50 protein-coding genes, 1 tRNA gene and 1 pseudogene (1 of these 52 running past the window's edge) are annotated in these 56,002 nt (G+C 62.8%); 20 read left to right on the top strand and 32 right to left on the bottom strand.

Features of this window, described 5'->3' with window-relative positions; genetic code table 11:
• From QN222_RS21240 to QN222_RS21250, 3 genes are all read right to left on the bottom strand, one after another.
• Positions 1-1,754: the 5' portion of a methyl-accepting chemotaxis protein gene (locus QN222_RS21240; RefSeq protein WP_283962519.1), read on the bottom strand. Its footprint begins 631 nt before the window's first position; only the first 1,754 of its 2,385 coding nucleotides appear in the window; its start codon is at positions 1,752-1,754; the stop codon falls past the left edge of the window.
• A gap of 407 nt (positions 1,755-2,161) precedes the next feature.
• Positions 2,162-3,061 carry a ribokinase gene (locus QN222_RS21245; protein WP_283962520.1) on the bottom strand — a complete coding sequence of 300 codons (900 nt, stop codon included), beginning with the start codon at positions 3,059-3,061 and terminating at the stop codon, positions 2,162-2,164.
• Positions 3,062-3,112: 51 nt separating this feature from the next.
• A complete protein-coding gene (locus tag QN222_RS21250) occupies positions 3,113-4,306 on the bottom strand; it encodes a DNA recombination protein RmuC (RefSeq protein WP_283962521.1) in 1,194 nt (397 codons plus the stop codon).
• Between the two features lie 150 nt (positions 4,307-4,456).
• Between QN222_RS21250 and def the strand changes: the two genes are divergently transcribed.
• From def to truA, 3 genes are all read left to right on the top strand, one after another.
• Positions 4,457-4,981: a peptide deformylase gene (gene def, locus QN222_RS21255; protein WP_283962549.1), complete on the top strand. Its 525-nt coding sequence runs from the start codon at positions 4,457-4,459 to the stop codon at positions 4,979-4,981.
• 114 nt (positions 4,982-5,095) lie between these two features.
• Positions 5,096-6,031, top strand: coding sequence for a methionyl-tRNA formyltransferase (fmt, locus tag QN222_RS21260; RefSeq protein WP_283962522.1), 936 nt, complete (start codon positions 5,096-5,098; stop codon positions 6,029-6,031).
• The gene (truA, locus tag QN222_RS21265; protein ID WP_283962523.1) at positions 6,031-6,774 is read left to right on the top strand and encodes a tRNA pseudouridine(38-40) synthase TruA; all 744 of its coding nucleotides are present in this window, start codon (positions 6,031-6,033) and stop codon (positions 6,772-6,774) included. The genes fmt and truA overlap by 1 nt, the downstream gene beginning before the upstream one ends.
• Before the next feature lie 50 nt (positions 6,775-6,824).
• Here the strand turns inward: truA and QN222_RS21270 are convergent, their stop codons facing one another.
• The 5 genes from QN222_RS21270 to QN222_RS21290 form a co-directional block, all read right to left on the bottom strand.
• On the bottom strand, positions 6,825-7,421 hold the full coding sequence (locus QN222_RS21270; protein ID WP_283962524.1) for a hypothetical protein: 597 nt from the start codon (positions 7,419-7,421) through the stop codon (positions 6,825-6,827).
• Positions 7,408-8,601: a succinyl-diaminopimelate desuccinylase gene (dapE, locus tag QN222_RS21275; RefSeq protein ID WP_283962525.1), complete on the bottom strand. Its 1,194-nt coding sequence runs from the start codon at positions 8,599-8,601 to the stop codon at positions 7,408-7,410. The genes QN222_RS21270 and dapE overlap by 14 nt, the downstream gene beginning before the upstream one ends.
• 172 nt (positions 8,602-8,773) lie before the next feature.
• A complete protein-coding gene (locus tag QN222_RS21280) occupies positions 8,774-11,959 on the bottom strand; it encodes a multidrug efflux RND transporter permease subunit (protein WP_283962526.1) in 3,186 nt (1,061 codons plus the stop codon).
• Positions 11,960-12,092: 133 nt separating this feature from the next.
• The gene (locus QN222_RS21285) at positions 12,093-13,295 is read right to left on the bottom strand and encodes an efflux RND transporter periplasmic adaptor subunit (protein ID WP_283962527.1); all 1,203 of its coding nucleotides are present in this window, start codon (positions 13,293-13,295) and stop codon (positions 12,093-12,095) included.
• A gap of 46 nt (positions 13,296-13,341) precedes the next feature.
• Positions 13,342-14,151, bottom strand: a complete 810-nt coding sequence (locus QN222_RS21290; RefSeq protein WP_283962550.1) for an alpha/beta hydrolase — start codon at positions 14,149-14,151, stop codon at positions 13,342-13,344.
• 139 nt (positions 14,152-14,290) lie between these two features.
• On the opposite strand from QN222_RS21290, the gene QN222_RS21295 reads away from it, so the two are divergent.
• Positions 14,291-15,202, top strand: coding sequence for a LysR family transcriptional regulator (locus QN222_RS21295; protein WP_283962528.1), 912 nt, complete (start codon positions 14,291-14,293; stop codon positions 15,200-15,202).
• 192 nt (positions 15,203-15,394) lie between these two features.
• On the opposite strand, the gene QN222_RS21300 is transcribed toward QN222_RS21295, so the two are convergent.
• From QN222_RS21300 to dapD, 4 genes are all read right to left on the bottom strand, one after another.
• Entirely contained in the window at positions 15,395-16,054 is a 660-nt protein-coding gene (locus tag QN222_RS21300) for a peroxiredoxin (protein WP_283962529.1), read from the bottom strand.
• Between the two features lie 396 nt (positions 16,055-16,450).
• Entirely contained in the window at positions 16,451-18,331 is a 1,881-nt protein-coding gene (locus QN222_RS21305; RefSeq protein WP_283962530.1) for a DEAD/DEAH box helicase, read from the bottom strand.
• Between the two features lie 250 nt (positions 18,332-18,581).
• A complete protein-coding gene (locus tag QN222_RS21310) occupies positions 18,582-18,974 on the bottom strand; it encodes a DUF805 domain-containing protein (RefSeq protein ID WP_283962531.1) in 393 nt (130 codons plus the stop codon).
• A gap of 4 nt (positions 18,975-18,978) precedes the next feature.
• The gene (dapD, locus tag QN222_RS21315) at positions 18,979-19,836 is read right to left on the bottom strand and encodes a 2,3,4,5-tetrahydropyridine-2,6-dicarboxylate N-succinyltransferase (RefSeq protein ID WP_283962532.1); all 858 of its coding nucleotides are present in this window, start codon (positions 19,834-19,836) and stop codon (positions 18,979-18,981) included.
• Between the two features lie 305 nt (positions 19,837-20,141).
• Between dapD and QN222_RS21320 the strand changes: the two genes are divergently transcribed.
• Entirely contained in the window at positions 20,142-21,041 is a 900-nt protein-coding gene (locus QN222_RS21320) for an LOG family protein (protein ID WP_283962533.1), read from the top strand.
• 65 nt (positions 21,042-21,106) lie between these two features.
• On the opposite strand, the gene QN222_RS21325 is transcribed toward QN222_RS21320, so the two are convergent.
• Together QN222_RS21325 and QN222_RS21330 are read right to left on the bottom strand one after the other, a co-directional pair.
• The gene (locus tag QN222_RS21325) at positions 21,107-21,628 is read right to left on the bottom strand and encodes an EF-hand domain-containing protein (RefSeq protein ID WP_283962534.1); all 522 of its coding nucleotides are present in this window, start codon (positions 21,626-21,628) and stop codon (positions 21,107-21,109) included.
• Positions 21,629-21,851: 223 nt separating this feature from the next.
• Complete coding sequence (locus tag QN222_RS21330) at positions 21,852-22,565, bottom strand: pyrimidine 5'-nucleotidase (protein ID WP_283962535.1); 714 nt, start codon at positions 22,563-22,565, stop codon at positions 21,852-21,854.
• A 104-nt stretch (positions 22,566-22,669) separates the two neighbouring features.
• On the opposite strand from QN222_RS21330, the gene QN222_RS21335 reads away from it, so the two are divergent.
• From QN222_RS21335 to QN222_RS21345, 3 genes are all read left to right on the top strand, one after another.
• Positions 22,670-23,584 carry a DMT family transporter gene (locus tag QN222_RS21335; protein ID WP_283962536.1) on the top strand — a complete coding sequence of 305 codons (915 nt, stop codon included), beginning with the start codon at positions 22,670-22,672 and terminating at the stop codon, positions 23,582-23,584.
• Positions 23,585-23,648: 64 nt separating this feature from the next.
• On the top strand, positions 23,649-24,728 hold the full coding sequence (locus QN222_RS21340; protein ID WP_283962537.1) for a trifunctional transcriptional activator/DNA repair protein Ada/methylated-DNA--[protein]-cysteine S-methyltransferase: 1,080 nt from the start codon (positions 23,649-23,651) through the stop codon (positions 24,726-24,728).
• The gene (locus QN222_RS21345) at positions 24,725-25,501 is read left to right on the top strand and encodes an isocitrate lyase/phosphoenolpyruvate mutase family protein (RefSeq protein WP_283962538.1); all 777 of its coding nucleotides are present in this window, start codon (positions 24,725-24,727) and stop codon (positions 25,499-25,501) included. Before QN222_RS21340 ends, QN222_RS21345 begins: the two co-directional genes overlap by 4 nt.
• A 198-nt stretch (positions 25,502-25,699) precedes the next feature.
• Here QN222_RS21345 and argB read toward each other — a convergent pair whose 3' ends face one another.
• Positions 25,700-26,587, bottom strand: coding sequence for an acetylglutamate kinase (gene argB, locus QN222_RS21350; RefSeq protein ID WP_136506784.1), 888 nt, complete (start codon positions 26,585-26,587; stop codon positions 25,700-25,702).
• Between the two features lie 213 nt (positions 26,588-26,800).
• On the opposite strand from argB, the gene QN222_RS21355 reads away from it, so the two are divergent.
• The 4 genes from QN222_RS21355 (at position 26,801) to msrB (ending at position 29,635) form a co-directional block, all read left to right on the top strand.
• Positions 26,801-27,340 carry a sigma-70 family RNA polymerase sigma factor gene (locus QN222_RS21355; protein WP_283962539.1) on the top strand — a complete coding sequence of 180 codons (540 nt, stop codon included), beginning with the start codon at positions 26,801-26,803 and terminating at the stop codon, positions 27,338-27,340.
• On the top strand, positions 27,337-28,050 hold the full coding sequence (locus QN222_RS21360) for an anti-sigma factor (protein WP_283962540.1): 714 nt from the start codon (positions 27,337-27,339) through the stop codon (positions 28,048-28,050). Before QN222_RS21355 ends, QN222_RS21360 begins: the two co-directional genes overlap by 4 nt.
• Before the next feature lie 290 nt (positions 28,051-28,340).
• Complete coding sequence (locus tag QN222_RS21365; RefSeq protein WP_180939996.1) at positions 28,341-28,898, top strand: fasciclin domain-containing protein; 558 nt, start codon at positions 28,341-28,343, stop codon at positions 28,896-28,898.
• A 242-nt stretch (positions 28,899-29,140) separates the two neighbouring features.
• Positions 29,141-29,635 (top strand): peptide-methionine (R)-S-oxide reductase MsrB, encoded by a 495-nt coding sequence (gene msrB, locus QN222_RS21370; protein WP_283962541.1) that lies wholly within the window; start codon positions 29,141-29,143, stop codon positions 29,633-29,635.
• Between the two features lie 231 nt (positions 29,636-29,866).
• Here msrB and QN222_RS21375 read toward each other — a convergent pair whose 3' ends face one another.
• From QN222_RS21375 to rpmH, 6 genes are all read right to left on the bottom strand, one after another.
• Positions 29,867-30,403 (bottom strand): DUF1269 domain-containing protein, encoded by a 537-nt coding sequence (locus tag QN222_RS21375; protein ID WP_283962542.1) that lies wholly within the window; start codon positions 30,401-30,403, stop codon positions 29,867-29,869.
• Positions 30,404-30,632: 229 nt separating this feature from the next.
• Positions 30,633-31,289: a ribosome biogenesis GTP-binding protein YihA/YsxC gene (gene yihA / locus QN222_RS21380; protein WP_283962543.1), complete on the bottom strand. Its 657-nt coding sequence runs from the start codon at positions 31,287-31,289 to the stop codon at positions 30,633-30,635.
• Positions 31,290-31,340: 51 nt separating this feature from the next.
• On the bottom strand, positions 31,341-32,249 hold the full coding sequence (locus tag QN222_RS21385) for a DMT family transporter (RefSeq protein ID WP_283962544.1): 909 nt from the start codon (positions 32,247-32,249) through the stop codon (positions 31,341-31,343).
• A gap of 170 nt (positions 32,250-32,419) precedes the next feature.
• Entirely contained in the window at positions 32,420-34,198 is a 1,779-nt protein-coding gene (gene yidC / locus QN222_RS21390) for a membrane protein insertase YidC (protein WP_283962545.1), read from the bottom strand.
• A complete protein-coding gene (rnpA, locus tag QN222_RS21395; protein ID WP_283962546.1) occupies positions 34,198-34,596 on the bottom strand; it encodes a ribonuclease P protein component in 399 nt (132 codons plus the stop codon). The genes yidC and rnpA overlap by 1 nt, the downstream gene beginning before the upstream one ends.
• 20 nt (positions 34,597-34,616) lie before the next feature.
• Positions 34,617-34,751, bottom strand: coding sequence for a 50S ribosomal protein L34 (gene rpmH / locus QN222_RS21400; RefSeq protein ID WP_012706673.1), 135 nt, complete (start codon positions 34,749-34,751; stop codon positions 34,617-34,619).
• 454 nt (positions 34,752-35,205) lie between these two features.
• Between rpmH and QN222_RS21405 the strand changes: the two genes are divergently transcribed.
• The 5 genes from QN222_RS21405 to QN222_RS21425 all read left to right on the top strand — a co-directional run bounded on the left by QN222_RS21405 (position 35,206) and on the right by QN222_RS21425 (position 41,556).
• Positions 35,206-37,200: a methyl-accepting chemotaxis protein gene (locus QN222_RS21405; protein ID WP_284005584.1), complete on the top strand. Its 1,995-nt coding sequence runs from the start codon at positions 35,206-35,208 to the stop codon at positions 37,198-37,200.
• A gap of 252 nt (positions 37,201-37,452) precedes the next feature.
• The gene (locus QN222_RS21410; RefSeq protein WP_283964857.1) at positions 37,453-38,250 is read left to right on the top strand and encodes a TVP38/TMEM64 family protein; all 798 of its coding nucleotides are present in this window, start codon (positions 37,453-37,455) and stop codon (positions 38,248-38,250) included.
• 16 nt (positions 38,251-38,266) lie between these two features.
• Positions 38,267-39,691, top strand: a complete 1,425-nt coding sequence (locus tag QN222_RS21415; RefSeq protein ID WP_283964858.1) for an FAD-dependent oxidoreductase — start codon at positions 38,267-38,269, stop codon at positions 39,689-39,691.
• Positions 39,692-39,827: 136 nt separating this feature from the next.
• On the top strand, positions 39,828-41,309 hold the full coding sequence (locus tag QN222_RS21420) for a HAMP domain-containing sensor histidine kinase (RefSeq protein ID WP_283964859.1): 1,482 nt from the start codon (positions 39,828-39,830) through the stop codon (positions 41,307-41,309).
• A gap of 170 nt (positions 41,310-41,479) precedes the next feature.
• Positions 41,480-41,556: transfer RNA gene (locus tag QN222_RS21425), tRNA-Arg, on the top strand.
• A gap of 105 nt (positions 41,557-41,661) precedes the next feature.
• Here the strand turns inward: QN222_RS21425 and QN222_RS21430 are convergent.
• Entirely contained in the window at positions 41,662-42,477 is an 816-nt protein-coding gene (locus QN222_RS21430; protein ID WP_283964860.1) for a methyltransferase domain-containing protein, read from the bottom strand.
• Positions 42,478-42,603: 126 nt separating this feature from the next.
• Between QN222_RS21430 and QN222_RS21435 the strand changes: the two genes are divergently transcribed.
• Complete coding sequence (locus QN222_RS21435; RefSeq protein WP_283964870.1) at positions 42,604-43,341, top strand: helix-turn-helix domain-containing protein; 738 nt, start codon at positions 42,604-42,606, stop codon at positions 43,339-43,341.
• Between the two features lie 25 nt (positions 43,342-43,366).
• Here the strand turns inward: QN222_RS21435 and QN222_RS21440 are convergent, their stop codons facing one another.
• The 7 genes from QN222_RS21440 to QN222_RS21470 all read right to left on the bottom strand — a co-directional run bounded on the left by QN222_RS21440 (position 43,367) and on the right by QN222_RS21470 (position 51,879).
• Positions 43,367-44,044: an isoprenylcysteine carboxylmethyltransferase family protein gene (locus QN222_RS21440; protein WP_283964861.1), complete on the bottom strand. Its 678-nt coding sequence runs from the start codon at positions 44,042-44,044 to the stop codon at positions 43,367-43,369.
• A 446-nt stretch (positions 44,045-44,490) separates the two neighbouring features.
• Entirely contained in the window at positions 44,491-44,919 is a 429-nt protein-coding gene (locus QN222_RS21445) for a DUF1810 domain-containing protein (protein WP_283964862.1), read from the bottom strand.
• Between the two features lie 42 nt (positions 44,920-44,961).
• Entirely contained in the window at positions 44,962-45,948 is a 987-nt protein-coding gene (locus tag QN222_RS21450) for an aldo/keto reductase (RefSeq protein ID WP_283964863.1), read from the bottom strand.
• 65 nt (positions 45,949-46,013) lie between these two features.
• Positions 46,014-46,598, bottom strand: coding sequence for a YigZ family protein (locus tag QN222_RS21455; RefSeq protein ID WP_283964864.1), 585 nt, complete (start codon positions 46,596-46,598; stop codon positions 46,014-46,016).
• Between the two features lie 225 nt (positions 46,599-46,823).
• Positions 46,824-50,531, bottom strand: coding sequence for a trifunctional transcriptional regulator/proline dehydrogenase/L-glutamate gamma-semialdehyde dehydrogenase (gene putA / locus QN222_RS21460; RefSeq protein ID WP_283964865.1), 3,708 nt, complete (start codon positions 50,529-50,531; stop codon positions 46,824-46,826).
• A 186-nt stretch (positions 50,532-50,717) separates the two neighbouring features.
• Complete coding sequence (locus QN222_RS21465; RefSeq protein ID WP_283964866.1) at positions 50,718-51,032, bottom strand: YkgJ family cysteine cluster protein; 315 nt, start codon at positions 51,030-51,032, stop codon at positions 50,718-50,720.
• A gap of 40 nt (positions 51,033-51,072) precedes the next feature.
• A complete protein-coding gene (locus tag QN222_RS21470) occupies positions 51,073-51,879 on the bottom strand; it encodes a phosphodiesterase (protein ID WP_283964867.1) in 807 nt (268 codons plus the stop codon).
• A 232-nt stretch (positions 51,880-52,111) separates the two neighbouring features.
• Here QN222_RS21470 and QN222_RS21475 point away from each other — a divergent pair, with 232 nt between their 5' ends.
• Positions 52,112-53,146: a proline racemase family protein gene (locus QN222_RS21475; protein ID WP_180940018.1), complete on the top strand. Its 1,035-nt coding sequence runs from the start codon at positions 52,112-52,114 to the stop codon at positions 53,144-53,146.
• A gap of 48 nt (positions 53,147-53,194) precedes the next feature.
• On the opposite strand, the gene QN222_RS21480 is transcribed toward QN222_RS21475, so the two are convergent.
• The gene (locus QN222_RS21480) at positions 53,195-53,509 is read right to left on the bottom strand and encodes a tetratricopeptide repeat protein (RefSeq protein ID WP_283964871.1); all 315 of its coding nucleotides are present in this window, start codon (positions 53,507-53,509) and stop codon (positions 53,195-53,197) included.
• Positions 53,498-53,995, bottom strand: a pseudogene (locus QN222_RS21485) (sel1 repeat family protein); the annotation flags it as partial. The gene QN222_RS21480 and the pseudogene QN222_RS21485, both read right to left, overlap by 12 nt.
• A 278-nt stretch (positions 53,996-54,273) precedes the next feature.
• Between QN222_RS21485 and QN222_RS21490 the strand changes: the two are divergent.
• Positions 54,274-54,891, top strand: a complete 618-nt coding sequence (locus QN222_RS21490) for a FecR family protein (RefSeq protein WP_283964868.1) — start codon at positions 54,274-54,276, stop codon at positions 54,889-54,891.
• A 9-nt stretch (positions 54,892-54,900) separates the two neighbouring features.
• Here the strand turns inward: QN222_RS21490 and QN222_RS21495 are convergent.
• Positions 54,901-56,002, bottom strand: a 1,102-nt coding sequence (locus QN222_RS21495) for an adenylate/guanylate cyclase domain-containing protein (RefSeq protein ID WP_284005585.1), incomplete at its 5' end; no start/stop codon positions are given.

Genomic DNA, 56,002 nt, shown 5'->3' on the forward strand with positions numbered 1-56,002 from the left:
GCCAGCAGGTTCGTCTGGAAAGCGATCTCATCGATGACGCCGATGATCCGGCTGACCTCGTGCGAGGATTGCTCGATACCCTGCATGGCCGCGATGGCCTTCTGCACGACCTCGCCGGATTGCTCGGCATCGCTGCTCGCCACCTCGACCGACTTTGCCGCAACCTTGGCATTCTCGGCGCTTGCGTTCACCTGCGAGGTAAGCTGGTCGAGGGCGGCCGCGGTTTCCTCGAGGCTCGCTGCCTGCTGTTCGGTCCGGTGCGAGAGGTCGTTGGCGGCATTGCTGATCTCGGAGGTGCCGCTGCCGATATTGACGACCGAGTGATTGACAGTCCGGATCGTCTCTTCGAGGCTCTCCATCGTCGCGTTGAAATCACGCTTCAGTTGCGCGTATTCGCCCGGGAATTCGTCGGTGATGCGGAAGGCGAGGTCACCGGCCGACAAATGCGACAGGCCCTTGCCGAGGCGGGCGACGATATCGCGCTGCAGGGCATTGCTTTCTGCGCGCTCTGTTTCCGATTGATTGCGCTGCATCTCTGCCTGTTCACGCTGGTGGCGGGCTTCTCCTTCGAGACGCTTGGTGTCGGCGAGCTGATGGCGGAAACCTTCGAGCGCCTTGGCAACGGAGCCGGTTTCGTCCGAGCGATCCTGGCCGGCGATCGGCTTGGAATAGTCGCCGTCGCTAAGCGTCTGAACGTCGCTGACAAGCCCGGCCAGCGGTTTCTGCACGAAGCCGCGAACTGCGAAGTAAAGGCCGGCGAGGACCGCACCGAGGACGACAAGGCCGCCGACGATCATCATATAGGTCTGATCGCGGACCGGCGCGTTGATTACCGCACGCGGCACGTCGACGAGCACGACCCAGTTGGCGTTTACGTTCGGCAGCTTGAAGGGATAGACGACGCGATCGAAGGGCTCGTTTCCGTCATAGGTGAGATTCTTGATCGTGCCGGACGCCGCCGCCGACAGGGCGTTCTTGACGATATCGGCGCCTTCGCCGTCATAATCTTTCATCAACAGATCCGGGATCGGCGCCACGAGCCATTTGCCGCTCTGCGACAGCAGGTAGACCCGGCCCGAGCCGAAAGGCTTGACCTTTGCGAGGTCGTCGGCGAGCGAGGCGAGCGAAATGTCGACGCCGGAGACGCCGATCAGCTTGCCGTTGGACATCACCGGATAGGCGATCGAACTCATCGTGGTGGGCACGTCGGTGCCTTCGGCGAGATACGGCTGGGTGATTGCCCCCTTGCCGCTCTTGGCGGCTAGACTGTACCACTCGGCGGCGTAGTCGGCCTTGAAGGTCGAGAGCTGCGCTTCGCCGTTGCGGTCCTTCGACCAATAGGGTGTGAATGCGCCCTCTGCGTTACCGCCAAGCTCCGCGTTGTTGACGACGTCCTTCCCATCGAAGGCCTTCGGTTCCTCGGCGAACCAGCTTCCGAAGGCGAACTGGTGCTGCTCCAGGTTCGCTTTCAGCAGATTGACGGCGCCGGCGCGATCGACGGACTGCCCGGCGTGACCCCGGCCGAGAACGCCCGACATCGTGCGCGCGGCGGCCGCGAGTTCACCGACGCTGCCCGCGATCTCGGAAGCGATGGCGTGTGCTTCGCTGTCCGCGTCGTCGAGGACAAGCGTCTCGACGCGGTTCTGTGTCTGGGAGATGAGAACGAAATTCGAGGCGAGCAGCACGAGTGCGATCGTACCGCCTGTCACAGCGATCAGTTTGGTCGCCAGCGATTTGGCTTGGAACTTGAACATGAAATCCTCACATACTGAGAGGTCCGCGGGCTTGTCGCCCACGGCGTGACGCATTCCGAATTGTGGGGTGAAACTCCGTCATGGAGCGCCATGATGCCAACCGGCACGAAGGAGGCAGCCAAACCTTACTGCATGTTTCCTTAAATCGTAGCCGATTTAAGGAAAAAACATGCAGCACTTCAAAGTGCTACAGCGTCCTTTGCGCGTCTGATTAGACGTGCGGCGCTGTAGGACGTTCGACCTTCTCACGCGTCTGAATAGAGGATCAAATCTTAAGATCCAGCCAACGCCGAGGCTAAATCATGGTCGCGACACGCAAGTTTTGCCCGCCGAGTTTAATCGACGCGACATAAACTATCGGGTTTGCGAAATGGGCCGAAATGGGAGGCAAAACGCGGGATTGCCGCTTACAGACGGGCGGCGACCTCGGATGCCAGCGGTATGGCCGGTTGCGCACCGGGCTTGAGGCATGCCAGCGATCCGGCGACCGCCGCTTGCCGCAACGCGTCGGGAAATGGGAGGCCGGCGTCGAGGCCCGCGGCCAGGTAGCCGCAGAACGTATCGCCGGCGCCGACCGTGTCGATGGGTTCGATGGTCAGGCCCTTGGCGCGATGAACGGCACCGTCGTGAATGGCGATCACGCCCTCGGCGCCAAGCGTCACGATCACGCTCCGGCCGGTTTCGTCGTGGAGCCGTTTCATCGCCGCCTCGCGCTCGGCCCCGTCGATGCCGCTCTTGCCGGCCAGCAGTTCGAATTCGGTTTCGTTGGCAATCACGATATCGGCCATTCGGCCGAGACGCGCGGCCTCGGGCGTCAGTGGGGCGATGTTGACGATCGAACGAATACCGCGGCGTTTGGCTTCCACAAGCGCCTTTTCGACGGAGGCGGCCGGGATTTCGAGCTGCAGCATCAGCGTGTCGCCAGGCGACATCGCATCGAGCGCCGCCGTTGCGTCGCTCTCGCTCACCGTTGCATTGGCGCTGGCGACGACAACGATGACGTTTTCGCCGTCGCCACCGACGATGATATGTGCCGTGCCGGTAGGCTCATCCACCGTCTTGATAAGGGCAAGATCGGCTCCCCCTTCCTTGAGCAGCGCCAGCGCACCCTCCGCAAAACTATCCCATCCGACGGCGCCGGCCATGCGCACTGACGCGCCGGCGCGGCGGGCAGCCAGCGCCTGGTTTGCGCCCTTGCCGCCGGCGGCGGTCGAAAAGCCGGTCCCGGCAACGGTTTCGCCGGGCTTCGGCAGGCGTGTGGTCGTGGCGATCAGGTCCATGTTGATGGACCCAAGGACAGTGATCATGTGAAGGTGCCCCGTCGGATTGCTGATTTTCGCGAACAGTGCCCGACCGCGTCAGTCCTCGTCAACCACCCGCAGCTTCAATTGCCCCATCCGGTTGTCCAGCGGCCGCCCGCCGCTGTCGCCCTCTGCGGGGGCGGCTTCGGCCGCGAGTTCCAAGGCCTCGATCTTGGCGCCGCGCCGGGTCAGCTTGTCCGACGAGATGAGGATGTCCTCGACGTCCTTCTGCGTCATGGCGAAATGGCCCTGGAGCTTGCGCACACGCTCGTCGAGCCGTGAAAGGTCGTCCATCAGGCGCGCGACTTCGCCCTGGATCAGGTGCGCCTGCTCGCGCATGCGCGCATCCTTCAGGATCGCCTGGATCACCTGGATCGACAAAAGCAGCAGCGACGGCGAGACGATGACAATGCGCTGGCGATGCGCTTTCTGCACGATCGCTTCGAAGTGCTCGTGGATCTCGGCGAAGATCGATTCGGAGGGAACAAAGAGGAAGGCCGTTTCCTGCGTTTCTCCCGGCAGGAGATACTTGCCGGCGATATCGCGGATATGCACCTCCATGTCGCGGCGGAAGGTCTGTGCCGCCTGCTGCCGCCGTTCGGCCGTCGCGGCGTCGCGCATCGCGTTCCATCCTTCGAGCGGAAACTTCGCGTCGATGACGAGCGGCGGCTGGCCGTTCGGCATGCGGATCGTGCAATCCGGGCGTGCGCCGTTCGAAAGCGTTGCCTGGAAGGCGAAGGCGCCCATCGGCAACCCGTCGGCAACGATTGCTTCCATGCGCGACTGGCCGAAGGCCCCGCGGGTCTGCTTGTTCGCCAGAATGTTCTGCAGCCCGGCCATATCCTTGGCCAGTGATTGAATGTTGTTCTGGGCGTTGTCGATCACGGCAAGCCGTTCCTGCAGGCGTCGGAGGTTCTCGTGGGTCGCTTTCGTCTGCTCGCTGATCGAGGCGCCGATTCGGTGCGTCATGCCGTCGATTCGCTGGCTGATGGACTGGTTGAGTTCCGCCTGGCGGGTGCCGAAAACGTCCGCCATGGCGGCAATGCGGCCCTGTAATTCCGTCTGCGCGGCAAGAAGCGTCGCCATCTGCTCGTCTCGCTCGTCAGCGCGGGCAGATCTCGCTCGGCGCGCAAGCGTGAGGCTCGCAAGCGTCATGAGAAGTGCGGCGATCGTGACGAGATGACCGGCCGTGACGGGCAGGGCGCCGAGCAGGAACAAGGGATGGTCGAAGGAAAAGGCGATGGGCTCCATGGCGGCAGCCTAACAGATTCGCGCCCGAAAACCAGATCAAAACAAGAACAAACCTATCTCGGTCGTTACGGGCAACAAGCGCGGCGTGTGCGATCTTCGCCAGAGGCAATGTCCTTGCGTGCAAGCGGAAAGATCGGCTATGGGATCAGCATGACGATCAAGCCGCTAATCATCCTTCCTGATCCGGTTCTGCGCCAGGTGTCCAAGCCGGTGGAGACCATTGACGACGACATCCGCCGCCTCGCCGACGACATGCTGGAAACCATGTACGACGCGCCGGGCATCGGGCTTGCGGCAATCCAGATCGGCGTGCCGAAGCGTCTCCTGGTTCTCGACGTGTCGAAAGAGGGCGAGGAGAAGACCCCGCTCGTCTTCATCAACCCGAAAATCGTCAGATCCACCGATGAGCGCTCGGTCTACGAGGAAGGCTGTCTGTCGATTCCGGACTACTACGCCGAAGTGGAGCGTCCGGCGGCGATTACCGTCGAATATCTCGATCGTCACGGCAAGGAGCATACGCTCGAGGCGGATGGCTTGCTTGCTACCTGCCTGCAGCACGAGATCGATCATCTGAACGGCGTCCTGTTCATCGACCATATCTCCAAGCTCAAGCGGGATATGGTGATCCGCAAGTTCACAAAGGCAGCCAAGACCCGCGGCGCCAAAGCGATCTGAGATCGCGAGCGGGATGAGGCGAGCATCCCGCTCTAACTCATTATCGAGAGTGCCGCGCGCCGGTGCCGGAAACCGCAGGCGCAGGCCTGATTTCAAGAGACGGAGTTTGCCGCCTTGCCGCTTCGCATCATTTTCATGGGAACGCCGGAATTCTCTGTGCCGACGCTTGTCGCACTCGCCGAGGCAGGCCATGAGATCGCCGCCGTCTATACGCAGCCCCCGCGTCCCGGCGGGCGGCGCGGTCTCGATCTGCAGAAGTCTCCGGTTCATCAGGCAGCCGAACTTCTCGGCATCCCCGTTCTGACCCCGCCGAACTTCAAGGATGCCGGCGATCGCGAGACCTTCATCAAGTTCAATGCCGACGTCGCCGTCGTCGTCGCCTACGGCCTGCTGCTGCCTGAGGAGATTCTCCAGGGAACACGGCACGGCTGCTACAACGGACATGCCTCGCTGCTGCCGCGCTGGCGGGGGGCGGCCCCCATCCAGCGCGCGATCATGGCCGGCGACCACGAGACCGGCATGATGGTGATGGAGATGGACAAGGGGCTCGACACCGGCCCGGTCGCGCTCGCCAAGGCCGTTGCGATCGGCGAGACGATGACGGCTGGCGAGCTGCACGACAAGCTGATGCAGGTCGGGGCTGCCTTGATGAAAGAGGCGATGGCGAAGCTCGAAGTGGGCGAGTTGCCGCTGACGCCGCAACCCGAAGAGGGAGCCGTCTACGCTGCCAAGATCAGCAAAGCGGAGACCCGGATCGATTTCAGCAAGCCGGCGGGCGAGGTTCACAATCACATTCGTGGCCTTTCGCCTTTTCCCGGAGCCTGGTTCGAACTGACGATTGCTGGAAAGCCGGAACGCATAAAGGTACTGAATTCCGAGAAAGCCGCCGGCGCCGGCGAAGCCGGCACCGTCCTGGACGAGACATTGACCATTGCCTGCGGCGAGGGGGCGGTGCGGCCGACCCGGTTGCAGAAGGCCGGCGGCAAGCCGCTCGCCGTCGCCGAGTTCCTGCGCGGAACGCCCGTCGCCCGCGGCACGAGGATCGCCTGATGCCGCGCTATCGCCTCACCGTCGAATACGACGGCTCAGACTATGTCGGCTGGCAGCGTCAGGAAAACGGTCCGTCCGTCCAGGGCGCGATCGAGAAGGCGATCCTGTCGCTGACCGGCGAGACGGTGTCCGTCCGCGGGGCGGGGCGCACCGATTCCGGCGTCCATGCCATGGGCCAGGTGGCGCATGCGGATCTCACGCGCGAGTGGAAGACGCACACCTTGCGCAACGCGCTCAATGCACATCTCACGCTTGCCGGCGAACGTGTCTCGATACTCGACGCACTCGAGGCGCCGCCAGATTTCGACGCGCGTTTCTCGGCAGTCCGCCGCCACTATCTCTATCGCATCATCTCCCGCCGTTCGCCGCTGGCGCTTGAAGCAAGACGCGCCTGGTGGGTGCCGAAAACGCTCGACCATGAGGCCATGCATGAGGCCGCACAACGACTGGTCGGCCACCACGATTTCACCACCTTCCGCTCCGCCCACTGCCAGGCGACGAGCCCGCTGCGTACTCTTGATCGGCTCGACGTGACGCGGGTGGGGGACCTCATCGAGATCCGTGCCACCGCCCAGAGCTTTCTGCACAACCAGATCCGCTCCTTCGCCGGTTCGCTGAAGCTGGTGGGCGAGGGCAAGTGGACGCCGGACGAGTTGCAGGCGGCGCTCGAAGCGCGCGATCGGAAGGCCTGCGGACCGGTCGCGCCTCCTGACGGTCTCTACTTCATGCAGGTCGATTATTGATCTTCGCTAGAGCGCCGCGCGCAGTAGGCGCAGCGCCTCGCTAGACTAGTCTAGCTCGGAACAAGACCAAAGAAACGCTGCAGAACCTCGCCGATCATCATCGACGGCAGCAGGAAGAGTGCCGTCAACGCGGCCGCCAACAAGGTCTGGTTGCCGGTGATCGTGCGCAGAAGCCGGAAGAGCAGGCCAACGCTGACGACCAGCAGCAGGAGCCAGATCAGGCTTGTCAGCCCCTGACTGCCCGGGATCAGCAGACGGATCGCAGCGGGCAGCGCCATGGCGTAGGACAGCGGTACCGAGAGCCAGTTGGTGGTAACGATCACCGGCACCACAAAAATCGTAAAACCCAGCGGCCGGGACAGGACGACGATCAGGACGATCGGCAGCAGCCAGCTGGCGAGGTCGACGACAAGCAGCTTCAGGATGAAGCCGAAGCCGATCGTCGTGCCGGCCGGCATGGCCGAAAGGTAATAGAGCCGCCAGGATGCCCAGGTCACGGCGATCGCCGGCAGGGACCACAGTATTGCTGCGAACGAGCGCCACAGGCCGCCTTCGCTGATATCCAGCCAGCGAAAGCCCTCACGGTTGCCCTGGATGAGCAGCCATAACCCCTTGACGTAGGTGAGGACCTCCTCAAGCAGCGGCATGACCGAACCAGCGGGCTATGAAAGTCTCGTAGATCCCGGTCAAGGTTTCGAGATCGGCGACGGCAACGCGCTCGTCGACCATATGCATCGTCTGCCCGACGAGGCCGAATTCGACGACGGGGCAATAATCCTTGATGAAGCGCGCATCCGAGGTGCCGCCGGTGGTCGAGAGCTTCGGCTGGCGCCCGAGCACGGCCTCGACCGCGCCGGAAAGCGAATCGATGAGGGCGTTGTTGCGCGTGAGGAACACGTGGCTCGGGCGCTCGTTCCAGACGATGTCGTAGCGGACCGGCGCGCGGCCGGGTCTGAGCTTGTCGCTCGCTGCGGCACGATCGAGCCTAGCGACAATCTCCGCCATCAGGCTTTCGGCGGTCCAATTGTCGTTGAAGCGAATGTTGAAGCTGGCGCTCGCCTTCGCAGGAATGACGTTGACGGCCGGATTGCCGACATCGATGGTCGTGACCTCGAGGTTCGATGGCTGGAAGCTCTCGGTACCGTTATCGAAGGGCGGGTCCATCAGGGCCTCGGTCAGCTGCAGGATGCCGCGCACCGGATTGTCGGCGAGATGCGGATAGGCCGCGTGCCCCTGGACGCCGTGGACGGTGATCCGGCCCGAGAGCGAGCCGCGCCGGCCGATCTTGATCATGTCGCCGAGTTGATCGGGATTGGTCGGCTCGCCAACGAGGCAGGCGTCCCAGCGTTCGCCTTTCGCCGCCGCCCACTGAAGAAGTTTTGTCGTGCCGTTAATGGCCGGGCCTTCCTCGTCGCCGGTAATCAGAAACGAGATAGAACCTTTCGGCGCACCATGCTTCTCGATGTGGCGGGCAACGGCCGCCACGAAGCAGGCGATGCCGCCCTTCATGTCGACGGCGCCGCGGCCATACATTTCGCCGCCGGCAATCGTTGCGGAGAAGGGCGGGTAGGTCCAGGCGGCTTCGTCGCCGACCGGCACGACGTCGGTATGCCCGGCGAACATCAAGTGCGGGCCATCGCTTCCAAGGCGCGCGTAGAGGTTTTCGATGTCCGGGGTCCCGGCTTCCCTCGCTACCACGCGCTCCACGGTGAAGCCGAGCGGCTTGAGCATCTCTTCGAGAGCGGCAAGCGCGCCGCCTTCGGCGGGTGTCACGGAGGGGCAGCGAATAAGGGTGGAAAGATTGGTAATCGGATTGGTGGACGTCATCTATCGGAATGCCATCTGCGGAGGGCACGCAGGCCTGTGAGGTCGGAGGTTGCTGGTTTATCCGATCGAGTGTCGGCTGTCACGCGTGATGGTGAGGTTGGCAAAAAGGCAAACGGGCCGGACGAATCGTCGTCCGGCCCGCAGGGAGCGCAGGGGGCAGGGGAGGAGGGCCTCACTCGCCGGGGGCGAGGTGAGGTGCTTCGATGTGCGCTCCGGCGTGCTTCAGCGGCCGCTCTCCGGAGAGCTTGCGGATCAGCACGTAGAAGACCGGCGTCATGAAGATGCCGAAGGCGGTAACGCCGATCATGCCGGCAAAGACCGCGACGCCCATGGCCGAGCGCATTTCCGCACCGGCCCCGGTGGAGGTGACAAGCGGCACGACGCCCATGATGAAGGCCATCGAGGTCATCAGAATCGGCCTCAGACGCAGCCGGCTCGCCTCGATCGCGGCAGCGACCGCGCTGCTGCCGGAAAGTTCGAGTTCGCGAGCGAACTCGACGATCAGGATCGCATTCTTGGCGGATAGCCCGACGAGCACGATCAGGCCGATCTGGGTGAAGACGTTGTTGTCCCCGCCGGTCAGCCAGACGCCGGTGAGCGCCGCCATGATGCCCATCGGCACGATCAGGACAATCGCGATCGGCAGCAACAGGCTTTCATACTGGGCAGCCAACACGAGATAGACGAGCAGCAGCGCCAGCGGGAAGACCATGATGCCAGAGTTGCCGGCGAGGATCTGCTGATAGGTCAGGTCCGTCCACTCGAAGCTGATGCCGGGCGGCAGCGTCTCGGCGGCGATCTTTTCGATCGCGGCCTGCGCCTGGCCGGAGGAGTAGCCCGGTGCCGGACCGCCGTTGATATCGGCCGACAGGAAGCCGTTGTACCGGATCGCCCGTTCCGCGCCGACGGTCTGCTCGACCTTCAACAGCGCCGAAAGCGGGATCATTTCGCCCGACTGCGAGCGGACCTTCAGCCGGCCGATATCATCGGCATGGCTGCGGTAGCTGGCATCGGCCTGTACGCGCACGCTGTAGGTTCGGCCGAAGGCGTTGAAGTCGTTGACGTAGAGCGAGCCGAGATAGATCTGCAGCGTTTCGAACACGTCGGTCACCGCCACGCCGAGCTGGCGCGCCTTGACGCGATCGAGGTCGGCATAGAGCTGCGGCACATTGATCTGATAGCTCGAATAGAGCCCCGCGAGTTCCGGTGTTGCCATCGCTTTCGCAAGGAACGCCTTGGCCGCATCGTCGAGCACCCGGTAGCCGAGTCCGTTCTTGTCCTCGATCTGCAGCTTGAAGCCGCCGGTCGTGCCGAGGCCCTGAACGGGCGGCGGCGGGAACATGGCGATGAAGGCATCCTGGATCGCGCCGAACTCCTGGTTCAGTTGCATGGCGATCGCCCCGCCGGAGAGTTCCGGCGTCGTGCGCTCCTCGAACGGTTTCAGCGACACGAAGACAATGCCGGAGTTCGACGAGTTGGTGAAGCCGTTGATCGACAGGCCCGGGAAGGCGATGGCATGTTCGACGCCAGGATGCTTGAGCGCGATCTCGCTCATGCGCCGGATGACGTCTTCCGAGCGGTCAAGCGTCGCCGCATCCGGCAATTGCGCGAAACCGATCAGATATTGCTTGTCCTGGGCCGGCACGAAGCCGCCGGGAACGGCACGGAACAGGGTGAAGGTGACGCCGATAAGGATCACGTAGACGCCCATGATCAGCGACTTGCGCGTGAGAATGCCGCCGACGCCGCGGCCGTAGGCTTCCGAGCTCTTTCCGAAGAAGCGGTTGAAGCCGCGGAAGAACCAGCCGAAGAGCCTGTCCATCACGCGCGTCAGCAGGTCCTTCGGCGCGTGGTGATCCTTGAGGAGAAGGGCGGCGAGCGCCGGAGAAAGCGTCAACGAATTGAAGGCGGAGATCACCGTCGAGATCGCGATCGTCAGCGCGAATTGGCGGTAGAACTGTCCCGTCAAGCCGGTGATGAAGGCGAGCGGCACGAAGACCGCGACCAGCACCAGCGCGATCGCGATGATCGGGCCGGAAACCTCCGACATGGCGCGATAGGTCGCCTGCACAGGCGAAAGCCCTTGCGCGATGTTGCGCTCGACGTTCTCGACGACGACGATTGCGTCATCGACGACGATGCCGATCGCCAGCACCAGGCCGAAGAGGCTCAGCGCATTGATCGAAAAGCCGAAGACATACATCACCGCGAACGTGCCGACGATCGAGACCGGCACGGCGACGAGGGGGATGATCGAGGCGCGCCAGGTCTGCAGGAAGACGATCACGACGAGCACCACCAGTGCGATCGCTTCGAGCAGCGTATGAACGACCGACTCGATCGAGGCCCTGACGAACTGCGTGGTGTCGTAGACGATCTCGTAGTCGACGCCTTCCGGCATGGTCTGCTTCAGCTCGGCCATGGCCTTGTGCACGTTTTCGGAGATCTGGATGGCGTTGGAGCCCGGTGCCTGGAAGACACCCATGCCGACGGCAGCCTTGTTGTCGAGGAGCGAACGCAGCGAGTAGTCCGCGGCGCCCATTTCGACGCGCGCAACGTCGCCAAGACGGGTGATCTCACCATCGGCGCCGGATTTGACGACGATGTCGGCAAAGTCTTCCGGTGTCCTCAGCCGCCCCTGGGCATTAACGGAGAGTTGCAGGTCGAGCCCGGCAACCGAGGGAGACGCGCCGATGACGCCGGCGGCGGCCTGGACGTTCTGTCCGCGAATGGCATTGGCGATGTCGCTGGCAGCAAGCCCGCGCTCGGCTGCCTTTTCAGGGTCGATCCAGACGCGCATCGAATAGTCGCCGCCGCCGAAGATCTGCACCTGCCCGACGCCCTCGACGCGCGCCAGCCGGTCCTTGACGTTCAAGACGCCGTAGTTGCGCAGATAATTGATGTCGTATTGGCCGTTCGGCGAGATGAGATGCACGACGAGCGTCAGGTCTGGTGAACTCTTGACCGTCGTGACGCCGAGACGCCGCACCTCTTCCGGCAGGCGGGGTTCCGCCTGCGAGACGCGGTTCTGCACGAGCTGCTGGGCCTGGTCCGGATCGGTGCCAAGCTCGAAGGTGACGGTCAGCGTCATCAGGCCGTCGGCCGTCGCCTGGCTCTGCATGTAGAGCATGCCTTCGACACCGTTGATCTGTTCTTCAAGCGGGGTCGCAACGGTCTCGGCGATCACCGAAGGGTTGGCGCCCGGATACTGGGCGCGCACGACAATCTGCGGCGGCACGACTTCGGGATATTCCGAGATCGGCAAGCCGGTCATGCCGATAAGGCCCGCGACGAATATGAGTACTGACAGAACGCCCGCGAAGACCGGGCGGTCGACGAAAAAGCGTGAGAAATTCATAACGATCCCCCTTGGGACAAAAAACCAGGCATCCGCGACGAGGATGTTCGCCGCGAGCGTCCAAGCATGCAGTTGGGTGTTCGGTCGGCGCCGCCTCGCGTCCCCTCCGAGGAAGGCGAGGCGGCACGTTCAACTATTTTTTGGCGATCGAGGCCGTGGCCTCTCCGGCCGGCTGCGGAGCAACGAGGACGCCGGGCCGGACGCGCTGCAGCCCGTTTACGACTATGCTCTCGCCCGGCTTCAGCCCGGCTTCAACTATCCGCAGGCCATCGGCCGTCGGTCCGAGAGTTACCTGGCGGTACTCGACCTTGTTGTCGGTGCCGACCACCAGCACGAATTTCTTGTCCTGGTCCGAACCGATGGCACGATCGCTGATCACCAGCTTTTCCGTTGGAGCCGGGTCGCCGATGCGGATGCGGACGAACTGACCGGGGATCAGCCGGCCGTCGGCGTTGTTGAGCGCCGCCCGCACGCGCACTGTACCGGTCGTCGCGTCGACCTCATTGTTGATGAGCTGGATATGGCCGGTGATCGGCGTGCCCTCGTCGGCCGCGGTGCCGATCTCGACAGGAATGCGCTCGATTGCGTTGCTGCCGGCGGAGGCGGAAAGCTTGGCCAAGGCCGCGGCGACCACCTCCTCGTTGACGTTGAAACTCGCATAGATCGGATCGATCGAGACGAGCGTCGTCAGGACCGGCGAGGCGGAGCCGGCGGCCACAAGATTGCCGGCCGTCACCTCGAGCCTGCCGACGCGACCCGAAATCGGCGCGCGGACCTCCGTATATTGAAGATCCAGCCGGGCCGAACGCAGCGCCGCCTTTGCCGAGCGGACGTTCGCCTGCGCTTCGTCGTAGACGCTCAGGCGCTGATCGACTCCGCTTTGCGGGATCGCGCTGGTGGTGACCAGCTTGCGGCCGCGTTCGAGCTCGGTTTTTGCAAGCGCGACACGCGCTTCGGCGGCCGCAACCTGGGCCTCGGCGCGCTCGACGGCGGCGGCATAGGGTTCGGGATCGATGGTGACGAGAAGGTCACCCTTCTCAACCAGGGCGCCTTCGCGGAAATGCGCTTCGAGAACGGCGCCGCCGACGCGGGGACGTACCTCGACGCGCTCGATCGCCTCGAGTCGCCCGGAGAAATTCTCCCAGGTCGTAATCCGGCGCGATTCTGCCTTGGCAACCGAAACAGGAACGGCCGGCGGCGGCGCTGCCGCGTCGGTCGCGGCGTCAGCCGTGAACCGATAGGGCACGCCGAAGAAAACGGCGGTTCCCCCGGCAATGGACAAAAGAATACTCAGGCCGGCGCCCCAAAGGACCCGGCGGGTAACGGTCGATGTCATATTTTCTCCTTGCCGGTTGGGAGCCGGCCTAGTTCGTCTTCATCTGCTAATTCGGCTTCGCCCCCGCCTCCTGGAAAAAGCGGGAGAAAATGCCGGAAATCGTCTGTTCCTGCGCAGGCCAGTTTTCCTGCGGCGAGCTGTTGGCGGGCAGCCAGGCGGCGCCCCCCTGCAGGACGTGTATTTTCACCGGGACCCCGGCTTTGCGAAGCCGCTCTGCGTAGGCCTCGGCTTCGTCGCGCATCGGACACTGCTCGCTGGTGATGACGAGGGCGGGAACGAGCCCGCCCAGTCGCGTGCAATGGCCGGGCGCCGCATAAGGGTGGGTCAGTCCGCTGCGTTCACCCAGGTAGCGCTGCCAGCCGTCGGCGATCGACTGCACCGACGTCTGGGGGCAGTACTTCCGGAACGATGCCGTCGCCATGCAGGGATCGAGCAGGGGCGACAGCAGGATCTGGCCCTTCAGATCCGAGAGGAACTGATCGCGCGCCATCAGCGCCAGCCCGGCCGCCAAATTTCCGCCCGCTTCCTCGCCGGCAACGAACAGCATCGACTTCTTGTGCGCGAACTGCGGACAGCGGCTGCGCATGGATGACAGCATGGCGTACGAGGCCTCAAGCGCCGCAGGAAACGGGCTGAGGCAGGCCGAAGGGTATTCCGGCGAGATGACTACGGCGCCTGCGGCGGCAAGCGCGCTTGCCACTTTCTCGCCGGCCGCAACCGACTCCCCCACGAAGGACCCGCCGTGAAAATGAAGCACGACCGGCGGCGGAACGAGCAACGACGCGCCGCGGTAGACGCGCGCGCGGCACGCCCCGTGACCAGTCTGCATCGTCTCTTCGGTAAAATGCGCGTTCATCTCTCTTGTCTCAGCCATAGGGCAATCCCTAGATGAGGGACAGCCCGGGATGTTTGCAGCATAACATTGTCTTTCGTCTGGAATAGTCAGCGGGTTCTGATTACACTATTCGCTATTTCGAACAATTCGGTTATTGAAAATGGACCAGCTCACGGCCATGCGCGCCTTTCTTCGTGTGGTGGAGACCGGCAACTTCACCCGGGCATCCGCTTCCCTCAACATGCCGAAAGCAACGGTGACCAACCTCATCCAGGGCTTGGAGGCGCACTTAAGCACCAAATTGCTTAATCGCACGACGCGGCGCGTCCTGGTGACGCCGGACGGCGCACTCTACTACGAGCGTGCCGCACGCCTGCTCTCCGATCTCGATGAACTGGACGGCAGCCTTTCGACTGCCCAGAGCCTGCCGAAGGGCAGGCTGCGCGTCGAAACGGCGAGCGCCTTTGCCAACCTCATCATCATTCCGGCATTGCCCGAATTTCATAAGAAATACCCGGACATACAGATCGACCTCGGGGTATCGGACCGCACGATCGACTACCTTGCCGAAAACGTCGATTGCGCCATCCGCGGTGGCAATTTGACGGACCAGTCGCTGATCGCCCGGCGCATCACCGAGATGAAATTCATCACCTGCGCCTCCCGGGACTTCCTCGAGCGGCATCCGGTGCCGCAACACCCATCGGACCTCGAGAAGAATTGTTACGCCGTCGGCTATTTCATGCCGAAGTCAGGACAGCAGATGCCCTTCCATTTCCGGCGGGGGAACGAGGAGATCGAGGTCAATAGCCGCTATACGGTGGCCGCAAACGAAGCGACGACCTATATCGCCGCCGCGCGGGCGGGAATGGGTGTCATCCAGGCGCCGTTCTTCATGGTCCGCGACGATCTTCGTACCGGCACGATGGTCCCGGTATTGCCCGATTGGCAGGTCGATTCGATGCCGATCTATCTGGTCTATCCGCCGAACCGGCACTTGAGCAGCCGGCTGCGCGTCTTCGCAGATTGGGTGGTGAAGGTCATGGCGCAGTCGCAGATGGATCGGGACTGACTGGGCGAGCAGGAAAAATCGTCCGCCCATGATGCGCCGGATCGGCGCTTCATGGGGCGGATATTCCGATGCTGCAACGAACCGCCGCTGCATGTGTCCCTAAATCGGAACTGATCTAGGGACAAAAACATGCAGCAATTCAAAGCGCTTCAGCGTCCTTTGTGCGTCGGAAAAACGCACGGCGCTCCAGGCTTACGCGGTCGGCTGCTTCGTCTTCCTGAGATAGGGCAGGATCGTATCGAATGAGCCGAAACGCTGGATCGCATCCTCGTTGGATACGGCCGCGGTGATGATGACGTCCTCGCCCTGCTGCCAGTTCGCCGGTGTCGCGACCTGGTGCTTGGCGGTCAGCTGGATCGAATCGATCGCACGCAGGATCTCGTTGAAATTGCGGCCTGTCGTCATCGGATAGGTGAGAATCAGCTTGATCTTCTTGTCCGGGCCGATGACGTAGACCGAACGCACGGTGGCGTTGTCGGCCGGTGTGCGGCCCTCCGACGTCTCGCCGGCATCGGCCGGCAGCATGTCGTAGAGCTTGGCCACCTTGAGGTCCTTGTCGCCGATCAGCGGATATTCGACGTCGAAACCGGTCGCGACCTTGATGTCGTTCTTCCACTTGCTGTGGCTTTCGACCGGATCGACGGAGATGCCGATGATCTTGACGCCGCGCTTGCGGAATTCGTTCTCGATCCCGGCCATGGCGCCAAGTTCGGTGGTGCAGACGGGCGTGAAGTTCTTCGGATGCGAAAAGAGGACGGCCCAGCCGTCGCCGATCCATTCGTGGAAATTGATCGAGCCTTGCGTGGTCTCGGCGGTGAAGTCGGGCGCTGTTTGGTTGATACGGAGGCTCATGGTCTGCTCCTTTATGGCTGGCGATTAGGTTTGCGCAGGATAGCGCAATCGCGGCGCTTTTCGAGGAGGAAACGTGCAGGAACGATCCGCAAAAAGGATGTCAGCAGCGTGATATACCGCTTTTGGAGAAAAAAATCGCTCGGGCACACGCAGTGCTAGTATTTATCGAAATATGCTCGAATAAAGGAAATGTTTTAGTACTGCGCGAGGCGCCTCGCCGTGTCGCTCCGAGGCGTTCCGCTGAGCCGGGCGCCTTCTGCTGAGATTGGCAGCCGGCAAGAACGCGATACGCATCAGCCCCGGTCGAGCGGACCGGTTTTCCGTCCGTATCCGCGTTTCAACTCAACAGGATCACGTTTGTGATTTTGGGCCGATCCGGCCCAAAATCATCGTGATCTAGTATTGCCGGTTCTTGGCGTTGGCGCGCTTCGCCTTGGGCTTGAAGCTGCCAGCATCCTTTTGCGCGCCCGGCTTGCCCTTCTTGCTTCGGGGTTTGTCGTCGCGCTTCTCAGGGCGTGAATCCTCTGCGAAGGCCGGCTTCTTTTCGAACTTGCGCTTCGGCTTGAAATCCTCGCGTGCTGGGTCGGCAGTCCCCTTCTTCGCGAATGCGGGCTTTTCCTGCCGCGGCTGGGAGAGATCCGGGGTGCCCGCGAGCGCCTTGACGCGAATGCCTTTTTCCAGGGTCCGGTTCGGCCCGATTGCCGAGAGGAAGCGTTCGGCGCCTTCGGCCGTCAGTTCGACATAGGTCTCTTCCGGCTGCATCCGGATCGCGCCGATATCGCGCTTGGAAAGCTTGCCGTGGCGGCACAGCATCGGGATCAGCCAGCGCGGCTCGGCATTCTGCTTGCGGCCGACCGAGAGCGAAAACCAGCTGCCGTCGGTGAAGTCGGCGCGCGGTGCGCTGAAGTCGTCGCGCGAGGTTGCGGCAGCATCGCGCCGTTCCTTCCTGCGGTCGTTGGTGAGCGAAACATCGGCGAGTTCTTCCGGCGCCGAGCGACCGGAACGGAACTGCCGCACGAAGGCCGCCGCCAGCTTCTCTGCGCCGTGACGGTCGATCAGAGCCCGCACGATCGCCTGTTCGTCCTCGCGCAGCGGTTCGGCGAACGCCGGATCGGCGACGATGCGCTCGTCGTCACGGCTCGCAACCTCGTCCGCCGACGGCGGTTTCGCCCAGGTCGCGGTGATACGCGCATTTTCCAGGAGCCGTTCGGCCTTGCGGCGCGCATTGACGGGGACGATCAGCGCGCTGACGCCCTTCTGGCCCGCGCGGCCCGTGCGTCCGCTCCTATGCAGCAAGGTCTCGGGATTGGTCGGCAGATCGGCGTGGATCACGAGTTCCAGTCCGGGCAGGTCGATGCCGCGAGCCGCAACATCGGTGGCGATGCAGACGCGGGCGCGGCCGTCGCGCATCGCCTGCAGCGCATGGGTGCGTTCGTTCTGGCTGAGTTCGCCGGAGAGCGCCACGACAGAGAAGCCGCGATTGTTGAAGCGGGCGGTTAGGTGATTGACCGCGGCACGCGTGGAACAGAAGACGATCGCGTTTCGTGCCTCGTAGTAGCGAAGCACGTTGATGATCGCGTTCTCGCGGTCGCTCAGGGCGACAACGAGCGAACGATATTCGATATCGCCATGCTGCTTCTCTCCGGATGCGGTGCTGATGCGTATCGCATCGCGCTGGTAGTTCTTGGCGAGCGTCGCGATCGAGCGCGGCACCGTCGCCGAAAACATCAGCGTGCGCCGGTCGGCCGGCGCCGCTTCGAGGATAAACTCCAGATCCTCACGGAAGCCGAGGTCCAGCATTTCGTCCGCCTCGTCCAGCACGATAGCGCGGAGCGCCGAGATATCGAGCGAATCCCGGCGGATGTGGTCGCAGAGCCGCCCCGGGGTGCCGACGACGATATGGGCACCGCGTTCGAGCGCGCGCCGCTCGTTGCGCATGTCCATGCCGCCGACGCAGGAGGCGATGGTGGCGCCCGCCACTTCGTAGAGCCATTCGAGTTCGCGCTTGACCTGCAGTGCCAGTTCGCGCGTTGGCGCAATGACAAGCGCGAGCGGTGCGCCCGCCGCGCCGAAACGCTGGGTGCTGTCGAGCAGTGTCGGCGCAAGCGCCAGGCCGAAAGCCACGGTCTTTCCGGACCCGGTCTGGGCGGAAACCAGCGCGTCGGCGCCATCGAGCGCCGGATCGAGCATCGCCTTTTGCACCGGCGTCAGCTCGTTGTAACCGCGTCTTGCCAACGCCTCGGCGATCGCGGACGCGATCCCATCGAACTCAGTCATATCTTGTCTTTCGGATATCGGTCTTCACGCCGACGGACCAGCGTATTTGGATCAGGTCGTCATCAGGCGTCGATTGCCGCGGCCAACACGTCGCGGGCCTGTTCATGGCGCGCTACATACGCGGCAGCAACGCTAATGTACAGGCGGAATCTTTAGAGCGGGATGAGGAAAAGTGTGCGGTTTTCCGCCCGCGTCCCGCTCTAAGCTATTCGTATCGATCACGATGACTTCGGGTCGGTTCGACCCAAAATCATCGTGATCTGGTGCCGGGGCCGTTACCGGGACCGCCGAATTCGTTCTCGCCCTTCACGCCGGGCCACAGACAGAGGGCGATGAACACGATCGGGCTCAGCACCGGAATGAAAAGGCAGAGCGCCAGAGGGCCGGGATAGCCGATGTCATGCAGGCGCTTGATCGCCAGCATCGCGATGGAAACGGTCGAAAGGATGCCTGAAGCGACGAGCGCCAGTGTCCAGAACGCCAACGCGGTCTCTTCGTTTTCGTTCTTCAGCATCTGCATCAGGAAGACGGAGCCGACGAGGAACCAGAAAAGCCAGGAAAGGAAAAAGGGCAGGCGGCCGATGCGGCCGGAGGGGCTGAAGAACAGCCAGATCATGCTCGGCTGTCGCCCCTCCTCCGCCATCGCATCAGTCTCTGAGCAGTTCGTTGATGCCGGTCTTGGCGCGCGTCTTCTCGTCGACGCGCTTGACGATGACCGCGCAATAGAGGTTCGGTGCAGGCTGGCCGTTTGCCATGGTCGAGCCCGACGGCATCGAGCCTGCCACGACGACGGAATAGGGCGGCACTTCGCCGTACGTCACGTCGCCCGTCGCGCGATCGACGATCTTGGTCGACTTGCCGATGAAGACGCCCATGCCGAGAACCGAGCCTTCGCGGACGATGCAACCTTCGACCACCTCCGAGCGGGCGCCGATGAAGCAATTGTCCTCGATGATCGTCGGTCCTGCCTGCATCGGCTCCAGTACGCCGCCGATGCCGACGCCGCCGGAAAGGTGCACGTTCCTGCCGATCTGCGCGCAGGAACCGACCGTTGCCCAGGTATCGACCATCGTGCCCTCGCCGACATAGGCGCCGAGATTGACGAAGGAAGGCATCAGGATCGCGTTCGGCGCGATATAGGCCGAGCGGCGGACGACGCAGTTCGGAACGGCGCGGAAGCCGGCCTTCTCGAACTCGTTGACGCTCCAGCCGTCGAACTTGGAGGGAACCTTGTCCCACCAGACCGACTCGCCGGGGCCGCCCTTGACGAGCTCCATCGGGTTCAGGCGGAAGGACAGAAGAACGGCCTTCTTCAGCCACTGATTGACGGTCCAGGTGCCGTCCGCACCGCGTTCGGCGACGCGGGCCTTGCCGCTGTCCAGCAGGTTCAGCGCCGCTTCGACCGCTTCGCGGACCGCGCCGCGGGTGCTGGTATTGACGGCTTCGCGATCGTCGAAGGCGGTCTCGATGGTCTGCGACAGGGCGGCAAGGTCGTGGGTCGTCATCGGAATTCCTTGTGTTCGGCGTTGTCGTGCAAGCTCTACTGCATAATTCCTTAAATCGGAACCGATTTGAGGACAAAGTTATGCAGCAATTCAAAGTGCTACAGCGACCTCGAGCGTTTCGACGACGCGGTGCGCTATAGAGTCATAAATCTGAAAAGTTGAAGCGCTTTTGGCTCCGACATCTCAGTAGGACTTGGCAAACTTCCGTGTTTCCGGCAGTAGGGACGCCTCTATGACCGAGGAAACACGACAGGGCGCGTCCGGACGAGATGCCGTCTGTTCGAAACGCGACGGGAAGATGAAATATGGCACGTATGAAGAAGCGCAATCTGCGCCGCAAGGATGGGGTCTGGGATCCGCTGGCCGACAGCTCGCAGAGCAGGCTGCGCGCCTCGACCGTGCCGCTGACGCCGCAGTCGGCCTCGCCGACCTATCGTCTCGCCTATGTCGACGATGATTTTCTCTGCCGCGAAGAGTTGAGGCCGGTACGTCTGCAGCTCGAACTCCTGAAGACGGAGATGATGCTCGAGGAGCGGGGCATCAATTCGACCGTGGTGATGTTCGGCGGCGCACGCATCCCGGAGCCCGGCGGCGAGGCCTGGGCGGCCAAGAACGATACGCAGCGCAAGAACCTCGAAGCGGCATCGATCTACTACGACGAAGCACGCAAGTTCGCGCGGATCTGCTCGGAGCAGTCCGCCAAGCTCGGCCACAAGGAATATGTCATCGTCACCGGCGGCGGCCCGGGGGTGATGGAGGCGGGAAACCGTGGCGCGGCCGACGCCGGCGCTCCTTCGATCGGGCTCAACATCGTGCTACCGCACGAGCAGGCGCCAAACCGCTTCGTGACTCCGGAGCTGTCGTTCAATTTCCACTATTTCGCCATTCGCAAGATGCATTTCCTGCTGCGCGCCAAGGCCGTCACCGTGTTTCCCGGCGGCTTCGGCACGCTCGACGAATTGTTCGAAACGCTGACGCTGATGCAGACCGGCCGTCTGGCCCTGGTGCCGCTCATCCTGTTCGGCGAGAAGTTCTGGCGCACCATCGTCAACTTCGAGGCACTGGCCGAGTTCGGCACGATCGCGCCGAACGACGTCGATCTGGTGCATTTCGTCGAGACCGCGGAAGAGGCCTGGGAGATCATCGCCCGGTTCTACGAGAGCATCGATCCGCGGTCGATGCCGATGGCATCCGGCCGGCGCTAGAGCTCCGGCGGTAGAGCTATGGACGTCTCGCCCTCTTCGAGACAAAGAGGGCGAGACGGGTCGCATCAGACCTTTCTGGTAAAGTCGGCGGCGTCGATCATTCCGTCGCCATTGCGGTCGCGGCGCTTGAACATCCTTTCTGTGGCTGCAGCCACTTCGGCTGTACTGAGAGCGCCGTTGCCATCGGCATCGATGCGGGCGAAGGCACGCGGCCGCATCCCGGGCAGCATAGAGGGGCGCGCCTCCCGAAGCTTGGCCATCGCCTGTTCGCGCTCCGCGCCGGTCTTCGTCCGGGCGTCGCGCCATGCTTTGCGCGCCTCGCGGAATGCCTGGCGCTTTGCCTGGATCTCTTCGCGGCTGATCTCGCCATTGCCGTTGGCGTCGAAGCTCTTGAAACTGGTCGAGACCCGCGCCTGGAACTCCTGAAGGGAGACCTTGGAATCGCCGCTCGTGTCGAGGCGCTTGATCATGCGCTCCGCACGCTGTTCGGGCGTGAGTTTGTTTCTGGCTGCAAATGAAGGTGCTGAAAGGCCGGTCAGTGCCACGGCGAGAACGGTGGCGCCGAGAATGAAAGTCCTGTTGCGCATCATGCTTCCCTTTGCTCAATTATCCTGAACAAGGATAGGCAAGCGCGGTCCCGGCACCAGTTAAACTTTGGTAATTTAAGCCTCTACAGCGCCGCGCTTCGTATTAGACGCGCAAGGACGCTGTAGTACTTTGATTGCTGCATGTTTTCATCCTTAAACCCTATGATTTAAGGAAACATGCAGTGGCGGGAAAGCGGTTTTTCCGTGATTGAATCGTGTTGCGTCAGGCCTGCGCTACGATCCGCCGCAGGAACCCGGTGAGGTTCTCGGTGACGTAGTCGATCTGCTCGTCCGCGTCGCTCGACGTTTCCCAGGCCTCGACGAATTCGTATTCGAGATTGTGTGGCACGAGCAGCACGGTCTTCATGCCGAGCGCCTTCGGGACCAGGAGATTGCGCGGCAGATCCTCGAACATGACCGCATTGCGGGTGTCGACGCGATGAAGGCTCATGAACTTGTCATAGGTGTCGCCGGCAGGCTTCGGCACGAAATCGGCGGCGACGATGTCGAAGATGTCGTCGAAGTGGTCGAGAATGCCGAGTGCGCGTGCTGTCATCTCCGCATGAGCGACGCTGCCATTGGTGAAAATGAATTTGCGTCCCGGCAGCGCCCTGATCGCCTCGCCAAGCGCGGGGTCGGCCGGTACCACGCTGTAGTCGATCGCGTGCGCCCTCTGCAGGAAGTCGTTCGGGTCGACGCCATGATGGATCATCAGTCCTTGCAGCGTCGTGCCGTGATCGCGGTAATATTCCTTCTGCAACTTCTTCGCTTCCGCCGGCCCGAGCGACAGCAGTTCGGCGACATAGGCCGTCATGTTGCGATCAATCTGCGCGAAGAGATTGACGTGGTGCGGATAGAGCGTGTTGTCGAGATCAAAGACCCAGTCGGTGACATGGGCGAACTCAGCGTGGGTCGGAAGGCGATCGAGCTTTTTCATGGCCGGGTTATGACATGGCAGACTTACGAAGGAAAACGGATTTATTTTATCTCGGGCCGCACGCACCAATGGATTGTCCGTCGTGCGCGTGCTAGCTCGCGAAAATGGAAACCTGGGTTCTTATCACCGTCGCCGCGGCCTTCCTTCAGAATGTCCGCTCCGCCATGCAGAAGCACCTGAAGGGCGTCATGGGCACCACCGGCGCGACCTTCGTGCGCTTCGGCTTCGGCCTGCCTTTCGCACTCTTCTACCTCGTGATCCTCTGGCGCGGTGCCGGGCACCCCCTGCCGGTCCCGAACGGCACGTTCTTTCTCTGGGCAGTGATCGGCGGACTGGCGCAGATCGCCGCGACCTTCCTGCTCGTCCATCTCTTCTCGTTTCGCAACTTCGCCGTCGGCACGGCCTATTCTCGCACCGAACCGGCGCAGGCGGCGCTCTTCGGCCTGATCTTCCTGGGCGAGAAAGCGAGCCAGGGCACGCTGGTGGCGATCGCCATTTCCGTGGTCGGCGTCATGCTCATCTCCGTCGCCCGCACCACGCTCAGCCCGCGGTCTCTGGTAACCTCGGTTTTCAGCCGCACCGCCGGCATAGGCCTTGCGTCCGGCACGTTCTTCGGCCTCTCGGCGGTTTCCTACCGCTCCGCCTCGCTGGCGCTGGCGCCGAGCCTGCCGGCCCCGGACTACGTGATGCAGGCGAGCTTCACCCTCGGCTTCGTCATCCTGCTGCAGACCGTCGTGATGCTTGCCTGGATCGTGATCCGCGAGCCGGAGGAACTGCAACGCATCGGCGCTGCCTGGCGACCAGCCTTCGTCGTCGGCTTTGTCGGCGCCTCGGCATCCTTCGGCTGGTTCATGGCGATGACCTTGCAGCAGGCCGCGGTCGTCAAGGTCGTGGCGCAGGTCGAGATGCTTTTCACCTTCGCCTCGTCCTTCTTCGTCTTTCGCGAATGGATCAACCGCCTCGAATTGCTCGGCTGCCTGCTGATCGTGACCGGCGTCGTGATGCTCATCGTTCTTTAAAGCGCCCGAAATAGACGCCCGAATTTCGGCGGACGAGTCGTCTGTCGAGTGTTACAACAGCGACATGCTTTTTGATTTGCCGAACGACGACATCCTTTACGACGCGCTTCTGGCCCGAAGCGTCGATTACGAAGGCCAGGCCTTCGTCTGCGTCAAGAGCACCGGCGTCTTCTGCCGCCTCTCCTGTCCTGCCCGCAAGCCGAAGCGAGAGAATACCCTGTTCTTCGACAACATCGCCGCCTGCATCGATTCCGGCTTCCGGCCTTGCGAGCGATGCCGCCCGCTCAACCAGCCCTCCGACAAGGAGCCGCTGGTCAACGACCTCCTGAACCTCCTTGATCGCGCTCCGGACCGTCGCTGGACCGAGGACGATCTTGTCCGGCGCGGCTTCGATCCGTCGACCGTGCGTCGCGCCTTCAAACGGGCGCTTGGCGTCACCTTTCTCGACCTCGCCCGCCAGCGGCGGATGGGCGAGGCCGCCCGTCAGCTTTCGGCCGGCGCCAGCGTCATCGAGGCGCAGATGGATGCCGGTTATGACTCGCCAAGCGGCTTTCGCGCCGCCTTCGCGAAGCTGATCGGGGAGGCGCCTGCCATGTCGCAGCGCCGCCAACTGCTCTTTGCCGATACGATCGAAACGCCGCTCGGACCAATGGTGGCGGTCGCCGACAAGACGCATCTTCATCTGCTCGAATTCCACGACCGAAAAGCCCTGCCGACCGAAATGGAAAGCCTGAAGCGCAAGACGCGATCCGCCGTCGCGCCGGGCAGAGCGCCACCGATCGATCAGATCGAGGCGGAACTGAAAGTTTATTTTGCCGGCGAATCGAGCGAATTCCTCACGCCCCTGGCGCTCGACGGCACCGCCTTCGAGCGGCAGGTCTGGGCGAAGCTTTTGAAAATACCGGTGGGCGAGACGCGGTCTTACAGCGATATTGCGCGGGAGGTCGCCACGCTCCAGGCGGTGCGTGCCGTAGCGAGGGCAAACGGCGCAAACCGCGTCGCAATCGTTATCCCTTGTCACCGTTGCGTCGGCTCGGACGGATCGCTGACGGGCTATGGCGGCGGTCTGTGGCGAAAGCAATGGCTGCTGCGCCACGAAGGCAAGATGAAACCCGTTGGATTGTTTGCGGAGGATGTCGGATGAATCAGCAGGAAAAGGCGCTTGCCTTTGGGGCCTTGCATCGCAAAGGCGACCCGGTCGTTCTGTACAATATCTGGGATGCTGGCAGCGCCCGCTGCGTGGCCGAGGCCGGCGCGAAGGCGCTTGCCACCGGAAGCTGGTCGGTGGCAGCCGCGCAGGGTTTTGGCGATGGGCAAAAGATACCGCTCGCGCTTCTCCTGGAAATCGTCCGGCTGATCGTCGGCGCTACGGACCTTCCGCTCTCGGTCGATTTCGAGGGTGCCTATTCCGAGGATGCGGCGCAGGGCGCGGCGAATGTTGCGCAGCTGCTCGATGCCGGGGCGATCGGCATCAATTTTGAGGACCAGGTGATGGGCAAAGGCGGGGTCCATGCCGTCGACAAGCAGGTGACGCGCATCCGGGCGATCCGCGAAATGGCAGAGCGTCGCGGCATAGCGCTCTTCATTAACGCCCGCACCGACCTCTTCCTCCAGGAAAGCGACACAACGCGCCATGCAGCTTTGCTCGATGAGGCGATTGTGCGCGCCAAGGCCTATGCCGAAGCCGGTGCCAGCGGCTTTTTCGCGCCGGGACTTGCGGATGCAGAGCTGGTAGGCAGGCTTTGCGCGGCGTCGACCTTGCCGTTGAATGTCATGATGAAGCCGGGTGCACCGGATCTCGCGACGCTCGCCGCGGCAGGTGTCGGCCGGGTCAGCTACGGGCCGTTCCCCTATCGCGCCATGATCGCGTGGCTGCGCGGTGAGGCGGAGAAGATATACGAGAGCGCCGCGAAGTAGCTCGCGATTGTGGTCAGAGCGCGTGAGGAATTGTTTGATTTTCCGTGCGAATTCGCCCCTCATCCGCCTGCCGGCACCTTCTCCCCGCAGGCGTGGAGAAGAGGCAAGCCGCACGCTCGTGGTCCCCTCTCCCTGCTTGCGGGGAGAGGGCTAGGGTGAGGGGCTATCGAGAGTGTGCTGAAGCGTTGCCTTCACCCACTACGGCACGATCAGCGTACCGGCGCCGCGTTCGGTGAAGATCTCGAGCAGGACCGAATGGGCGGTCTTGCCGTTGAGAATGACTACGCCCTGCACGCCGGCCTTGATGGCGTCGATGCAGGTCTCGACCTTCGGGATCATGCCGCCGGAAATCGTGCCATCGGCGATCAGCGCGCGTGCCTGCGCCACCGACAGCTCCTTGATCAGTTCGCCCTGCTTGTTGAGTACGCCCGGCACGTCGGTCAGGAAGAGCAGGCGGGTGGCGTTCAGCGCTCCGGCGATGGCGCCCGCAAAGGTGTCGGCATTGATATTGTAGGTGTGACCATCGCGGCCGGGCGCCACCGGCGCGATCACCGGAATCATTTCCGAGCGCGCGAGCAGATCGAGCAGGGTGCGGTCCACCTCGACCACGTCGCCGACGAAACCGAGATCGAGGACGCGTTCGATGTTGGAGTCCGGATCGCGAATGGTCTTCTTGGCCTTTTCGGCAAACACCATGTTGCCGTCCTTGCCGCAAAGACCGATCGCCCACTCGCCGGTCTGGTTGATGAGAGCGACGATTTCCTTGTTGATCGAGCCGGCAAGCACCATCTCGACGATCTCGACGGTCTTCTCGTCGGTGACGCGCAACCCGCCTTCGAATTTCGATTCGATGCCCATCTTGGAGAGCATCGCGCCGATCTGCGGCCCGCCGCCGTGCACGACGATCGGGTTGACGCCGGACTGCTTCAGGAGTGCGATGTCGCTGGCGAACGCGCGCCCCAGTTCCGGATTGCCCATGGCATGGCCGCCATATTTGACGACGATCGTTTTGTTCTCGTAGCGCTGCATGTAGGGCAGTGCTTGGGTGAGCAGGCGTGCCTGGATTTCACTTTCTGATGCGGACATGACGGACCCTCGAAAAATATCGGCTGCTGTTTAGCGCAAGTTCCGAAAGGATGGAATGATCGGGGCGCAACATAAAGCCGTAATGACACTGCTGGTTCTGGCGGTCTCTCTATCCTATGGTGATGCTTGAAGCCTTGAGCGGGATGAGGACAAGTGTGCGCGGTTTTTCCGCCCAAATCCCGCTTGCAACTTGATCCAAGAGGCGCAATCGCCATGGCCGATGAGGAGATGTCCGCGCTGCTCGGCCGCGTGGTCCTGAGAGACCGCGATGCCTTCGCGGCGCTCTATCGCCAGACGAGCCCGAAACTCTTCGGCGTCTGTCTCCGTATACTCAAGGATCGCAGCGAAGCGGAAGAGGCGCTACAGGAAATTTACGTCAAGGTCTGGCAGCGCGCCGACCGTTTCGCGACAGGCCAGGCAAGCCCCATGTCCTGGCTGACGGCAATCGCACGCAACCATGCAATCGATCTGATCCGGGCGCGAAAACCCGTCGCAAACGCGATTGACGAGGTCTATGATTTGGCTGATCCTGCTCCAGATCCGGAACGATCGGCAGCAGTCCGGTCAGAAGGCAGGCGGATCGACGCCTGCCTGGAGGAGCTCGAGAAGGATCGCGCCGAGGCAGTGCGCCGAGCCTATGTCGAAGGATTGAGCTACCAGGAACTGGCCGAGATGTTCGCGGTACCGCTCAATACGATGCGGACCTGGTTGAGACGCAGCCTCCTGAAACTGAGAGAGTGCATGGAGCGATGACGACCCAGAATCCCGAAAGCGGAGATTTTCGGCGCGATGAGGTGATCGCCGGGGAATACGTGCTCGGCGTTCTGTCGGCGGAGGACCGCCTCAAGGTCGAGGCGCGCATGGCATCGGACCGGAACTTCGCCGCCATGGTCGATCGCTGGCAGCACAATCTCGCCGCTTTCGACGATGCCTATGAAGCGGTTCGCCCCCCGGCCCACGTCTTTGCCGCTGTCGAGCGCAGCATCTTTCCGCCGTCGCCGGCGGCCAGGCCTAAGGTCGGATTCTGGAACTCGCTTCTTCTCTGGCGCAGCCTTACCGTCGCATCGCTCGCTGCCGCCGCAATCATGGGTGCGTCCATGGCAGGCCTCTTCAGCGAGCCGCAAAGCCAGCCGCTGGTGGCGGAACTCTCCGGCGAAGGCAATGCCATCAATCTCGTGGCCCGCTTCGACAGAACGTCAGGGAGCCTGAAGCTGACGCCGGTGGCGGCGCGGCAGACGGAGGAAAAGTCTCTGGAACTCTGGCTGATCGAGGGCGACAATCCGGCGGTCTCGTTAGGAGTACTGCCGCAGTCCGGCGAAGGCGAAATCCTGCTGCCGCCCGAGATGCGGACGAGATTCCGCGAGGGGTCGACCCTTGCCGTCAGTGTCGAGCCGCTCGGTGGTTCGCCAACCGGTGCGCCCACCGGTGCGGTTGTCGCGCAGGGCACGACCCGCCATCTCTAAGGCCGGAACTCACAACGATTCCGGAAAAAGACGACATCTTTTCAAAAGGATAGGGGAAAGTCGCCTTACCTGAAACTCTTTGCCCGCGCCTCCCGTTGCTTGTCATGTTCCCCCTGCATGTTCCTTAAATCGTCGGCGATTTAAGGGCAAAAACATGCAGCACTTCAGAGTGTTACAGCGTTCTTTGCACGTCTCATAAGACGCGCGGCGCTGTAGGAGGAACAGCAATCGCCCGAGCGGACACTTTCAAGGGTGGTCTCACTGGGCAAACGCAACAGGAAGGAAGAGAGATGTTCAAGTTTGTGATCCGTTCGGCTCTTGTCGCCTCCATGTTTACGACAGGTGCAGTCGTCGCCTACGCCGAGAACCCGATGGTCGGCGGCGCGCCGATGTATGCCGAGAAGAATATCATCGAAAATGCCATCAACTCGAAGGACCATACGACGCTGGTTGCGGCCGTGAAGGCTGCCGGTCTTGTCGAGACCCTTGAGGGCAAGGGGCCGTTCACCGTCTTCGCTCCGACGAACGAAGCCTTCGCGGCCCTGCCGGCCGGCACCGTCGACAAGCTCTTGAAGCCCGAGAACAAGGACAAGCTCACGACCGTGCTGACCTGCCATGTCGTAGCCGCCAACGCGATGTCGTCGGCGATCACCGAGATGATCAAGGATGACGGCGGGCAACATGACGTCAAGACGGTCGGCGGTTGCATCCTCAAGGCCAAGGCCGATGGCGGCAAGATCAGCCTGACCGACGAGACCGGTGGCACGGCCTGGGTGACGATCGCCGACGTGAAACAGTCGAACGGCGTCATCCATGTCATCAACAAGGTGCTGCTGCCGAAGGGATGATTCCTACAAGCGCCGTGCGTTCTTTCGGACGCACAAGGGTCGCTGTAACGCTTTGAATCGCAGCATGTTTTCATCTTGAATCGCCTCCGCTTCAAGGAAACATGCGAGGGGCGGCGGGCATCGGCCCGCCGCCCAGGCCGGTTGGTTTGCTGCTCTCACGGCGGTTTGATGGACTTTGTTTTGTCTCGGTTCCATCGGACCGCTAATCTTCCAATGACAAGGCTCTTGCCGGGGAGGTTCCCATGAAGAACCGTCGCAATTTCCTGATGGCCGGCGCCACGCTCGCCGCATGGACCGTGGCGCGTGACTTCGCGCCTCCTGCGCGTGCGGCCGGCGGCGAGACTTTCGAGGTCGTGAAGACGGACGAGGAATGGCGTGCGACGCTGACTGCGGAGCAATACGGCATTCTGCGGCAGGAGGATACGGAACGGCCCTTCACAAGCGCGCTCAACAGCGAGAAGCGCAAGGGGATCTTCCGCTGTGCGGGGTGCGACCTGGCCCTTTATTCCTCCGAGGCGAAATATGACAGCGGCACCGGCTGGCCGAGCTTCTGGCAATCGCTTCCGAACGCGGTCGGCACACGCGAGGACAATTCCTTGTTCATGACAAGGGTCGAATGCCACTGCCGCCGCTGCGGCGGGCATCTCGGCCACATTTTCGACGACGGGCCGCCGCCGACCGGCAAGCGGCACTGCATCAACGGGCTGGCGCTGACATTTGCGCCGGCCGCCGCATGAGAGCGGAATTTTTGCCCCTTACCCTGACGCTCTCCCCCGCACGTAGCGAGTCGGAGACAAAAGCCGGCGCCGCACATTCCTTCTCCCCATCGAAATGGGGAGAAGGTGGCCGGCCGGTTGAGGACCATCCTAGAGCAATTCCAGGAAAAGTGTGTAACGGTTTTCCGTCCGGAATTGCGTAGTTTCAAAGAGTTAGATCATTTCGCTGTTTCAATGAAACAAAGAAATGATCTAGGACGCGGTGGCCTGCGGCGGAGTCTGCACATCGGAGAGCGCGGCCTGCAGCCTCTGCTCCTGGTCGGGCGAGAGCGATGTTTTCAGCACGCGGCCGCGCAGCCCCGAAAACTCAGCGAGCACCCTTTCCGGTTGCACCTTGCGCACCAGAACAAAGAGTGCAGAGGAATTGTTCGGGATCGTATTGCCGAGCGACTTGATGAATTCGTCGTCGATGCCGTAGTCGGCAAGCGAACCGGACAGCGCCCCGGCGCCCGCGCCGAGTGCCCCGCCGATCGCGAAGCCCGCAAGTGGATTGAGGAAGAGCAGGCCGACGAGGCCGCCCCAGAGCGAACCCGAGAGAAGGCCCGACGTTGCACCGACGGCGGTGAGATTGAGGCTTTGCTTCAGGTGCACCTTGCCTTCGCCGTCGCGCACGACCACGACCGCGTCTTCAAGGTCGATCAGATATTCTTTCTTAAGGCTGTTCAGCTTCAAGAGAACCTTGTCGGCCTCTTCCGTCGAATCGAACCCTACGACAATCAAATCGGACATGTCTCTCTCCTGCATCTACTGCATGTTTCCTTAAATCGTCGCCGATTTAAGGGTAAAAACATGCGCCAATTCAAAGTGCTACAGCGTCCTTTGGGCGTCTGATAAGACGCGCGGCGCTGTAGGGCCCCGGCCGCTAAAGAATGCGGCCGCTCGCAGAAATAGAGCACTTTGCGTGTCAGGGTAGTGACGGAGATCAAAGACTTTTGTCTTCGGGGGGAGACGCACCCCTTCAGCGGGCGACAGCGAGGTCGATCGCTGCCCGCAGTTCTTCGATGCCGGCGCCTTTTTCCGAAGAGGTCGACAGTACCTCGGGAAAGGCGGCCGGGCGCTTTTTGATCTTTTCGATCGTTTCGGCGATCAGCCGCGGCACGCCCGCCGCTTTGATCTTGTCCGTCTTGGTGAGCACGATCTGATAGGAAACGGCCGCCTTGTCGAGCAGCGCGAGCACCTCTTCGTCATTCTTCTTGATGCCGTGACGGGCGTCGATCAGCACGTAGACGCGCTTCAGCGTGGAGCGGCCGCGCAGATAGTCGAAGACGAGCTTTGTCCAGGCATCGACCTGCTCCTTGGGCGCCTGCGCATAGCCGTAGCCCGGCATGTCAACGAGCGCCATCGGTGGCAGGTCGCCCGCCTCGCCGGAATAGCCATCCGGCACGAAATAATTGAGCTCCTGGGTGCGGCCCGGCGTGTTCGATGTGCGCGCGAGGCCTTTCTGTCCGACAAGGGCATTGATCAGCGACGACTTGCCGACATTCGAGCGACCGGCAAAGGCGATCTCCAGCGGACCCTCCGGCGGCAGGAACTTCATGGCCGGAACGCCGCGGATGAAGATCCACGGGCGGCCGAAGGCGGAGGAATCGTTCTGGTTTTGCTTTTTCCCGGTCATCGCTCGATTTTTCCCGTTGCCCGGTCGGCTTCAAGGTTTTGCGCCGTCTTGTCAAGCACGACCCGGATTTGCACGAGCTTCGGTGCGCAGCCGCCGTTGCCGCCAGAGTTCGACGGCGAGATAGGCAAAGAGGGCAAAGAGGACGATCGACCCGCCGATGATGGTATTGGTGCGGGGAATTTCGCCGTGAATGACGGCAACCCAAAGGGGCGCGAGAACGGTTTCGGCCGTCCCCAGCAAGGCCGCCAGCGCCGAAGGTAGCAGCCGCACGCCGGTGACGAAGAGCGCGAGGCCGAGGCCGAAATTGAACGCCCCGAAGACGACCAGAATGCCGAGTTCGGAGGGCGTGACGGCAAAGTCCGAAGCCTGCGTTGCGGCGACTGTTGCGGCAATGAGCGTTCCGAGGCAGACAGCCGGCGTCATGCGGACATGGGCATAGCCGCGGGTGATGACCGTTGCGCAAGCGAGGGAGAGCGCGATCAGCAGAGCGAGCGCATCTCCGACCGGGGAGACCGCCCCGGTAATCGAATCCGAAACCATCACCAGCAAGCCGGCGATAACTGCGGCGATTGCCAGCCAGGTAAGCGGGGAGCCGCCTTCGCGGAATACCACCCAGCCGATCAGGGCCGCGAGGAGCGGCACGCCCGCTTGAATGAGCATGATGTTGGCGACCGTCGTGTAGGCAAGTGCGAGCACGAAACTCATCGATGCTGTCGCGAAGCAGCAGCCGACGGCGACGCCGGGCCAGCCCATTTCGCGGAAGAGCCGCGTCATGTTCGAAGCGCCGTCACGAACCAGCATGAAGGCGAGCAGGAAAAGGGCGGCGAAGATCGACCGCCAGAAGACGATGACCCAACTGTCGGCGATGTCGAGGAAACGCACCAGCGTGCCGCCGAAGCTCCAGACGAGCGCCGAGCCAAGAACGAGCGCGATCCCGGTTGCACGGCCTTGTGCTGGCATTACGGACTTCGGCAGGACGGTCGGCTGCGACATCATCGGAACCCGGATTGAAACCGGCAGACAATAGAGCGCTTGCCGGTTGCAGGCGCCGGTGTTCGCGACAGGCGGTTGTCGCAAAAGAAAAAGCCCCGGACCGTTCGATCCGAGGCCTTTGAGGTGGCAGCCGGCGGCTATTCCGCCGGTTTGGGTTTCTTCGCGAACAGCGATTTGAGGTTGTCGAAGAGCTCGATCTTAACGCCCTGGCGCTTCATGATGATCGACTGCTGGATGATCGACAGCGTGTTGTTCCAGGCCCAGTAGATGACGAGGCCGGCCGGGAAGGACGCCAGCATGAAGGTGAAGACCACCGGCATCCAGGTGAACAGCATCGCCTGGGTCGGATCCGGTGGCGTCGGGTTCATGCGCATCTGGAGGAACATCGTGACGCCCATGATGAGCGGCCAGACGCCGAGGTGCAGGAAGGACGGAGCATCGAACGGAATCAGGCCGAAAAGATTGACGATCGTCGTCGGATCCGGGGCGGAGAGGTCCTGGATCCAGCCGAAGAACGGCGCATGGCGCATCTCGATGGTGATGTAGATCACCTTGTAGAGCGCGAAGAACACCGGGATCTGGATGAGGATCGGCCAGCAACCCGCCAGCGGGTTGATCTTCTCGTCCTTGTAGAGCTGCATCATCGCCTGCTGCAGACCCATGCGGTCGTCGCCGAACTTCTTCTTCAGTTCCTCCATCTTCGGCTGGACCTTCTTCATGTTCGCCATCGACGCATATTGCTTGTTGGCGAGCGGGAAGAAGAGAAGCTTGACGACAATCGTGGTGATCAGGATCGCGACGCCGAAATTGCCGAACAGACGGAAGAAGAAATCCATCATTTTGAACATCGGCTGGGTGATGAACCAGAACCAACCCCAGTCGATCAGCTTCTCGAACTTCGGAATGGCGTAAGTGGCCGCGTAGTTGTCGATAGCCTCGACTTCCTTGGCGCCGGCAAAGACCAGGTTCTTGACCTCCGCGGACTGGCCGGGCGCGACCGTGATCGCGTCGCCCTTGTAGTCGCTCTGGAAGCGGGCACGGCCATCGGTGAAATGCGAGAAGCGGGTGTCGAAGGGCGTCTCCTGCGGCGGGACGATTGCCGCCGCCCAGTATTTGTCGGTGATGCCGAGCCAGCCGCCCGTCGATTTGCCCGGTTCGACCGGCTGGTTTTCTTCTATTTTCGAATAGCCGACCTCCTGCAGGCTTCCACCGGTAACCCCGATGAAGCCCTCATGCAGCACGTAGATGCTCGGCGTCGTCGGCTTGTTAAATCGCGTGACGCGGCCGTAGGAAGACAGGGAAATCGGCGCCGACGTTTCGTTCTTGATGCTGTCGACGACCTGGAACATGTAACGATCGTCGACGGAGATCGTCCGGACGAAGGTGATGCCCTTGTCGTTGGTGTAGCTGAGGGTGACCGGCGTCGATGGCGTCAGCTTGTCGCCGTTGGAAAGTGTCCAGACGCTCTGCGGACCCGGTACCGAGCCGGTCGCGTCGCTACCGATATAGCCGATCTCGGTAAAATAGCCATCCGCCGTTTCCGCCGGGCTCAAGAGGGTGATGACAGGGCTCTTCGGATCGACCGTCTCGTGGTACCCCTTGAGCCTCAGGTCGTCGAAGCGCGCGCCGGCCAGGTTGATGGATCCCGAAAGCGCCGGCGTATCGATCGCAACGCGGGCAGACTTGGCGATCGCCTGGTCGCGGTTTTCGCCGCCCGGAATGGCACCGCCGGCAGGCGCCTGGCCCGGTGTCGCCTGCTGCGTACCGCCCTGAGGCTGAGCCTGTTGCGTCTGCTGGGCCTGTTCCGCAGCGATGCGGTCCTTCTCCATCCTCGGGTTGACATAGAAGAATTGCCAAGCGACGAGGATCAGCACGGACAGTGCAATCGCGACGAAATAATTGCGGTTGTTTTCCATCATGGTTTCCTGGAACCGGCCGAGGGCCGCTTCTGTTTCGGCTTGTTTTCGATGCGATCGCAGAGCGCCCGGGTCAATGCGTCAAAGGGGGCATGCAGCAGATCGCGTCGGGCGACAATCACATAGTCGTGTCCGGGTTTCATTGCAAACCCGGCTGAAAGCCGCACTGCTTCTTTGAGGCGTCGGCGCATTCGGTTGCGCTCTACGGCATTGCCGTGCTTCTTGGTGACTGTGAAGCCGACGCGGGCATCACCTTCCAGATCCGTGCGGTCAAGCACTTCGAGGAGAAATAATGGGCCTTTGCGGCTTTCTCCAGCTCTGACGGCCAAAAACTGCGGACGGCTTTTCAGCCGCCCGACAGTCGTCTTGTCTTTATCTGACGTCATATGCCCGGACATAGGTTTCGGGCAGGCTCGGCTTAGGCCGAGAGACGCTTGCGGCCACGAGCCCGGCGGGCTGCGAGGACCTTCTGGCCACCCTTGGTGGACATGCGTGCACGGAAGCCATGACGGCGCTTGCGAACAAGCTTGGACGGTTGGTAGGTACGCTTCATTTATTTAAATACCGCGGTGTGCGGCCCTTCTTGAGTTTGCAAATTGCAAGAGCGTTTACGTAACCGGGCACAGCTCCGCCTTGCGGGCAGGACGGCTTGACCGGACGTGCGCGGCTTATAAGGACAAATGTCCGGCAAAGTCAATTCCCGACGGGCTTTGCGTTGTACGGACGACTGTGATAGCCGGGGTCACCGGCGTTGCTTCTGGATCACGCGTCGAGACCTGCAACTTCTTGACGCCCTGCGCCGCAACAACTCGACGGCCGGACCGACAGCGTTTCATCAAACGGGCGGCGCGTAGGGCAGATCGGTGAACAAATGCCTAATCCGGCCTCCCTAGAAGTTGGTCGGACCGGTGATGCTTTTCGTTAACCACGCGTATTTTAGCATTCGCTTCGTGGTGTGCAGCACCGTGTAGTGAGGGGGAAGACGCCTGCGGCGTCGGGGGACAGGAATGAAAATTCGCGGGAAAATATATCTGATCGTCGGCATCATGAGCCTGCTTGCGATTGCCATCACCGGTATGTCGCTGCTGATCGTGTCGCAGTACAACGACAAGCTTCACCAATTCCAAAACGCATCCGACCGGGCGTTCAAGGGCGAGCGGCTCAACCGCCTGGTGACTGGCGTCGTCATGGAAGCGCGCGGGATTTACGCGGCGCCGACGATCGAAAAGGCAAAACCCTTCGCCGAAGGCCTCTTCAAGAACCTCGACAAGATCGACGCACTGCTCGAGGACTGGCGCCCGCTGGTTCCCACCGACAAGCTCTCGTCCTTCGATGCGCTGGTGAAGCGCGCGGAAGAATTCAAGACCTTCCGCGCCGAGACGGCCCGTCTCGGCCAACAGGTTTCGCCGCAGGCTGCCAACGAGCAGGGCAACAACGACGCCAATCGCGCCAATCGCAAGGCTTTCCAGGCCGAGATAGACGGTGTCGTGGACGCCAATCTGGAGTCGCTTGAGGCGATTACGGCTGAGATCGCAGCCTTTGAGCGCTCCATCATTCTCGTCGTGCTCGGCATTGCCGGCCTCGGCCTCGTCGCCGGAATCGGTACTGCCTTCTACATCGGTACCAACCAGCTCAGCCGCCCGATCCTCGACCTGACGGACGCCATGAAACAGCTTGCCGCAGGTGATCTTTCTGTCGACGTGCCCTTCGCCGGCCGCAAGGACGAGATTGGCGATATGGCTGCCGCCGTTGGCATCTTCAAGCAGAACGGACTTGTGGTGCGTGAACTCAACGCTCAGGAAGCGGCGCTCAGGGAAAAGAGCGCGGATCTGCAGTCGAGCATCGGTATCGTCGTTTCGGCGGCCGCCGCCGGCGATTTCACCAGGCGCATCAGCAAGGACTACGGCAACGATGACCTCAACCGCTTTGCCGCGAGCGTCAACGAACTCGTCGGCAGCGTCGACAGCGGCATTTCCGAAACGCGGCGGGTCATCGCAAGCCTTGCCGCCGGCGACCTGACGCAAAGCATGAACGGCCAGTTCCAGGGTGCCTTCGCCGAACTGCAGAAGAACGTCAACGACACGCTCACGACATTGCAGAAAACCCTGCGCGAGGTGCGCACGACGACGGACTCGATCAACGGCAACGCATCCGAATTGCGCTCTGCAGCGGACGACCTGTCGAAGCGCACGGAGCAGCAGGCCGCTTCGCTCGAGGAAACCTCGGCCGCGCTCGATGAAATCACGGCCGCCGTGCGCAGCTCGACCGAGAGAGCGCAGGAAGCATCGGTCATGGTCACCGAGGCAAAAGAAAGCGCCACCGAGTCGGCTTCCGTGGTCCGTAACGCGGTCGAAGCGATGGGCCGCATCGAGCAGGCCTCGAACGAGATCGGCCAGATCACCAACGTGATCGATGAGATCGCCTTCCAGACCAATCTTCTGGCCCTGAATGCGGGTGTCGAGGCGGCGCGCGCGGGTGACGCCGGCAAAGGGTTCGCAGTGGTGGCCCAGGAGGTGCGCGAACTCGCTCAACGCGCCGCCAGTGCCGCCAAGGATATCAAGGCGCTGATTTCGAAGTCGGGCGGCGAAGTCGCGACCGGCGTCAAGCTCGTCCAGGCGACCGGATCCGCGCTCGGCGAGATCGAAACGCGCGTCCTGAAGATCAACGACCATATCCATTCGATCGCGACGGCCGCGCGCGAGCAGTCGACCGGGCTTGCCGAGGTCAGCACGGCCGTCAACCAGATGGACCAGGTCACGCAGCGCAATGCGGCAATGGTCGAGGAGGCGAACGCCGCGACCCACAAACTGTCGGCCGAAACCGGGAACCTTGCCAACCTGATCGCCTACTTCAAGGTCGATCGCGATGCCGTCGGGGCAATCGCGCCTGCAAGGGAAACAAGCCGTCCCGTTGCTTCGCCTGCCCGGCGTATGATGGGCAGCGTCGCTCGAGCCTTCGGCGGCAGTGCCGCCGCGGCGCGGGACGATTGGGAGGAATTCTGAGCCTGGCGCGTCTCATCAAGGACGCCGACGTCACGATCTTTTCTCGCGGATGGCCTCAACGTTCTCCGCGAGAAAAAGTCTTTGGTGTAATTGCTCCCGTAGCACCAGGGATGATGGTTCTCCTTTTCACGGCAACGTGAGTTGTCAGGGTGAACCGTTCACGTTGACGTTTGACGGCGCGACCATTCGTTATTGGTTCCGGGTCCGGATTCCCTCTAACTCAGGGGTAGATCTCGCCGAAAGCAAAGCCGTATGAACAATGGTGTCAGAAACGGGATAGAAGGAGCAGCCCTGAACCCTTCGTCCGGGCGCAGCGACGCAGAACGTGCGCCACGCCGTTCGTGGTGGCGGTTCGTGCCATTCGTTCTTCTCGTTGCCGGTGGTGCCGCTTGTTATGCCTTTGGCCTGCCGCACTATCTTTCGCTGCCGGCGCTCGTCCATCACCGCGAGGTCCTCAGCGCCTATGTCGATTCCTATCCGCTCCGAGCCGGTTCCGCATTCTTTGCGGTCTATGTTGCGGTGGTCGTCTTTTCGATCCCGGCTGCGTCGGTGCTGACCATATTTTCCGGGTTCCTGTTCGGCTGTCTTACGGGCGGAATTATCGCGATCGCCGCGGCGACACTGGGATCCTGCCTTCTGTTCCTTGCCGCGCGCGGGGTTCTCGGCGACCTCCTGCGCCCGCGTGCCGGGCGCTTCCTGGAGCGACTGGCGGAAGGCTTCCGGCGCAATGCGTTCCTTTACCTTCTGATCTTGCGGCTGGCGCCGATCTTTCCCTTCTTCGTCGTCAATATCGCACCCGCTTTCTTCGACGTGCGGCTGCGCACCTTCGCCACCGCAACGCTGATCGGCATCGTGCCGGGCACGCTCGCCTATGCCTGGCTCGGTCGCAGCCTCGACGATGTGATCGCCCGCTCGGCAGCGGCTGGCGGCGAGCTCACGATTTCGGATTTTGCGACGAGGGACATTTCGCTGGGGCTTGCGGCGCTGACGCTCATCGCGGCATTGCCTCTGGCGTTCAAGCTAATACAGTCGCGCCGCAAGACGGTCTGACGGGGCGGAAGGCGGCGTGGCGAAGGTCCTCAATCCGGATATCTGTGTAATCGGCGGCGGTGCGGCCGGTCTGTCCGTGGCCGCCGGCGCTGCGGCCTTCGGCGTACCGGTTGTCCTGGTCGAACGCGGCCGAATGGGTGGGGATTGCCTGAACTTTGGCTGCGTGCCGTCGAAGGCGTTGATCGCGGCTGCGAAACACGCGCAGGCGATCCGCGCGGCAAAGGAATTCGGCATCGCCGCAGGCGAGCCGATCGTCGACTATGAACGGTTGCAGGCGCGGGTTCATGCGGTCATCGGAGCCATCGCGCCGCATGATTCCGCCGAACGCTTCGAGAGCCTCGGCGTGAAAGTCATCGCCGATGCGGCCCGGTTCGTCGACGACAGGACGGTCGCGGCCGGCGATCATCTTATTCGGGCGCGGCGCTTCGTGATCGCCACCGGCTCGTCGCCAGCTGTACCCGCAATTCCCGGGCTCGCCGAGACGCCGTATCTCACCAATGAGACACTCTTCGATATGAGGCGGCTGCCGCAACACCTCGTCATCGTCGGTGCCGGACCTGTCGGGCTGGAGATGGCCCAGGCCTATCGCCGGCTCGGCGCGCGCGTTACTGTGACTGAGAGCGGCAAAGCGCTTTCGAGCGGCGATCCGGAACTGGTGGCGATCGTTCTGGATGCGATCCGTGCGGAGGGTACCGTTCTTCACGAGGAAACCCTCATACAATCCATCGAACGGTACGCGGGCGGCGTGCGGCTGCATTGCGAAAACACGCAAGGGCGGTTTTTTCTCGATGGCAGCGACCTGCTGCTGGCCGCCGGCCGTGCTCCCAATCACGTTTCTCTCGATCTCGATGCCGCAGGTATTCGCCACGACGCGAAGGGCATCGCCATTGGCACGGACCTGCGGACAAGCAATCGCCGCGTCTATGCGATCGGCGATGCCGCAGGTGGCCTGCAGTTCACCCACGTCGCGAATTATCATGCGCGCCTCGTGCTGCAGCAGATCCTGTTCCGCGTACCGGCGCGCGAAGACCGCGACATCGTCCCTCGGGTCACGTTCACGGACCCGGAACTGGCTGAGGTCGGTCCCGGCGAGGCGAAGGCGCGGGAAAAGTTCGGTCGGGTCGACGTCGTCCGGTGGGACTTTTCCGCCAACGACCGCGCCCGCACCGATGGGCTCGGTCGGGGCCTCATCAAGGTCACGGTCGGTCGGCGCGGACGCATCCTCGGTGCTGCGATTGCCGGCGCCGGTGCCGGTGAGATGATCAACGGCTTTGCTTTCGCCATCGCCAATCGGCTGACGCTCAAGCATTTCCGCGGCTATGTGGCCCCCTATCCAACCTTGTCCGAGATTGGAAAACAGGCATCGATCTCCTATTATGCCCCCATGGCGCGAAATCCGCTCGTTCGGTCCGTGATCGGAATGCTGCGGTATTTCGGCTAGATCACGATGAATTTGGGCCGACTCGACCCAAATCATAAACGTGATCGATTCTATAAGTTGAGACGCGGGATGCGGGCGGAAAACCGTGCACACTTTTCCTCATCCCGCTCTGAGTCGCAGGGAACGTTCTAGAGTTATGGTGGAAGAGGCGCGTCCGGCCAATGCGAGTACTATGCCCCGAGCGGCTGTGGGGTTTCTCCGTGGACTCTCCGGCAAGCTGCTGCTTCTGACCGTGGCATTCGTCATGCTGGCGGAGGTGCTGATCTTCGTGCCGTCGGTCGCCAACATGCGGATCCGTTGGCTTCAGGATCGGCTGAACACGGTGGCCGCGGCGGCCGTCGTGGTCGACGGACTGCAGAATGTCGAGCTCCCGCGGGCCGTGCAGCGCGACACGTTGATGGCGACCGGAACCAAGGCCATCGTCATTCGCCGCAAGGATGCGTCGCGGATGATCGCCACCGTCGACATGCCGCCGGCAATCGACGGCGAATACGATATCGCCAACTTCACCCCCGTCGGTGCGATACGCGATGCGTTCGACACGCTGCTTTTCGGCGGCAGCCGGATCGTGCGTGTCTATGGTCCGCTCGGCGAAAGCGACGCGACCATCGAACTAGTTATGAAGGATGCCGGCCTGCGCAAGGCGATGCTCGTTTATTCGCGCAACGTTTTTCTTCTGTCGATCGCGATTTCGCTGATCACGGCGGCACTGATCTTCCTCGCCATCAATCGCATGCTGATCGTGCCGATCAGGCGGATGACGACGAGCATGCAGGAGTTTTCCAACGAGCCGTCCGACCCGGAGCGACTCCTCGTTCCGCCGGAAGGCAAGGATGAGCTGGCGGTGGCCGGCCAGCACCTCGCGAGCATGCAGCGCGAGCTGCAGAGAACCTTGAAGCAACAGAAGAGCCTCGCTGAGCTCGGCCTCGCGGTTTCGAAGATCAACCACGACATGCGCAACATTCTCTCGTCCGCGCAACTCATCTCCGACCGGCTTGCAGATGTCGATGATCCGGTGGTCAAACGCTTCGCGCCGACGCTGCTGAGAACGATAGACCGCGCCGTCGGCTATACGCAGGAGGTTCTCTCCTACGGGCGGACGGCCGAGGCAGAGCCGCACCGCCGCTTTGTCGCGCTGCGGCCGCTCGTCGAGGACGTCGCCGAACTCCTGGCCATCGATCGCCAGAGCGGTATCGACTTCGACATCCAGATACGGGACGACGTCGTGGTCGACGCCGACAGCGAGCAGCTATTTCGCGTCGTCCACAATATCTGCCGCAACGCCGTCCAGGCGCTGACGAATCACGAGCCCGAGGACGGCCGCGCCAGGTCGATCTCCGTTTCGGCCATGCGAACCGGGAGCGTGGTTACCATTTCCATCGACGACACGGGGCCGGGCATGCCGGCCAAGGCGCGCGAAAACCTGTTTACCGCCTTCCGGGGCTCGGCGCGCTCCGGCGGCACGGGCCTCGGGCTCGCCATCGCCCGCGAACTGGTGCTCGCTCATGGCGGGACGATCGCACTCGTCGAAAAGCCGACGCCCGGCACGCTGTTCCGCATCGAATTGCCGGACCGCCCGGTGCCGCTGGACGCTTTCCGCTCGAAGGCGCGGCCCTGATTTTCCGTCCTCGGACCGCTGGTGTCCTTCTTGCCGGATCCCGATCGCTCGCTCCGACGCCTTTTCCACTGTCGTCGCAAAAATGAAATTTTTTCCCGAAAGGCGCTTGCAATCGCCGAAAGGACCCAGTAGAGGATCGCCACGCAAGCGGTTCTCACCGCTTCAGGCAAGCACCCGTAGCTCAGCTGGATAGAGCACCAGACTACGAATCTGGGGGTCAGGAGTTCGAATCTCTTCGGGTGCGCCATTTCCTTCGAATTGCATGTTTTCCAACCGTTTCCGTGGCGTCACTACAGAGCCAGGAAGCAGCGATTCGCTTCTCCAGGCGATGCCCGAATAGCAGCGGGGAACCTCATCGTTTCTCACCGATGACGATCAAATATTCCCGACTGATGTGGAGCCCGGCCTCGACCTGATAGTGCGCGTGATAGGCATCGACATCGCGCTTCAGCGCAGCCCGTTCGCGCCCGTTCAAGCCTTCATAAAGCGTCTGCAACGGCCCGAAGCCGCGCAGGTACCAGTTCCAGATTGATTCGACGCTTTCGTGATAGGCGTTGTTGGTGCCGTGTTCGAAAGTTAGTTTGAATTCCCGTCCGAGCAGGCCTTCGACATAGGCCGGATCGCCCCAAGACAGCGACGATTCCTTCGGTGGAGGCGCCTTCGTGTGAGCGCCGATTACAGCGAAGAAGCGGGCAACGGCGCCCGTCGGCGACCAAGTGGACATGCAGAGCCGTCCGCGTTTGCGGCAGACCCGCGCCAGTTCGCTGGCGGCGCGGCGATGGTCCCCGGCGAAGATCACCCCGAAGGTCGAGAGTATCTTGTCGAAGCTTTCGTCCGGGAAGGGCAGGTTCTCGGCATCGGCGACGCGGTAATCGATAGTCGGCTCGATGCCGGTCGAAAACCGGCGGGCAGCATCGATCAGATCGGCCGATATGTCGATCGCCGTGACGTTTGCGCCGAAACGCGCGGCATTGCGCGCGCTCCAGCCGGTGCCGGTCGCGACGTCGAGCACTTTGTCGCCGGGCTTCGGGCTCAATCGCTGGGCGGCGTGCGCCAGCGCGTCCGAGATCGCGAAGCTGACGAGGTCGTAGTGTCTGCCGCCCGCTCCCCAGATTGCCGCCTGATCGCGGTTGTGTTCCCGGATTCGCTCGCTGAGATGTTCCGACATGAAACCCTCCCTCGGCTTTTGAGAGCGCCATTTCACCACTTGGAGGGCCTAGTGGCTACTTCACAATCTGTAGTGGGATCCCGATGCTGCCGGGTGTAAACTGCGCGCCGAAAGGAAGTGATCGTGATGAGGAGCTACAACCAGTTCTGCCCGATCGCCAAGGCCGCCGAGATTTTTTGCGAGCGCTGGACGGCTTTGATCCTGCGCGACCTTGCGTTTGGCGCCACCCGATTTTCCGAGTTGCAGCGCGGCGTGCCCCTGGCTTCGCCAACGCTTCTCTCGTCGCGGCTGAAGAAACTTGAGGCGGAGGGCATCATCGTCCGGTCCGTATCCGATGACGGGCGCGGCCCGACCTATCGGCTGACGCATGCCGGCAAGGAGTTTGTCCCGATCATCATGGCGCTCGGACAATGGGGCCAGCGATGGTCGCGCAGGACCTTGGCGGAGCACGAGATCGATCTCGGCCTGCTGCTCTGGGCGCTTCAAAAGGGCGCGCACCCTGAACTGTTCGGCACCGAACGCGTCGTCATACAATTCGAGCTCACGGACCAGGCGGAGAAGAAGCGCCACTGGTGGTTCCTCAATCAGGACGGCACCTGCGAACTCTGCCTGAAGCCGCCCGACCGCGACGCGCAGCTCTACGTCATCGTCTCTCTTTTGGACCTGACGCGAATTTGGCGTGGTGACCTGCCGTTTGCTTCGGCGCTCCACCACGGGGCGATAGAGGTGGACGGCAGCGGGAGGCTCCGCAAGTTGTTTCCGCTATGGCTCGGCGTCAGCCCGCTGGCCCATATACGATCCGAGCGGAGGGAGCCGTCGGCAGGCAGGCCACGGGTCGAGACGCCGCGCCACAAGGCCATTTAGCGTCGGTCGAGCGATCGAAGCGCCGCTACCAGACGTAAGGGATCAGGCGATAGCGAACGCGCGCCGCATAGGCGTCATATCCGGCAAGGCCGGTCCGCAGCACCTTTTCCTCAATGCCGATGCGAACAGCGAGCAGCAGTGCGAACAGAACCACCGCCACGAGCCCCCACCAAGAGCCGAGGAGCAGCGACATTCCGGCAACGTAGAGGAGGCCGCCGCCATAGAGGGGATGGCGAACGTAGCGGTAGGGCCCGGTGGTGACCACCCTTTGTCCCCGTTCCCTCTGGACCTTGACGACCGGCGCCGCGAAGCTGTTTTCCCTGAATGTCCAATAGTTGAGACCGATGGAGAGCAGCAGTGTCAAAGCGCCGACGCCCTGCACCCATGGCGGAACCGACGACCACCCGAACCGTACCGCATCGAGCGCCATGAACGCGAAAGAGCCGAACAGGAACAGAAAGATGATCGTGAGGAGAATCTTGTCCGCGAAAGGCTGACCTTTCTGAATCGGCGCCGACAACCGTTCTTTGAGAAGTGCCGGATCATGCCGGGCGAGCGACCGTCCGGCGATCAGAGAGACCGCCAGCATCACCGCGAGGAAAACCCATCCGGCCGGCCAGGCGACGGTTCCGGCCGATGCAAAGAGCACAGCTCCAATGATTGCCAACCAGATGACGGTTTGCACGACCAGCCTGACGATCATGGGCACGCTCCAGATGATCGGGGACGCCCACAGCGCCGCGCGTCTTATCAGGCGCGCAAAGGGCACTGTAGCACTTTGAATTGCTTGTATGTTTCCTTAATTAAGATGCGATGGCTCTTGAGATAGTGCCGCCGCCCGGGATCGCAACCCTCCCTTGTGCGACATTCCCCTGTCGCGACATCCCATAGTGCGGGTAAATCACGGCTCTATGCCGACGATTCTGCGTGGATGGCAGTTCGCCTTCACGCTGTCGTGTGCGGGCATCGCCTTAACAACGGTTTGCCAGGTCCCCATATGAACAGAGTGCTTCCCGGCGTCGTCTGCCGGGAAGGAGGGTTGTATGTATCGTTATATGATGAAGGAACTCATGCTTGTCATCGTCGGGCTGGCTGTCTTCGCGACGTTGATCCTGCTGATCCTTTTGCAGACATTGTGAAGACGCCGGCTCAGCCCTTGCCGAGCTTTTCAAGCGTCCTCGGATCCCTTTCTCCGTCGAAATAGCGGTCGAGCGCCCTTGCGAAGACGCCGACCGTCGGGGCGGCTCTTTCGAACAGCGTCATGGACGAGCGAAACTTGAGGTCGTCCGGCCGCCCGAAGATCTCGAGCGCGGATCGGCCCTGAACGGCATTGACCGCCTCCGTGCACTCGAGAATGCGGTGGCCGAGGAGCGGATGGCGCAGATAGGCCCGCGCCTCGTCCAGGTTCGCAAGCGCATAATATTGCGCCGTCGGTGAATGGCCGAGGCCCTCGATCTGCGGAAAGATGAACCACATCCAATGGGTTCGCTTGGCGCCGGCGGTGAGTTCCGCGAGCGCGGCGCGATACGTGCTTTCCTGCGCTTTTACGAAGCGTTCAAGATCGAAGGCCTCTTGCATCTCCGCCTTCCTTCCGACACCCCCCGCGGAGCGCCGGTCACCCTACCATCTATGATGAACATGAACCTTGATCAGCCGCTCGTAAAGCGCGGCGATCGCGGCCATGGTCGCGTCGTCGAGCGCCGGGAGCGCGCTTGCTGCGGCGTTCGACTGCGCCTGCGCCTCGTTGCGGGCGCCGGGGATCACGACGGAAGCGGCCGGCTGCTCCAGGATCCATCGAAGCGCGAATTGGGCCATTGGCACGTTGGCCGGCACCAGTGCGCGCAACTCTTCCACCGCTTCGAGTGCCACGTCGAAAGGCACGCCGGCGAAGGTTTCACCGACGTCGAAGGCTTCGCCATGGCGGTTGAAATTGCGGTGGTCGTCAGCCGCGAAGACCGTTTCCTTGCTGATCTTGCCCGTGAGCAGACCCGAGGCGAGGGGAACGCGCACGATGACGCCGACATTTTTCTTCCGTGCCTCGGTGAAGAACAATTCCTGCGGGCGCTGGCGGAAGATGTTGTAGATGATCTGAACCGTCGCGACGCCCGGATATTCGATCGCCTTCAGCGCCTCCTCGACCTTCTCGACCGAGACACCGTAGTGGCGGATCTTGCCCTTGGCGACCAGCCGGTCGAGCGCCTCGAAGACATCCGGATGATAATAGACCTCCGTCGGCGGGCAGTGGAGCTGCACCAGATCGAGCGCATCGACGCCGAGATTCTTCAGGCTGCGGTCAATGAACGCCTCGACATTGGCGGCCGTATAGCCGTCGGCGACATGCGGATTGAGCCGTCGGCCGGCCTTGGTGGCGACGAACGGCTTCTGTCCGCCGCGCTCCCTCAGCACTGCCGCGATGATCTTTTCCGAACGCCCATCGCCATAGACGTCGGCCGTGTCGATGAAGGTGACGCCACTGTCGAGCGCGGCGTGAAGCGCGTGCTTGCCGTCCTCTTCGCTGACGTCGCCCCAGGCGCCGCCGATCTGCCAGGCGCCAAAGCCGATTTCCGAAATCGCTGCGCCCGTTCGTCCCAAAACTCTGGTTTTCATTTCGATGTCCTCGTCCTGTTCTGCGTCGGCGTGATTTCTATGATGATTGCGGCGTGTTCGGAAGTTCAATCTTCGAGCGAGACGATCGCCTTGCCGCGACTGAGATCGGTAACGAGGACGAGGACCTCCGCCGCGATGTCCTTGCGCATCTCGACCGTCAGGACCGCCCCGGTATCCGTGAATGTTTCTCCGGCGACCGCTACGCCACGGGCCGTTAGCCGCGCCTTGACCAGGGCAAGATCGGCAAAGTCGCAGACGATCGTGGCGCGCTGCGTGTCGACGAGTTCGACCTTTTCCGCTGCCCTCAGACAGAGTGCCGCAGTGCCGCCATAGGCGCGGATCAGCCCGCCGCTTCCAAGCAGGACGCCGCCGAACCACCGGGTGACGACGACCGCGACGCGATCGAGCGATTGGCCGTCGATCGCCGCAAGGATAGGCTTGCCCGCCGTGCCGCTGGGTTCCCCATCGTCACTGAACCGATAGGTCTGGCCGATGCGCCAGGCCCAGCAATTGTGATTGGCGGTCGGGTCGGAATGCGCGGCCAGAAAGGCTCTCGCCGATTGCTCCTCCTCGATCGCGCCGGCGATCGCCAGGAACCGGCTTTTCTTGATTTCCTGTGTCGAGGTCTCGATGCGCTGGAGCGTGAACATCCGCTGCTTCCGTTTTTCTGGCGGTGATAGCGGATTGGTAATGCTTCGTCATCTGTCACGGCCCCTCATCCGCCTGCCGGCACCTTCTCCCCGCAGGCGGCGAGAAGGGACTTGCGGCACCGCCTTGCCCTCTGCAAAGCCGCAGAGTGATGTCGTCCAGGGCAGGCACGTCCCCTCTCCCCGCAAGCGGGGAGAGGGTTAGGGTGAGGGGCAAATCGATGCTCCTTAACCGATCGCCATCAGACTGGCGTTGCCGCCGGCGGCGGCAGTGTTGATGGAGGTCGAAACCTCTTCCAGGAGCCAGTTGAAGCAATAGGCGTCCGGATTGCGAGCGATCTCTTCTTTCGATGCAGCCTGGACGAGCACCAGCGGACCGGGTAGGGCCGCGATCGCCTTGTTGACGACGCGGATGCGTTCGGCGTCGCCCTCGACGAGGGCGCCGGCAAAGGGACCGTCGGCCGCCCAGTCCTTCGACCAGGAGACGCGCAGTGCGACGCCATGCGGAAGGTCCTTGAGCGACGGCTGCAAGCCGGAGGCGGCGTCGATGACGACACTGTTGCCGGTCGCCAGCGCTGCGGCGAGTTGATGGTAGAGACCCGTCTCTGTCTCAGGCACGAGCAGGATCCGGCCGCGCGGGTGGAGCGCATAAAGATTGCGCTCGCCGACCGGGCCTGGCAGCTCCAGCTCGAGCCCGAGTGCCGAGGTGCTGCCGGCGTTGCGCGCCGCATCCGCTTCGGTCTTCGCACCACGGCCATCGAGCCACCTGGAGAAGTCGAGAAGGGCAGGGTCCGTATGAACGGAGCTATGCTGCGGCGGCACTGGCGCCGTCGTCACCAGCCGGCCGAGATAGAGCGGGCCGCCCGCCTTCGGACCGGTGCCGGAAAGGCCGCGTCCGCCGAAGGGTTGCACGCCGACGACCGCGCCGATGATATTGCGGTTGACGTAGAGGTTGCCGGCCTTCACGCGGCTCGTCACATGCGCGATCGTCTCGTCGAGGCGCGTGTGGAGCCCGAAGGTCAGGCCGTAGCCGGTGGCGTTGATGTCATCGACCAGCCGGTCGAGATCGTCGCGGCGGTACCGGATGACGTGCAACACTGGCCCGAAGACCTCACGCTTGAGATCGGAGAGTTTCTTAAGCTCGATGATCGTCGGCGGCACGAAGGTGCCCTGATCCGTCTCGGCGGCAAGACCGATCTGCTCCACCTTGCGGCCGAGCCCGCGCATCGCATCGATGTGCTTCTCGATGATGCCCTTCGCCTCGGCAGTAATGACCGGACCGACATCGACGGAAAGGCGGTCGGTGCGGCCGATGTTCAGTTCGTGCAGCGCACCCTTCAGCATGGCAAGCGTGCGATCGGCAACGTCCTCCTGCAGGCAGAGCACGCGCAGCGCCGAGCAGCGCTGGCCGGCGCTGTCGAAGGCCGATGCGATCACGTCGCCGACCACCTGCTCGGCAAGCGCCGAGGAATCCACGATCAAAGCGTTCTGGCCGCCGGTCTCGGCGATCAGCGGGATCGGTCGTCCGGCAGGCGAAAGCCGGTCGGAAAGTTGCGCCTGAATGAGCCGCGCGACCTCGGTCGAGCCGGTGAACATTACGCCGGCAATCTCCGGTGCCGCAACCAGCGCCGCGCCGACGCGGCCGTCGCCGGGCAGAAGCTGCAGCACGTTGGCCGGAATGCCCGCCTCGTGCAGAAGGCGCACGCCTTCGGCCGCGATCAACGGCGTTTCCTCGGCGGGCTTGGCGAGCACCGGGTTGCCCGCGACGAGTGCTGCGGCAATCTGGCCGGTGAAGATCGCCAGCGGGAAGTTCCAGGGGCTGATGCAGACGATCGGGCCGAGCGGCCTGTGTGCCGGGCCGAGCGTGCGGCGCGTCTGTTCGGCGTAGTAGCGCAGGAAGTCGATTGCCTCGCGCACTTCGGCGATCGCGTTCGGCAGTGACTTGCCAGCCTCGCGGGCGATCAGCCCGAGCAGCGTCGGCATGCGCGCCTGCATCAGGTCGGCCGCACGATCGAGGCAGGCGGCCCGTTCCGCCGGAGCAACCGCGGACCACGCTTCGGCAGCCTCGAGCGCGAGGCGGGCCGCGCGCTTCGCATCCTCGTCCGACGTTTCCGTCACCGAGCCGACGATGTCACGGTGGTCGCCGGGGTTGACGACCGGGCGGGTTTCGCCCGAGGCCGCGCCGGTCGCAAGCTGCGGAACGGAGGTCCAGGCAGTCGCAGCGCTTGCCTTCAATGCTTCCGTCAGCGATGCGAGGCTGTCTTCATTCGAGAGATCGAGGCCGGCGGAATTGGTGCGGGCCTCGCCAAAGAGCTTGGCCGGAAAGGCGATCTGATCGTGCTTCGCGCCGACCACCGGCATGGCGCGGACGATTTCGACGGGATCGGCGGTAAGCTCGTCGACGGAGACCTTCGGGTCGGCGATGCGGTTGACGAAGGAGGAGTTTGCGCCGTTTTCGAGCAGGCGGCGGACGAGATAGGCAAGCAGCGTTTCATGCGTGCCGACCGGCGCATAGATGCGGCAAGGACGATCGAGATTGCCGCGGCCGACGACCTCGTCATAGAGCGGCTCGCCCATGCCGTGCAGGCACTGGAACTCGTATTTGCCGACCTGAAAATCCTTGCCGGCCATATGGTAGATCGTGGCGAGCGTCTGCGCGTTGTGGGTAGCAAACTGCGGGAAGATCACGTCGGTCGCCGAGAGCAGCTTGCGGGCGCAGGCGACATAGGAAACGTCGGTATGGATCTTGCGGGTAAAGACCGGGAAATCTTCAAGCCCGTCGAGTTGGGCGCGCTTGATCTCGGCATCCCAATAGGCGCCCTTGACGAGGCGCACCATGATGCGCCGGCCCGAGCGGCGCGCGAGGTCGATGATGAAATCCAGAACGAAGGGGCAGCGCTTGCCGTAGGCCTGCACGACGAAGCCCATGCCGTTCCAGCCGGAAAGGTCGGCGTCGAGGCAAAGTTCTTCCAGGAGATCGAGCGACAGCTCCAGCCGGTCGGCTTCCTCGGCGTCGATGTTGAGGCCGATGTCGTATTTCTTGGCGATGAGCGCGAGCGCCTTAACCTTCGGCAGCAATTCGCCCATGACGCGGGAGGCCTGCGCGCGGGTATAGCGCGGGTGGAGCGCAGAGAGCTTGATCGAGATGCCGGGGCCTTCGTAGATGCCGCGCCCGGCCGAAGCCTTGCCGATCGCATGGATAGCGGCTTCGTAGTCCTTGTAATAGCGTTCCGCATCGGCCGCGGTGGTCGCCGCTTCGCCGAGCATGTCGTAGGAGTAGCGGAAGCCCTTCTGTTCGAGCGCCCGCGAGCGGCGCAGCGCCTCTTCGATCGTTTCTCCGGTGACGAATTGCTCGCCCATCATCCGCATCGCCATGTCGACGCCGCGGCGGATCACCGGCTCGCCGCAACGGGCGATGAGCCGCGACAGTGCTGCCGCGAGGCTGCGGTCGTTGACGGTCGAGGTCAGCTTGCCGGTGACGACGAGGCCCCAGGTCGCGGCGTTGACGAACAGCGAGCGGCCGCCGCCGAGATGCGACTTCCAGTCGCCGTCGGAAATCTTGTCGCGGATCAGCGCGTCGCGGGTCGCCGTATCGGGGATGCGCAGCAGCGCCTCCGCAAGGCACATCAGTGCGACGCCCTCCTGACTCGACAGCGAATATTCGTGCACCAGTCCTTCGACGCCTGACCCCTTGTGCTTGGCACGGAGCGCCTCGATCAGCTTGCGGGCGGTTTTGGCCGCGGCATCGCGGATCTCCTTGGGCAGCGTCGCAGCCTCGATGAGCGCCGGCAGGCATTCCGTTTCCGGACGACGATAGGCGGCCGTGATTGCCCGGCGGAGCGTGGTTTGCGGCCGGATCGGCGGCGCGAATTCGGCAAAGGGCGCCGGCGCTGCGTCCGTGGCTGGGGGAGATTTTTGAAGTTTGGTCTGGCTCATCGAACACGGTCCTCCACGGAGCGGTAACAGGCGTCTGGCGCCCCTGATTTGGTGGGCAGAAAATACGCTTGACGCCGCCGAACATCCATCCGGCAAATCGCGGCATTCTCGGAATGTTTCGCTGCCAATGCGCCAGAAAGTGGCGGAACATGCGGAGTGTCGCGGTGAGTGCCGGATGATCGAGCGTCAGGCGGCAGCGCCGAAATGACGTGCGCGCGCAATCAGGCATTCGTCGTCACCGGGCATGCACGTCCGGCACACGATCGGTCGCACCGCATAGATCTTGCAGGCGACGAAGCGGCCAAGCGTGCCGTCGAGCGCCGTGCATCGATCGTTCTCGCAACGCATGCCACCAAGATCGGCAGCGACATATTCTGCCGGAATCTGATCGAGTTCCTCGTCTGTTTCCAGCGAAAAGCGCGGCCAATCGGCCGAATAGGCACAACAGGCGCCGCAGCTTTGACAGTCGAAATCCTGGCTGGATGAAACGGAATGGCTCATGGCCCAACCTAACACGAAGGCGGCGGCGTCGAAATGGCCGTCACGCCATTGCCGCGTCGCGCCGGGCGATTTCGTAGTCTTCCGTGTGGACGAGCACGCCGTCATCGGTAACCAGGATGATGCCATAGGCCGCCGGTTCGTCCACGGAGAGCGAGGCGTCCGGCGTATCGAAGGGCATCGGCTGTTGATGGACCGGGCTCTTGAAAATCGAGAACGGAATACCGCGACTGGAGCCGCTGATCGTGCGATGAACATGACCGGCGAAGATGTGGCGCACATTGCCGTGGCGTTTCACGAGCGCGTAGAATTCCTGACCGTTGATCAGACGGATCATGTCGATGCTCGTGAAGCCGGTCACATGCGGAGGATGGTGCATGAAGATCAGTACCGGCCGGGCGCCGGCCTCGGCGAGTTGCCGATCGAGCCAGGCAAGACGCCTTTGACAAAGATGCCCGGCGTGGCTCACGGGATAGTCGTAGGGCGGCGCAAACAGAGTGTCGAGCAGCACGGCACGACAGTCGGCAAAATCGATCACCTGCTGGACGAAGCCGTTCTCGTCGGTCGCTGTGCCGGAAAAAACATCGAGGAAAACCTCGCGCCTGTCGTGGTTGCCGATCATCATCGCCGCCGGTGGAACGAGTTCATCAAGGATCGCCTTCAGGCGTTCGTAGGACGGACGGTCGGCTCCGTGGGCGAGGTCTCCGGCAAAGATCACCCGATCCGCATCCGCGTGGTAGCGATTGACGTGAGCGATCCCGTTGGCGAGCCGCCGATAGGGATCGAGCCCGATGATTGTCACACCTTCGGGAACCATGTGCAGGTCAGTGAAGATGATGAATTTCGTCATGTTCGTTCCGGTGATGCGCAGCGCTTTCACGCTCCCGCGCTGGGCTATTACCGTCAAGCGGCATCTTTGGGTGAATGGACAGCGCGCGATGTTTCGAGACCGTTTCGTTGGCCATCTTGTAGCGGGCTGGTGAACGCTGTATGCATCACCGCGTCGTCTGATATATCAGATGAGGCGCCGTGCCGGTCGAGATAGGTGAACGGCGGAAAGATGCGATACCCGGAGATAGGTCATGAGATGGAAGCGCACGATCCAGTTGCTGGATGTTCATTGCGAGGGTGAAATCGGCAAGGTGGCGATCGGCGGCGTGCCGAAGATCCCAGGCAACTCGATCGCCGAGCAGTTGAACCACATCAATACGGTCGACGACAGCCTGCGCCGGTTTCTCTGCCTTGAGCCGCGTTCCGGATCGATCGGTTCGGTCAACCTGCTCGTGCCGCCGAAGCGACCGGAGGCCGATGCCGGCTTCATCATCCTTCAGGCGGACCAGGCCCACGCCATGTCTGGCTCCAATTCGATCTGCGTGACGACCGCGCTGCTCGAATCCGGCATGATCGAGATGAAGGAGCCGGAAACGGTGGTGATGCTCGACACGGCGGCGGGCCTCGTCAAGGCGACGGCCACCTGCCGCGACGGACGATGCGAAAGGGTGAAGCTCACCATGGTGCCGTCCTTCGTGCAGGAGCTGGACGTTGAGGTCGATACGCCGGAATGGGGCCGTATCAAGCTCGATCTCTGCTTCGGCGGTATTTTCTACGCGCTGGTCGATGTCCGCCAGATCGGCACGACGATCGAAAAGGCGAACGCGCGGCGGATTGTCGAGGCGGGCATGCTGCTCAAGGATCTCGTCAACCGCACGATCCCGGTCGTCCATCCGGAGATCCCCGAAATCAGCGGCGTTGCCTATGTGATGTTCCGCGACACCGAAGCGGATGGCACGGTTCGCACCTGCACGACGATGTGGCCGGGCCGCGTCGATCGTTCGCCTTGCGGCACCGGTAGCTCGGCGAACCTTGCAACGCTTCACGCGCGTGGCCGGGTGAAGCCCGGCGATATCCTCAAATCCCGGTCGATCATCGGCTCGGAGTTTGAGGTGGGGCTTGAAGGCGTGACGACAGTCGCCGGCAGGGAGGCAATTATTCCGACCATATCCGGTCGGGGCTGGACGTTCGGCCTGCATCAGGTGGCGCTCGATCCGTTCGATCCGCTCGCCGAAGGATTTGCGCTGACCGATACCTGGGGGCCGCAGGCGGGCGAGATCCGCTGAGGCCCGATCGCGCGGCGGGCACTATCCCGCCGCGTACAGATGGTGTCTTCATTTGGACTGGTCCATCTTCGCCAGCATGGCGGTGCGCAAGATGCTGCCTGTGGCGATCGGGTCGAGCTTTTGCTGGCCAACCGGATCGCCCCGGTCAGCTGCCTGCCTGAACAGTTCCTGTGCTGCGACAGGATTGCGCCGCACGCCTTCGCCGCTTTCGAACATCAGGCCGAGGTTGATCATCGCGTCCACATTGCCGCGTTCGGCCGCGAGACCGTAGAATTTTGCGGCCTCGAGATTGTCTTCCGGCACCGCCTGGCCCTCGTCCAGCATTACCGCCAGGTTGAATGCGGCGACGTCGTCGCCGGCGATCGATGCCCGCTCGAACCAGCGGACTGCAAGCGCGCCGTCAGCGGCAGTGCCGACACCGTCGCGATAGGCGACACCGAGATTGTAGGCGGCGAGGATGTTTCCGGCTGCCGCGGCTCGCTCATAGAGGTCGAACGCCGTTTCCGTCTCGCCCGCCTCGGCGACCTGTGCGCCGTAGTTCACCATGGCCAGCGCATGACCGTTGCGCGCGGCTTCCTCGAGGATGCGGCGCGACTGGATTTTCTGCCCCGCCTTGTCGAGGACACGCGCGAGCTGGAATTGCGTGCGTGCGTCGCCGTTCTGATTGTAGGCTTCGCGGCAGGCGGAGAGCGCAATACCGATGCGGATGTCTTCCGTCGAAACAGTCGGGAACGACCGGTTCCGTTCCAGGTCGAATTCGCTGCCCGCTTCCCGGTCGCATTGTTCCGCGGCAGTCAGATCGGCGGCACGCGCCGCGGGCAGCGCGATTGCGGCAAACGAAAGGAACATGATAGCCGCCAACAGCAGGACGTTGGCGATGCGAATGCACTGATTGACGCGGTTGTTCATGACGGTTTCCCTCTTCGTAGCACGATCCTAGGGCGGTCGCGGCGCTGGACCTGTTCCTGGGGAAACAGCGGCGCGCCGGATCGGGCGGCGAAGTTGTGAGTGGGAGCGGCTGCGTCCTGTCAGGCGAGATGCGTCTTGCTTCGCCTGTGCGTGCGGTTATCCTCTGAGACTCCGGAGGCTCGAACAGGGAGCGTTGCGAGAGGCGGCGAACAAAGCCGATGCGGCCGATATATGTGAAAAGACGAATCTTCGTCGGCGGCCTGATGCTGGCGGCCATGGTGGGCCGGTCGGCGAACGCGGCGCCCAATTCCGTGGTCGGCAAGGCCGAGAAGATACGCGGCAATGTTCGCCGCCGGCAGGGAGAGGACGAGGCGCGGCTTGCCGTCGGTGGCGAGGTTCTCGACAACGACTACGTCTCGACGAGCACCAACAGCTTTGCCGATCTGGCGCTGAGCGAAACGCGTATCCTGCTCGGCCCGCAAACGGAACTCTTGATCGACAGGTTCATCGCCGGTCAGGGCGGCACGCTCGAGCTCGGTCTCGGCCGGATGGTCTTCGACCGGCCGGAGGGCCTTTCGAAGGTGGACGTGGCGGTGCGCACAGCCTTCGGGATGATCGGCGTGCGCGGCACGAAATTCTTCTGCGGCCCGAGCCGTGCGGCCTTCGCCGTCTTCGTGGAGCGTGGAGCGGTGTCGGTCCAGGGCGGCGGTGTGACGCGCACGGTTGCTGCCGGCCAGGGCGTCGACTTCGACCGGCCGGGAGCGGCACCGTCCGAGCTGACAAACTGGGGGCAGGCCCGCATTCGGGAAGCCTATGCGAGCGTCGGCTTGCTGTAATGCACGCCCTCACGCCGCCGGCGGGTCAGCGACTGTGAAGAGCTCCATCGGTCCGAACCCGCGGATGTCATGGCGCCCCAGCGCCCGGAGAGGTGCGTGCGATTGCGCCGCTGCCGCCGGCCCGATGCAGATTGCCGTTCCAAGGAATTTGTTCGCATCCTGAAGCCGCGCCGCGAGGTTCACCGCGTCGCCGTGAGCGGTGTAGTCGAGCTTACCGCCCGCGCCTACCTCGCCGAGTACGGCAGGCCCGGTCTCGACGCCGATCCGCGTTCGGCCAAAACCGTCTCTTGCAAATTGCGGCCGCCGCCGCATTTTTTCGGTCAGGGCGTGGATCGCCACGGCGCATTCGATCGCCTTGTTGACGTGATCGTCGAGATCCTCCGGCGCGTTGAAGAGGGCGTGCACTGCATCGCCGACGACTTTGTCGACCATGCCGCCATGGCGGGAGACGAGCGTGTTCACTTCCGCGAAATAGATGTCGAGGAGCGCCACGAGCTCACGAGGGCCGAGCTTGCGGGCGAGAGTCGAGAATCCCTCGATATCGGTGAAAAGCGCGGTGACCACGCGCTCCTCGCCGGCCACGCGCCCGGCATTCGGCTGGTCGATATAGCGCGCGACGACCGATTGCGGCAGGTATTGCGAAAATTTCTGCCGGGCGATCGCCTCGGCGCGCCGCACGTGGGCGAGTTGCAGCGCACTTGTCACGACGAGCACCGCAATGAGCGCCACACCTATACTGAAGGCATCGACGAGCCAGCCCGTCGCGGCATAAATGCCGCCGGCGCCGGCGATGACGAAGAGCAGCGCGAGGAGGCCGAGGGTGAGGGTCGCGAGTGGTCGAAGCCGCGTCGCGCCAACGGCCGCAAGCGTGCCGGCCGCGAAAGTGAACAAGGCTTCCAGGAGCGGCAGCCCGCCATACCGATAGGGAACGAACCCGGTGATGATTGCATTGGCGATGTCGGCGTGGATCTGCACCGAGGGCTCGAGCGGCATCGAGGCGCTGGGTCTCAGCCCGCCGAGGCTCGGCATGCTGCTGCCGACGAAAACCAGCTTGCCCGTAAGGCGGCTCCGATCGGCCGTGTTTGCCATGACGTCGGCAGCCGAGAGCGTG

It is taken from the genome of Sinorhizobium sp. 6-70 (assembly GCF_030124375.1).
Lineage (GTDB): Bacteria > Pseudomonadota > Alphaproteobacteria > Rhizobiales > Rhizobiaceae > Sinorhizobium.

Bases quoted from the DNA above. Each gene is read 5' to 3' on its own strand.
- rpmH (WP_012706673.1), bottom strand. From the start codon at position 34,751: ATGAAGCGTACCTACCAACCGTCCAAGCTTGTTCGCAAGCGCCGTCAT.
- QN222_RS21465 (WP_283964866.1), bottom strand. From the start codon at position 51,032: ATGAGCCATTCCGTTTCATCCAGCCAGGATTTCGACTGTCAAAGCTGC.
- QN222_RS21310 (WP_283962531.1), bottom strand. From the start codon at position 18,974: ATGGCGGAGGAGGGGCGACAGCCGAGCATGATCTGGCTGTTCTTCAGC.
- QN222_RS21385 (WP_283962544.1), bottom strand. From the start codon at position 32,249: ATGCCAGCACAAGGCCGTGCAACCGGGATCGCGCTCGTTCTTGGCTCG.
- QN222_RS21245 (WP_283962520.1), bottom strand. From the start codon at position 3,061: ATGATCACTGTCCTTGGGTCCATCAACATGGACCTGATCGCCACGACC.
- QN222_RS21355 (WP_283962539.1), top strand. From the start codon at position 26,801: ATGGCCGATGAGGAGATGTCCGCGCTGCTCGGCCGCGTGGTCCTGAGA.
- QN222_RS21250 (WP_283962521.1), bottom strand. From the start codon at position 4,306: ATGGAGCCCATCGCCTTTTCCTTCGACCATCCCTTGTTCCTGCTCGGC.
- yihA (WP_283962543.1), bottom strand. From the start codon at position 31,289: ATGACCGGGAAAAAGCAAAACCAGAACGATTCCTCCGCCTTCGGCCGC.
- QN222_RS21320 (WP_283962533.1), top strand. From the start codon at position 20,142: ATGGCACGTATGAAGAAGCGCAATCTGCGCCGCAAGGATGGGGTCTGG.
- QN222_RS21290 (WP_283962550.1), bottom strand. From the start codon at position 14,151: ATGAACGCGCATTTTACCGAAGAGACGATGCAGACTGGTCACGGGGCG.
- QN222_RS21330 (WP_283962535.1), bottom strand. From the start codon at position 22,565: ATGAAAAAGCTCGATCGCCTTCCGACCCACGCTGAGTTCGCCCATGTC.
- QN222_RS21435 (WP_283964870.1), top strand. From the start codon at position 42,604: ATGAGGAGCTACAACCAGTTCTGCCCGATCGCCAAGGCCGCCGAGATT.
- QN222_RS21405 (WP_284005584.1), top strand. From the start codon at position 35,206: ATGAAAATTCGCGGGAAAATATATCTGATCGTCGGCATCATGAGCCTG.
- QN222_RS21490 (WP_283964868.1), top strand. From the start codon at position 54,274: ATGCGGCCGATATATGTGAAAAGACGAATCTTCGTCGGCGGCCTGATG.
- QN222_RS21335 (WP_283962536.1), top strand. From the start codon at position 22,670: ATGGAAACCTGGGTTCTTATCACCGTCGCCGCGGCCTTCCTTCAGAAT.
- QN222_RS21450 (WP_283964863.1), bottom strand. From the start codon at position 45,948: ATGAAAACCAGAGTTTTGGGACGAACGGGCGCAGCGATTTCGGAAATC.
- QN222_RS21305 (WP_283962530.1), bottom strand. From the start codon at position 18,331: ATGACTGAGTTCGATGGGATCGCGTCCGCGATCGCCGAGGCGTTGGCA.
- QN222_RS21445 (WP_283964862.1), bottom strand. From the start codon at position 44,919: ATGCAAGAGGCCTTCGATCTTGAACGCTTCGTAAAAGCGCAGGAAAGC.
- QN222_RS21455 (WP_283964864.1), bottom strand. From the start codon at position 46,598: ATGTTCACGCTCCAGCGCATCGAGACCTCGACACAGGAAATCAAGAAA.
- QN222_RS21295 (WP_283962528.1), top strand. From the start codon at position 14,291: ATGGACCAGCTCACGGCCATGCGCGCCTTTCTTCGTGTGGTGGAGACC.
- argB (WP_136506784.1), bottom strand. From the start codon at position 26,587: ATGTCCGCATCAGAAAGTGAAATCCAGGCACGCCTGCTCACCCAAGCA.
- QN222_RS21420 (WP_283964859.1), top strand. From the start codon at position 39,828: ATGGTGGAAGAGGCGCGTCCGGCCAATGCGAGTACTATGCCCCGAGCG.
- putA (WP_283964865.1), bottom strand. From the start codon at position 50,531: ATGAGCCAGACCAAACTTCAAAAATCTCCCCCAGCCACGGACGCAGCG.
- yidC (WP_283962545.1), bottom strand. From the start codon at position 34,198: ATGGAAAACAACCGCAATTATTTCGTCGCGATTGCACTGTCCGTGCTG.
- dapE (WP_283962525.1), bottom strand. From the start codon at position 8,601: ATGACGTCCACCAATCCGATTACCAATCTTTCCACCCTTATTCGCTGC.
- rnpA (WP_283962546.1), bottom strand. From the start codon at position 34,596: ATGTCCGGGCATATGACGTCAGATAAAGACAAGACGACTGTCGGGCGG.
- msrB (WP_283962541.1), top strand. From the start codon at position 29,141: ATGAAGAACCGTCGCAATTTCCTGATGGCCGGCGCCACGCTCGCCGCA.
- QN222_RS21360 (WP_283962540.1), top strand. From the start codon at position 27,337: ATGACGACCCAGAATCCCGAAAGCGGAGATTTTCGGCGCGATGAGGTG.
- def (WP_283962549.1), top strand. From the start codon at position 4,457: ATGACGATCAAGCCGCTAATCATCCTTCCTGATCCGGTTCTGCGCCAG.
- QN222_RS21430 (WP_283964860.1), bottom strand. From the start codon at position 42,477: ATGTCGGAACATCTCAGCGAGCGAATCCGGGAACACAACCGCGATCAG.
- QN222_RS21475 (WP_180940018.1), top strand. From the start codon at position 52,112: ATGAGATGGAAGCGCACGATCCAGTTGCTGGATGTTCATTGCGAGGGT.
- QN222_RS21280 (WP_283962526.1), bottom strand. From the start codon at position 11,959: ATGAATTTCTCACGCTTTTTCGTCGACCGCCCGGTCTTCGCGGGCGTT.
- QN222_RS21410 (WP_283964857.1), top strand. From the start codon at position 37,453: ATGAACAATGGTGTCAGAAACGGGATAGAAGGAGCAGCCCTGAACCCT.
- QN222_RS21325 (WP_283962534.1), bottom strand. From the start codon at position 21,628: ATGCGCAACAGGACTTTCATTCTCGGCGCCACCGTTCTCGCCGTGGCA.
- QN222_RS21300 (WP_283962529.1), bottom strand. From the start codon at position 16,054: ATGAGCCTCCGTATCAACCAAACAGCGCCCGACTTCACCGCCGAGACC.
- QN222_RS21470 (WP_283964867.1), bottom strand. From the start codon at position 51,879: ATGACGAAATTCATCATCTTCACTGACCTGCACATGGTTCCCGAAGGT.
- QN222_RS21345 (WP_283962538.1), top strand. From the start codon at position 24,725: ATGAATCAGCAGGAAAAGGCGCTTGCCTTTGGGGCCTTGCATCGCAAA.
- QN222_RS21365 (WP_180939996.1), top strand. From the start codon at position 28,341: ATGTTCAAGTTTGTGATCCGTTCGGCTCTTGTCGCCTCCATGTTTACG.
- QN222_RS21270 (WP_283962524.1), bottom strand. From the start codon at position 7,421: ATGCCGCTGCTTGAGGAGGTCCTCACCTACGTCAAGGGGTTATGGCTG.
- QN222_RS21440 (WP_283964861.1), bottom strand. From the start codon at position 44,044: ATGATCGTCAGGCTGGTCGTGCAAACCGTCATCTGGTTGGCAATCATT.
- truA (WP_283962523.1), top strand. From the start codon at position 6,031: ATGCCGCGCTATCGCCTCACCGTCGAATACGACGGCTCAGACTATGTC.
- QN222_RS21375 (WP_283962542.1), bottom strand. From the start codon at position 30,403: ATGTCCGATTTGATTGTCGTAGGGTTCGATTCGACGGAAGAGGCCGAC.
- dapD (WP_283962532.1), bottom strand. From the start codon at position 19,836: ATGACGACCCACGACCTTGCCGCCCTGTCGCAGACCATCGAGACCGCC.
- QN222_RS21340 (WP_283962537.1), top strand. From the start codon at position 23,649: ATGCTTTTTGATTTGCCGAACGACGACATCCTTTACGACGCGCTTCTG.
- QN222_RS21285 (WP_283962527.1), bottom strand. From the start codon at position 13,295: ATGACATCGACCGTTACCCGCCGGGTCCTTTGGGGCGCCGGCCTGAGT.